46 protein-coding genes and 2 tRNA genes (2 of these 48 running past the window's edge) are annotated in these 57671 nt (G+C 71.7%); 35 read left to right on the forward strand and 13 right to left on the reverse strand.

What is annotated here, in order from left to right; genetic code table 11:
* From D458_RS0118400 to D458_RS0118425, 6 genes are all read left to right on the forward strand, one after another.
* On the forward strand, nt 1–183 hold the 3' end of the coding sequence (locus tag D458_RS0118400) for an ArsA family ATPase (protein ID WP_017588225.1). The gene continues 774 nt to the left of window position 1, outside the view; only the last 183 of its 957 coding nucleotides appear in the window; its start codon lies off the left edge, out of view; the stop codon is at nt 181–183.
* A 230-nt stretch (nt 184–413) separates the two neighbouring features.
* On the forward strand, nt 414–1523 hold the full coding sequence (locus D458_RS0118405; RefSeq protein ID WP_017588226.1) for a substrate-binding domain-containing protein: 1110 nt from the start codon (nt 414–416) through the stop codon (nt 1521–1523).
* A gap of 40 nt (nt 1524–1563) precedes the next feature.
* Complete coding sequence (locus tag D458_RS33720; RefSeq protein ID WP_239648000.1) at nt 1564–3246, forward strand: sugar ABC transporter ATP-binding protein; 1683 nt, start codon at nt 1564–1566, stop codon at nt 3244–3246.
* On the forward strand, nt 3243–4259 hold the full coding sequence (locus D458_RS0118415; protein WP_017588228.1) for an ABC transporter permease: 1017 nt from the start codon (nt 3243–3245) through the stop codon (nt 4257–4259). The genes D458_RS33720 and D458_RS0118415 overlap by 4 nt, the downstream gene beginning before the upstream one ends.
* Nucleotides 4256–5245 (forward strand): ABC transporter permease, encoded by a 990-nt coding sequence (locus D458_RS0118420; protein ID WP_017588229.1) that lies wholly within the window; start codon nt 4256–4258, stop codon nt 5243–5245. Before D458_RS0118415 ends, D458_RS0118420 begins: the two co-directional genes overlap by 4 nt.
* Nucleotides 5246–5316: 71 nt before the next feature.
* Nucleotides 5317–6588: a Gfo/Idh/MocA family protein gene (locus D458_RS0118425; RefSeq protein ID WP_239648001.1), complete on the forward strand. Its 1272-nt coding sequence runs from the start codon at nt 5317–5319 to the stop codon at nt 6586–6588.
* Nucleotides 6589–6686: 98 nt separating this feature from the next.
* Here the strand turns inward: D458_RS0118425 and gltS are convergent, their stop codons facing one another.
* The 5 genes from gltS to D458_RS0118450 all read right to left on the reverse strand — a co-directional run bounded on the left by gltS (nt 6687) and on the right by D458_RS0118450 (nt 12203).
* Complete coding sequence (gltS, locus tag D458_RS0118430) at nt 6687–7886, reverse strand: sodium/glutamate symporter (protein ID WP_017588231.1); 1200 nt, start codon at nt 7884–7886, stop codon at nt 6687–6689.
* On the reverse strand, nt 7883–8818 hold the full coding sequence (hutG, locus tag D458_RS0118435; protein WP_239648009.1) for a formimidoylglutamase: 936 nt from the start codon (nt 8816–8818) through the stop codon (nt 7883–7885). The genes gltS and hutG overlap by 4 nt, the downstream gene beginning before the upstream one ends.
* Nucleotides 8819–8823: 5 nt before the next feature.
* Complete coding sequence (locus D458_RS33725) at nt 8824–9627, reverse strand: IclR family transcriptional regulator (protein WP_017588233.1); 804 nt, start codon at nt 9625–9627, stop codon at nt 8824–8826.
* A 260-nt stretch (nt 9628–9887) separates the two neighbouring features.
* A complete protein-coding gene (locus tag D458_RS0118445; protein WP_017588234.1) occupies nt 9888–11567 on the reverse strand; it encodes an acyl-CoA dehydrogenase family protein in 1680 nt (559 codons plus the stop codon).
* Nucleotides 11568–11582: 15 nt separating this feature from the next.
* Entirely contained in the window at nt 11583–12203 is a 621-nt protein-coding gene (locus tag D458_RS0118450) for a TetR/AcrR family transcriptional regulator (RefSeq protein ID WP_017588235.1), read from the reverse strand.
* A gap of 148 nt (nt 12204–12351) precedes the next feature.
* On the opposite strand from D458_RS0118450, the gene D458_RS0118455 reads away from it, so the two are divergent.
* From D458_RS0118455 to D458_RS0118475, 5 genes are all read left to right on the forward strand, one after another.
* A complete protein-coding gene (locus D458_RS0118455) occupies nt 12352–12987 on the forward strand; it encodes a TetR/AcrR family transcriptional regulator (RefSeq protein ID WP_026119441.1) in 636 nt (211 codons plus the stop codon).
* Nucleotides 12988–13073: 86 nt separating this feature from the next.
* The gene (locus D458_RS0118460; RefSeq protein WP_017588237.1) at nt 13074–13994 is read left to right on the forward strand and encodes a TauD/TfdA dioxygenase family protein; all 921 of its coding nucleotides are present in this window, start codon (nt 13074–13076) and stop codon (nt 13992–13994) included.
* A 157-nt stretch (nt 13995–14151) separates the two neighbouring features.
* The gene (locus D458_RS0118465; protein WP_017588238.1) at nt 14152–15411 is read left to right on the forward strand and encodes an MFS transporter; all 1260 of its coding nucleotides are present in this window, start codon (nt 14152–14154) and stop codon (nt 15409–15411) included.
* Between the two features lie 134 nt (nt 15412–15545).
* Nucleotides 15546–17258: an aldehyde dehydrogenase family protein gene (locus D458_RS0118470; RefSeq protein WP_017588239.1), complete on the forward strand. Its 1713-nt coding sequence runs from the start codon at nt 15546–15548 to the stop codon at nt 17256–17258.
* 116 nt (nt 17259–17374) lie between these two features.
* On the forward strand, nt 17375–18853 hold the full coding sequence (locus tag D458_RS0118475; RefSeq protein WP_017588240.1) for a long-chain-fatty-acid--CoA ligase: 1479 nt from the start codon (nt 17375–17377) through the stop codon (nt 18851–18853).
* Nucleotides 18854–18970: 117 nt separating this feature from the next.
* Here D458_RS0118475 and D458_RS0118480 read toward each other — a convergent pair whose 3' ends face one another.
* Complete coding sequence (locus D458_RS0118480) at nt 18971–19885, reverse strand: LysR family transcriptional regulator (protein WP_017588241.1); 915 nt, start codon at nt 19883–19885, stop codon at nt 18971–18973.
* A gap of 93 nt (nt 19886–19978) precedes the next feature.
* Here D458_RS0118480 and D458_RS0118485 point away from each other — a divergent pair, with 93 nt between their 5' ends.
* Nucleotides 19979–20842 carry a PhzF family phenazine biosynthesis isomerase gene (locus D458_RS0118485; protein WP_017588242.1) on the forward strand — a complete coding sequence of 288 codons (864 nt, stop codon included), beginning with the start codon at nt 19979–19981 and terminating at the stop codon, nt 20840–20842.
* A gap of 25 nt (nt 20843–20867) precedes the next feature.
* Here D458_RS0118485 and D458_RS0118490 read toward each other — a convergent pair whose 3' ends face one another.
* On the reverse strand, nt 20868–21917 hold the full coding sequence (locus D458_RS0118490; protein WP_152521170.1) for a glycerophosphodiester phosphodiesterase family protein: 1050 nt from the start codon (nt 21915–21917) through the stop codon (nt 20868–20870).
* An 817-nt stretch (nt 21918–22734) separates the two neighbouring features.
* On the opposite strand from D458_RS0118490, the gene D458_RS0118495 reads away from it, so the two are divergent.
* The 4 genes from D458_RS0118495 to D458_RS0118510 are packed head-to-tail and all read left to right on the forward strand — an operon-like array spanning nt 22735 to nt 25974.
* Nucleotides 22735–23991: a beta-ketoacyl-[acyl-carrier-protein] synthase family protein gene (locus D458_RS0118495; protein ID WP_026119444.1), complete on the forward strand. Its 1257-nt coding sequence runs from the start codon at nt 22735–22737 to the stop codon at nt 23989–23991.
* Between the two features lie 9 nt (nt 23992–24000).
* Entirely contained in the window at nt 24001–25212 is a 1212-nt protein-coding gene (locus tag D458_RS0118500) for a beta-ketoacyl synthase N-terminal-like domain-containing protein (protein WP_017588245.1), read from the forward strand.
* Nucleotides 25213–25234: 22 nt separating this feature from the next.
* The gene (locus tag D458_RS0118505) at nt 25235–25495 is read left to right on the forward strand and encodes an acyl carrier protein (RefSeq protein WP_017588246.1); all 261 of its coding nucleotides are present in this window, start codon (nt 25235–25237) and stop codon (nt 25493–25495) included.
* Complete coding sequence (locus D458_RS0118510; RefSeq protein ID WP_017588247.1) at nt 25495–25974, forward strand: SRPBCC family protein; 480 nt, start codon at nt 25495–25497, stop codon at nt 25972–25974. Before D458_RS0118505 ends, D458_RS0118510 begins: the two co-directional genes overlap by 1 nt.
* A gap of 196 nt (nt 25975–26170) precedes the next feature.
* Here the strand turns inward: D458_RS0118510 and D458_RS0118515 are convergent, their stop codons facing one another.
* Together D458_RS0118515 and D458_RS0118520 are read right to left on the reverse strand one after the other, a co-directional pair.
* Entirely contained in the window at nt 26171–27052 is an 882-nt protein-coding gene (locus D458_RS0118515) for an aldo/keto reductase (RefSeq protein WP_017588248.1), read from the reverse strand.
* A gap of 394 nt (nt 27053–27446) precedes the next feature.
* A tRNA-Leu gene (locus D458_RS0118520) sits at nt 27447–27531 on the reverse strand.
* A 136-nt stretch (nt 27532–27667) separates the two neighbouring features.
* Here D458_RS0118520 and D458_RS0118525 point away from each other — a divergent pair.
* The 6 genes from D458_RS0118525 to tmk all read left to right on the forward strand — a co-directional run bounded on the left by D458_RS0118525 (nt 27668) and on the right by tmk (nt 38605).
* Nucleotides 27668–28990: a M20/M25/M40 family metallo-hydrolase gene (locus D458_RS0118525; protein ID WP_017588249.1), complete on the forward strand. Its 1323-nt coding sequence runs from the start codon at nt 27668–27670 to the stop codon at nt 28988–28990.
* Nucleotides 28991–29222: 232 nt separating this feature from the next.
* On the forward strand, nt 29223–30254 hold the full coding sequence (locus D458_RS0118530; protein ID WP_026119446.1) for a hypothetical protein: 1032 nt from the start codon (nt 29223–29225) through the stop codon (nt 30252–30254).
* 156 nt (nt 30255–30410) lie between these two features.
* Complete coding sequence (locus D458_RS0118535) at nt 30411–31016, forward strand: chaplin family protein (RefSeq protein WP_017588251.1); 606 nt, start codon at nt 30411–30413, stop codon at nt 31014–31016.
* A 323-nt stretch (nt 31017–31339) separates the two neighbouring features.
* On the forward strand, nt 31340–32680 hold the full coding sequence (locus D458_RS0118545; RefSeq protein WP_017588253.1) for a hypothetical protein: 1341 nt from the start codon (nt 31340–31342) through the stop codon (nt 32678–32680).
* 724 nt (nt 32681–33404) lie between these two features.
* The gene (topA, locus tag D458_RS0118550; protein WP_017588254.1) at nt 33405–36245 is read left to right on the forward strand and encodes a type I DNA topoisomerase; all 2841 of its coding nucleotides are present in this window, start codon (nt 33405–33407) and stop codon (nt 36243–36245) included.
* A gap of 248 nt (nt 36246–36493) precedes the next feature.
* Nucleotides 36494–38605 carry a dTMP kinase gene (gene tmk / locus D458_RS0118555; protein ID WP_026119447.1) on the forward strand — a complete coding sequence of 704 codons (2112 nt, stop codon included), beginning with the start codon at nt 36494–36496 and terminating at the stop codon, nt 38603–38605.
* 127 nt (nt 38606–38732) lie between these two features.
* On the opposite strand, the gene D458_RS0118560 is transcribed toward tmk, so the two are convergent.
* The gene (locus tag D458_RS0118560; protein ID WP_026119448.1) at nt 38733–39305 is read right to left on the reverse strand and encodes a peptidoglycan-binding domain-containing protein; all 573 of its coding nucleotides are present in this window, start codon (nt 39303–39305) and stop codon (nt 38733–38735) included.
* A gap of 254 nt (nt 39306–39559) precedes the next feature.
* Between D458_RS0118560 and D458_RS0118565 the strand changes: the two genes are divergently transcribed.
* The 7 genes from D458_RS0118565 to D458_RS0118595 all read left to right on the forward strand — a co-directional run bounded on the left by D458_RS0118565 (nt 39560) and on the right by D458_RS0118595 (nt 51916).
* Entirely contained in the window at nt 39560–40732 is a 1173-nt protein-coding gene (locus D458_RS0118565; protein ID WP_017588258.1) for a DNA polymerase III subunit delta', read from the forward strand.
* 103 nt (nt 40733–40835) lie between these two features.
* Nucleotides 40836–42392, forward strand: a complete 1557-nt coding sequence (locus tag D458_RS0118570; protein WP_017588259.1) for an alpha/beta hydrolase — start codon at nt 40836–40838, stop codon at nt 42390–42392.
* Nucleotides 42393–42484: 92 nt separating this feature from the next.
* Nucleotides 42485–42560: transfer RNA gene (locus D458_RS0118575), tRNA-Thr, on the forward strand.
* Nucleotides 42561–42708: 148 nt separating this feature from the next.
* Nucleotides 42709–44424: a right-handed parallel beta-helix repeat-containing protein gene (locus D458_RS0118580; RefSeq protein ID WP_017588260.1), complete on the forward strand. Its 1716-nt coding sequence runs from the start codon at nt 42709–42711 to the stop codon at nt 44422–44424.
* A 52-nt stretch (nt 44425–44476) separates the two neighbouring features.
* Entirely contained in the window at nt 44477–47821 is a 3345-nt protein-coding gene (locus D458_RS0118585; RefSeq protein WP_017588261.1) for an AAA family ATPase, read from the forward strand.
* Nucleotides 47822–47962: 141 nt separating this feature from the next.
* On the forward strand, nt 47963–51349 hold the full coding sequence (locus D458_RS0118590; protein ID WP_017588262.1) for a right-handed parallel beta-helix repeat-containing protein: 3387 nt from the start codon (nt 47963–47965) through the stop codon (nt 51347–51349).
* Nucleotides 51350–51550: 201 nt separating this feature from the next.
* The gene (locus D458_RS0118595; RefSeq protein WP_017588263.1) at nt 51551–51916 is read left to right on the forward strand and encodes a hypothetical protein; all 366 of its coding nucleotides are present in this window, start codon (nt 51551–51553) and stop codon (nt 51914–51916) included.
* A 65-nt stretch (nt 51917–51981) separates the two neighbouring features.
* Here the strand turns inward: D458_RS0118595 and D458_RS37020 are convergent, their stop codons facing one another.
* Complete coding sequence (locus D458_RS37020) at nt 51982–52137, reverse strand: hypothetical protein (protein WP_017578808.1); 156 nt, start codon at nt 52135–52137, stop codon at nt 51982–51984.
* 169 nt (nt 52138–52306) lie between these two features.
* On the opposite strand from D458_RS37020, the gene D458_RS0118605 reads away from it, so the two are divergent.
* Together D458_RS0118605 and D458_RS0118610 are read left to right on the forward strand one after the other, a co-directional pair.
* Nucleotides 52307–52522, forward strand: coding sequence for a hypothetical protein (locus D458_RS0118605; RefSeq protein ID WP_017588264.1), 216 nt, complete (start codon nt 52307–52309; stop codon nt 52520–52522).
* A 58-nt stretch (nt 52523–52580) separates the two neighbouring features.
* Nucleotides 52581–52970 carry a hypothetical protein gene (locus D458_RS0118610; protein ID WP_017588265.1) on the forward strand — a complete coding sequence of 130 codons (390 nt, stop codon included), beginning with the start codon at nt 52581–52583 and terminating at the stop codon, nt 52968–52970.
* Between the two features lie 13 nt (nt 52971–52983).
* On the opposite strand, the gene D458_RS0118615 is transcribed toward D458_RS0118610, so the two are convergent.
* The gene (locus D458_RS0118615) at nt 52984–53544 is read right to left on the reverse strand and encodes a hypothetical protein (protein WP_026119450.1); all 561 of its coding nucleotides are present in this window, start codon (nt 53542–53544) and stop codon (nt 52984–52986) included.
* 545 nt (nt 53545–54089) lie between these two features.
* Here D458_RS0118615 and D458_RS0118620 point away from each other — a divergent pair.
* On the forward strand, nt 54090–54380 hold the full coding sequence (locus tag D458_RS0118620) for a hypothetical protein (protein WP_017588267.1): 291 nt from the start codon (nt 54090–54092) through the stop codon (nt 54378–54380).
* A 177-nt stretch (nt 54381–54557) separates the two neighbouring features.
* On the forward strand, nt 54558–55145 hold the full coding sequence (locus D458_RS0118625) for an RNA polymerase sigma factor (protein WP_017588268.1): 588 nt from the start codon (nt 54558–54560) through the stop codon (nt 55143–55145).
* A gap of 133 nt (nt 55146–55278) precedes the next feature.
* Here the strand turns inward: D458_RS0118625 and D458_RS0118630 are convergent, their stop codons facing one another.
* On the reverse strand, nt 55279–55803 hold the full coding sequence (locus D458_RS0118630) for an inorganic diphosphatase (RefSeq protein WP_017588269.1): 525 nt from the start codon (nt 55801–55803) through the stop codon (nt 55279–55281).
* Between the two features lie 76 nt (nt 55804–55879).
* On the opposite strand from D458_RS0118630, the gene dacB reads away from it, so the two are divergent.
* Both dacB and D458_RS0118640 read left to right on the forward strand, forming a co-directional pair.
* Nucleotides 55880–57235 carry a D-alanyl-D-alanine carboxypeptidase/D-alanyl-D-alanine endopeptidase gene (gene dacB, locus D458_RS0118635; RefSeq protein ID WP_026119452.1) on the forward strand — a complete coding sequence of 452 codons (1356 nt, stop codon included), beginning with the start codon at nt 55880–55882 and terminating at the stop codon, nt 57233–57235.
* A 409-nt stretch (nt 57236–57644) separates the two neighbouring features.
* A protein-coding gene (locus tag D458_RS0118640; protein WP_026119453.1) for a zinc-dependent metalloprotease crosses the window boundary here: on the forward strand, nt 57645–57671 show its 5' portion. Its footprint extends 1053 nt past the window's final position; only the first 27 of its 1080 coding nucleotides appear in the window; it begins with the start codon at nt 57645–57647; the stop codon falls past the right edge of the window.

A 57671-nucleotide genomic window follows, 5' to 3' on the forward strand; every position in this document is an offset into this window, starting at 1 on the left:
GTCGGCAGCGGCTTCCGCCTGGGCGCGGTGATCGTGAACCAGGTGCCGGCCGACGCCGATCCCGAGGTCCTGAAGGCCGTCCGCGAACGCTTCGCCCCGCACGGCACCGTCGAACTCCCCCTGACAGAGACCGAGCCGATCGGCCCCGTGGCCCTGCGCGCCCTCGCCGCCCGACTGGGCTGAGCCGGGCGCGTCCGAACCTGCGCCGGGTTCGTCACTCCGAGGCCCGGTCTGATGCTGGTTCTCCTCCTTTCCGGGAAATTCGCCGTAAAGCTCTGGCAACGCTCTGCTCTTTTGTGTGCCCTCAGGACGAATCTTTGCTGACTTCCATCGATTGGCGACAAAAAGGTTATTGACGCTCGTCACAAGAGTCCGTAGGTTCGTGACTCAGGTCACAGGATGGAGGCCCCCCGATGGGTTCGATGACGCACCGGAACACGCTTGGACGAGGCCGGTTCGGGCTGCGCGCGCTCGGCGCCGCGGCCGTGGCCGGAACACTGCTCGCCACGGCCTGCAGCACACCCGAAGGAGGCGGCGGCGGTGGTGGTGGCGAGGGCGACGCCGAGGGGCCCTTCACCATCGGTGTCAGCAACGGCTTCATCGGCAGCGAGTGGCGCGAGCAGATGCTGTCGGCTCTGGAGACCGCGTTCGAGGAGTACGAGGCCGAGGGGGTGGTCGACGAGCTGGTCGTGGAGAGCGCCGACGTCGACATCAACGGCCAGATCCAGCAGATCCGCAACCTGATCCGCTCCGACGTGGACGCGATCATCGTCAACCCGAACTCGCCCACCGCGCTCGACCAGGTCTTCGCGGAGGCCGCCGACCAGGGCATCCAGATCGTGGCCATCGACCAGGCGGTGGAGTCCGAGGACGTGGTCAACGTGGTCATCGACCAGTCCGAGTGGGCCTCGATCTCGGCCCAGTGGCTGGCCGACGAGGTCGGCGAGGGCGGTCAGATCATCGCGGTGAACGGCATCGACGGCCACCCCGCCAACGAGGACCGCTGGTCGGGCGCGAGCGAGGTCTTCGACGCCGCCGGGGTCGAGGTGGTCGCCAACGACTACGCCGAGTGGGACCAGAACCAGGGCCAGACGGTCACCCGTGACCTGCTCGCCAGCAACCCCGATGTCGACGGGGTTTTCGTGCAGGACGGTATGGCGCTCGGCGCGTTCCGGGCGCTGGAGGCCGAGGGCGCCCTGGAGGACGTCGCGCTGGTCGGCGAGGCCCGGGTGGGCTACATGCGCGAGTGGGACGCCCAGCGGGAGGAGGGCGACTTCAGCAGCATCGGGGTGCCCAACCCGCCGTCGGTCTCGGTGTCGGCGCTGCACGTGGTCGTCCGGATGCTCCAGGGGCAGGAGTTCGCCGCGGACGCGCTCGACGGCAACAACGCCTGGCTGCCCATCCCCGAGACCGTCACCGACGACAACTTCGACGACCAGTTCGCCCAGGTCGAGGACGAGAACGACGCCTACGCGGTGGACCACGCGCTCACCTCGGAGGAGGCCGACGCCTACTTCGAGTAGGGCGACGGACGGGCAGGCCCCAGGACCAGGGAGAGAACTTGTGGACTCACCACCGTTTCTGCGCATGAGCGGTGTGCGCAAACGCTACGGAGGGGTCACCGCGCTGGACGGGGCCGACTTCGAGGCCGACGCGGGAACCGTGCACGCCGTGCTCGGCCCCAACGGTTCGGGCAAGTCGACCCTGCTGAAGGTGCTGACCGGGGTGGTCGGGCCCGACGCCGGCGAGGTCCGGCTGCGGGGCGAGCCGCTGCGGCCCCGGGGCCCCCGCGACACCCTGGCCGCCGGGGTGGCCTCCGTCTACCAGGAGCTGTCGCTGGTCGAGGACTTCACCGTCCTGGACAACCTGCTGCTGGGGGTGGAGCCGACCCGGTTCGGGCTGCGCGACCGGCGCGCCGCGACCGCCCGCGCCCTGCCGTGGCTGGAGCGCTTCGCCCCGGCCTTCGGGGGGCGGGTGCCCGTCAGGGAACGCGTCGGGGACCTGGACCCGGGGGAGCGGCAGGTCGTGGAGGTGTGCAAGGCGCTGGTACGCGATCCCCAGGTGCTGGTGCTGGACGAGGCGACCGCCTCGCTGCGCCGGGGCCAGGTGGAGGTGCTCTTCGAGGTCGTCACGGACCTGCGTGAGCGCGGAGTGCTGGTGCTGTTCATCACCCACCGGCTGGCCGAGATCTTCTCCGTGTGCGACCGCGCCACCGTGATGCGCAACGGGACCGACGTGGCCACGGTGACGGTCGCGGACACACCCGAGCGTGAACTGGTGGAGCTGATGTCGGGGCAGCCGCAGGCCCGGTCCTCGGCGGCTCCGGCCCGGCAGGCAGCGCTGAGGACCGCCCCGGATACCGCCGGGGCTGCCGCTCCGGCCGTCGGCGCCGACCCGTCCGCGCCCCCGCGACTGGAGGTGCGGGAGCTCACCGGGGACCGGCTCGACGGCGTCTCCCTGCACGTGCGGGCGGGCGAGGTGCTGGGGCTCGGCGGCCTCCAGGGGCAGGGACAGTCCGAACTCATGGCGGCGCTGTTCGGCTCCGGGCGCCGCACCGGCGGCACCGTGCTGCTGAACGGCGCCCCGGTGCGCCCCCGCTCGCCGAAGCAGGCGGTGCGGGCCGGTTTCTGTTACGTGCCCGGCAACCGCGGCGGCCAGGGCCTGGCCCTGGGCCGCCCCATCCTGGAGAACTTCGCGCTGCCCTCGGTGGGCCGGCGCGCGGCCCTGGGCGTGGCGCTGTCACGCCGCCGCGAGGTCGCCGCCGCCCGTTCGGTGGCCGAACGGATCAACACGCGCTACGGATCCCTGGACGACCCGGTCTCCACGCTCTCCGGGGGCAACCAGCAGAAGATCGTGGTGGGCAAGTGGTTTCCCACCGAGCCGTCGGTGGTGCTCATGGACGACCCGGCCAAGGGCATCGACGTCGGGGCCAAGGCCGAGATGTTCGAGGTGGTGGCCGAGCTCGCGGCGTCCGGGGCGGCGGTGATCGTGGGATCCAGCGACGACCGGGAGCTGGTCGAGGTGTGCGACCGCGTACTGGTGATGTTCGAGGGCCGGGTGGTCGACGAGGTCTTCGGGGACCGCCTCACCGAGGACACCCTGATCGCCAGCGCCATGCACATCACCGGTGCCGACGTGGCCGCCGCGCACAGCGGCGACGCGGCGGCGGAGCTGCCCGAGCCGGACCACGACCCCGAGGCGCGCGCCCCCGGACCCGACCACGGCCCCGAGGAGGGCGGCGCATGAACCTCCTGCGGAGTCCCGGGACGGCGGACCTGCCGAGCCCCGTGCGGTCGGTGCTGTCGGTGCGTATGCCGACCGTGGCCGTCGGCCTCCTGCTCCTGGTCACGGTGGTGGCCTCGGCCGTCCTGCAGCCCGGGTTCTTCTCCCCCTACGGGCTCAGCGCCAGTTTCGCCACGTTCCTCCCCTTGGCCACCATCGCGGCCGCGCAGACCATCATCGTGCTCGGCGGCGGGATCGACCTGTCGATCGGCACCGTCGTCACGCTGTCCTCGGCGGTGTCGGTGGTGCTCATGCAGGGCGACGACGGGCGCCTGCCGCTCGCCCTGGCCGCCGGCCTGGCGACCGGAGCCGCCTGCGGGCTGTTCAACGGCCTGGTGGTGGCGGTCCTGAGGCTGCAACCCATCGTGGCGACCTTCGCCACGAGCTCGGTGTTCGGCGGCCTGGCGCTCCTGGTGCTGCCGACCCCGGGCGGACAGGCAGCCCCGGTCCTCACCGGGACCTACCGGATGGTCCTGCTGCTGTACGTCCCGATCCCCGCGATCCTGCTGCTGGCGCTGTTCCTCGGCTGGCGGCTGCTGCGGGGGACCCGCTTCGGCCAGCACCTCTACGCGGTCGGCGGCAACGCCGACGCCGCCTACACCTCGGCGGTGCCGGTGTCGGCGGTGCGGGTGCTGTCCTACACCCTCGGCGGGCTGGTGGCCGCCCTGGCCGGGGTCGCGCTGCTGGCCGACGCCGGGGCGGGCGACCCCACTCTGGGCACGCAGCTCACTCTGGGGTCGATCGCCGCGCTGGTCATCGGCGGTACCCGGTTGCGCGGCGGGTCCGGCGGTGTCGGCGGGGCGCTCGTGGGAGCGGTGGTGCTCTCGCTCATCCAGGGTCTGGTGTTCTTCGCGGGGGTCCCCACCAACGCCCGTGAGTTCGTCTACGGCTGCATCATCATCGCCGCGATCGCGCTCGCCGGACTGCTCACCAACCGCAACGGATCGGCCGCCGGGACAACAGGAGGCAACCGATGACCACCACCATCCCGAGCATCCCCCTGCGCCGGCTGGCCAAGGACCCGGTGGTGATCTCCGGTGCCGTCACCCTGCTCCTGTGGGGCGCGGCCAGCCTGTACTCGCCGGCCTTCGCCACCTGGGGCCACATCGTCACCACGCTGACGGTGGCCTCCTTCCTCGGCGTGATCGCGATCGGCCAGACCCTGGTGATCATCGCGGGCGGCGAGGGCATCGACCTTTCGGTGGGCGCGGCGGCGACACTGTCCGCCATCGTGGCCTCCCGCTTCATGAACGGCAGCGACGACGGCCTGTTCTTCGCGGTGCTGGCGGCCCTGGCCTCGGCCTGCGTGATCGGTGTGGTCAACGCGATCGGCGTCCTGGTGTTCCGGGTGCCACCGCTGGTCATGACCCTGGGCATGATCGCCGTCGTGGCCGGGTTCATCCGGCTCTACACCGGCGGCCGCCCCGAGGGTTCGGCGGCGCCCCTGCTCAACCAGCTGGTCACCGGCGACACGGTGCTCGGCATCCCCGGGGTCCTGTGGCTGTGGCTGGGACTGTCCGTCCTGGTGATCTGGCTGCTGCGGCGCACCTCGTACGGGTGGCGGCTCTACGCGGTGGGGGCCAACCGCACCACCGCCTACCTGTCCGGGGTCAACCCCTCGGCGGTGAAGTTCAGCGCCTACGTGCTGTCGTCCCTGTTCGCCGGGGTGGGCGGGCTGCTGCTCCTGGGCTACACCCAGAACGTCTACACGAACCTGGGCGCCGACTACATGCTGAACAGCGTCGCGGCCGCGGTGATCGGCGGAACCGCCCTGGTCGGCGGGGTCGGCGGCTACCTGGGCACGATCATCGGCGCCATCCTGCTCACCGTCCTGAGCGCGCTGCTGCGCACCATGCAGATCGGTGGCGGCGAATGGGGCGACGCGCCCCGGCAGATCCTCTTCGGCCTGGTGCTCATCATCGTGCTGACCGCCTACGGCCGACAGAAACGCCTGCGCGGCTGACCGCGGCGGCGAGACCGCGCGGCTGACCACCGGGCCCCGCGCGGCCGACTACCGGATTGGGAGATCCCGAAGTGACATCACAGGTGAACGGTCGGCTCGGCGTCGGCATCGTCGGCAGCGGGTTCATCGCCGACTTCCACACCCGGGCCTTCCGCGGGGTGCGCGACGCCGACGTGGTGGCGGTGTGCGGCCGGACGGCGACCACCGTGCGGGAGGTCTGCGACCTGGCGCGGGAACTGCGCGTGGGCGACCCCGCCGGCTACGAGGACGTGCGCGCCATGGTGCGCGACCCCGCCGTGCAGGCGGTGTGGGTGACCACGCCCAACCACGTCCGGCTGGAGACGGTCCGGGCGATCTGCGAGGAGGTGTCCTCGGGCCGGGCCGAGCTGCGGGGGATCGCGATCGAGAAGCCGCTGGGCCGCACGGTCGCCGAGGCCGAGGAGGTGCTGAGCCTGGTGGAGGGCGCCGGCCTGCTCCACGGTTACCTGGAGAACCAGGTCTTCGCGCCCGGGGTGACGCGCGCCCACGAACTGGTGTGGGCGCGCGGTGCCTCCGCCTCCGGCGCGCCCTACCTGGCGCGCTGCGCCGAGGAGCACAGCGGCCCGCACCGGGCGTGGTTCTGGCGGGGCGACCAGCAGGGCGGCGGGGTCCTGAACGACATGATGTGCCACAGCGTGGAGGCGTCCCGCTACCTGCTCACCCCGCCGGGCACCAAGGCCCGGGACTGGCTGCGGCCGGTGAGCGTGGAGGCCACCGTCGCCACCCTGAAGTGGGCGCGCCCCCACTACGCCGACGAGCTGGTCGACCGCTACGGCCCGGAGGTGGACTACCGGAACCGGCCCGCCGAGGACTACGCCCGGGCCACGGTGGTCTACCGCAACGGCGACGGCCACGAGGTGGTCGCCGAGGCCACCACGTCCTGGAGCTACGTGGGCGCGGGTCTGCGGCTCAGCTACGAACTCCTGGGCCCGGAGTACTCCATGTCCTCCAACACCCTGGACACCGAGTCGCGGGTGTTCCTCAGCCGTGAGATCGCGGGCCGGGCCGGTGAGGACCTGGTGGAGAAGCAGAACGCCGAGGGCGGGCTGATGCCGGTGGTGCCCGACGAGGCCGCCACCTACGGCTACACCGAGGAGAACCGGCACATGGTGGAGCGCTTCCTGGACGGCAGGCAGCCCCGGGAGGACCTCCATGACGGCAGGGACGTGACCCGGCTGCTGATGGCGGCCTACCTGTCGGCCCAGGAGGGGCGCCGGATCGATCTCACCGATCCCGCCACCGCCGAACGGATCGCCGGATTCGTGCCCGACGTCGCACAGGGCACGTGGCGCTCGGGGACCTGACCCCGGAACCGGACCCGCTCCGGATCCTGACTCCGGCCCCGGACACGCCTCCGGATCCTGACTCCGGCCCCGGACACGCCTCCGGGGCCGGCTCCGCGTCACGCCACCGCGTTGATGCACCACACGATCCACGGCAGTGCCACGATGTCGATCAGCACCGCACCGGCCAGCGGAACGATCAGGAAGGCCTTCTCCGAGCGGATCCCGAAACGGCGGTTGAAGGCGTCCATGTTCGCCATCGCGTTGGGGGTGCCTCCCAGACCGTGTCCGACCATGCCCGCCGACATCGTCGCGGCGTCGTAGTCCTTGCCCAGCAGGCGGAAGGCGAACAGCGAGACGAACAGCAGCAGGAAGAGCACCTGGACCGCGAGGAGCACGACCAGCGGCAGCGCCAGCGCGTACAGGTCCCAGATCCTCAGGCCCATCATGGCCATGGTGAGGAACAGGCCGAGCGACAGCGACGACACCAGCGACAGGGCGCCCTCGTGCAGGCGCAGGCCGAACCGGTCGCCGATGTTGCGCGCCAGAGCGGCCACCACCATGGCCCCCACGTACGCGGGCAGCACGAACCCGGTCGTCTCGCTGAACCACTCGCCCAGCGCGATACCGGCGACCATCACCACACCGATCAGCACGGCGGTGTTCACCAGGGGGCCGTAGCCGACCGGCTCCTCCTTCTCCTCCGTGTCGGCCGGTCCGGTCTCGGCGGTCGCGGTGCCCGACGGCGCCTGCACCTTGTGGCGCCTCATCAGCCAGGTGGCCAGGGGGCCGCCCAACAGACCACCGGCGACCAGGCCGAACGTGGCCGCCGCGACCGCTACGGCGGTCGCTCCCTCGGTGCCCAGCGCCTCGGCCGTGGGACCGAACGCGGCGGCCGCGCCGTGGCCGCCCTCCAGGGAGACCGCTCCGGCCATCACGCCCAGCATCGGGTCGATGCCCAGGACCGTGGCCATCCCGATGCCCACGACGTTCTGCATGATCGCCAGGGTCCAGCACGCCACCAGGTAGATCAGCAGCAGCTTGCCGCCCTTGCGGAGCAGGCTGACGCTGGCACCCAGGCCGATGGTGGTGAAGAACGCGATCATCGCGGGGTCCTGCAGCGTGGTGTCCAGCTCCAGCTGGGCCAGGCCGGACTCCCGCAGCGCCAGGACCACCAGCGCGAACGTGAACCCGCCGACGACGGGCCCGGGGATGCTGAACCGCTGCAGGAAGCCGATGCGGCGCCGGGCGAACTCGCCCAGCAACAGCAGGGCGACGGCCAGGGTGGTGGTCTGGATCAGGTCCAGGGTGATGCTCATGCGCTCGGCCTTCCTGCGCGTACGCGGTCCACCATGCGTGCGGCGACGCGCGCGGTGCGGCCGTCCACGTCCAGGGACGGGTTGAGTTCGGCCACGTCGAACAGGGCCAGCCGTCCCGAGGCGGCGACCTCCTCGACCACGGCCTGCACCACCTCGGGCGGGACGCCGAGCGGTGCGGGGGCGCTCACCCCGGGCGCGACCCAGGCGGGCAGGGCGTCCAGGTCGAGCGTGAGGTAGACGTCGTCCACCGAGTCGGTGAAGGCGCGCACGAAGTCCAGCACCTTCTCCAGGTGGGCGGCGGTACAGCGGTCGTCGGTGAGGTACTGCGCGCCGAGCCGGTCGGCGCGGTCGAACAGCACCGGGGTGTTCGCGGCCTCGTTGATCCCGACCACGGCGTACCGGAAGTCTCGGCCCCGGGTCCGCTCGTCCTCGCTGATCTGCAGGAACGGGGTCCCGGAGGTGGGTTCGGGCTCCACCCGGAGGTCGAAGTGGGCGTCGATGTTGAGCACGCCCAGGGTGCGGGTCCGGTCCGCTCCCAGGCCCTCGTCCAGGCCCAGGTAGCTGGCGTAGGCGACCTCGTGTCCGCCGCCGAAAACGACAGGGAAGTGCCCGGCCCGCATGGCCTCGGCCACCACCGCGCCCAGCGCGCGCTGGCCCGACTCCAGGTCGCCGTCGTCCACACGGACGTCCCCGGCGTCGTACAGCGCCTCGGCCCGGTGCAGGGCCAGCGGTGCGAGCGCACGGCGCAGGGCGTCGGGGCCCTCGGAGGCTCCGGTGCGGCCCTTGTTCCTGCGCACCCCCTCGTCCGAGGCGAAGCCGATGATCGCGGTTCCCGCGCGGTCGGCGCCGTCGAGCCGGCGCACCGTGTTGTGCCAGCGCCGGTGCTCGGGGCCCGGCCCGTCGTCGCGTCCGGTCCAGGCGGGGGGATCCACCCTGTTCAAATCGTTCCTCCACTCAGGTCACGTGCCGCCTCCTTGACGAGGCGGACGTAGTAGGGACGCCGTCGCTCGGTCAGTGCCGCCGGGGCCATCACGGTCACGACCCCGCTCAGACCGCCCGAGGAGTCGAGCACCGGGGCGCTCGCGCCCCACACGCCCTCGTCGAGGGCGCTCTCACTGACCGCCACCCCTCGCTCGCGTACCAGGGCGTGGGCGGACTCCAGGGAGCGCACCCGCCCGGGGGAGAGCCGGTAGGCGGAGTACACCTGCTCGCGCCGGTCCTCGGGGAGGTGGGCCAGCAGCGCCTCGGCGGTGGCCCCGCGCAGCAGCGGCCGCACGGCTCCGCGGGTGTAGCAGCAGCGCAGCACCCGCGCCCCTTCGACCGCGTCCACGCACAGCGCCTCGGTGCCCACCGGAACCATGAACGCCGCCAGCTCGCCGGACTCGCGTGAGAGCCGGGCCAGCCGGGGGCCGATGGCGGTGCGCTCCAGCGCGCTGCTGCGGTACTGCTCGGCGAACCGGACGGCCACCGGGCCGGCACCGTAGGCGCCGGTGCCGATGTGCTGCACGAACCCGGCCGCGGCCAGCCGGTCCAGCATCCGGTAGACGGTGCTGAGCGGGATGCCTGTGGCCTCGGCGACCTGTGCGGCGGTGGCTCGTTCGGCTTCGGCGAAGACCATCAGCACGCCGAGCAGGCGGTCGCTGGTCCGCCCCGAGTTGCCGGAGCCCGCGGTACCGGCACCGGAGGTGTCGGGAAGCGTGTCGCCGGAGACCGGGTCCGCGGGGTTCGAGTGGGCGGACATGGTGCCCCCTTTCCCGGGCCGAGTGAGCTCCGAGCGGCGGCGCCGACTCGGGACCGGCTCACTCTATGAATCAGACAAAAGGGATGAAAAGGGCGAATTCTCACCCAGTGGGAAGGCTATGCGCCGACCCGGAGCCGACGGTCCCGTCCCGGAAACGCGAGGAGGACCCTGCGAACAGGGTCCTCTCCGGTGTCCCAGGGGGACGGTGGTCGTTCTGTGCACGGGTCGGCGGACCCGTTCCGGGAACGCCGGGGCCCGGGCTAGGAGCCGGGGGCGCGGTCGAGGAGGGCGGCGAAGTCCACGCCGGCGGGCAGGGTGCCGAAGGCCGTGCCGCCGTCGGAGCCCAGACGGGTCGCGCAGAAGGCGTCGGCCACCGCGGCCGGCGCGTGGCGGACCAGGAGCGCCCCCTGGAGGACCAGCGCCATCTGCTCGATCGTCCGCCGGGCACGGAGCTCGGCCTCCTCCGGCCGGGCCAGTTCCGCGCCGAGCGCGCGCCAGGCGGCGTCCAGCCGGGTGTCGGCACCGAGCGCCGATTCGACCTCGGAGCGGAAGGCCTCCAGGGACTCGGGCTCGCGGGACAGCGCGCGCAGCACGTCGAGGGCGTTGACGTTGCCCGACCCCTCCCAGATGCCGTTCAGCGGGGCCTCACGGTAGAGGCGGGGCATTCCCGAGTCCTCGACGTAGCCGTTGCCGCCCAGGCACTCCAGGGCCTCGGCGACCGCCGTCGGCTGCCGCTTGCAGACCCAGTACTTGCCGACCGCGGTGGCCAGGCGCAGGAAGGCGCGCTCTCCTGCGTCGCCGCGCTCGGCCCGGTCGGTGGCCCCGGCGACGCGGAACGCCAGGGTGGTGGCGGCCTCCGACTCCAGGCTCAGGTCGGCGAGGACGTTGCGCATGAGCGGCTGGTGGATCAGCTTCGTGCCGAACACCGAGCGGTGGCGCGCGTGGTGCGCGGCCTGGGCCAGTGCGGCCCGGGTGCCGGCGGCGGAGCCGAGCAGGCAGTCCATGCGGGTCATCGTGACCATGTCGATGATGGTCCGCACCCCGCGGCCCGGGGCGCCGACCAGCCAGGCGACGGTGTCGTCGAACTCCGGCTCGCTGCTGGCGTTGCTGCGGTTGCCGAGCTTGTCCTTCAAGCGCTGGATGCGGAAGGTGTTGCGGCTCCCGTCGGGAAGGACGCGGGGGACGAGGAAGCAGGACAGGCCGTCAGGGGTCTGCGCGAGCACGAGGAACAGGTCGTTCATGGGGGCGCTGGTGAACCACTTGTGGCCGCGCAGCCGCCAGGTGCCGTCGCCCTGCTCGACGGCGGTGGTGGTCCCGGCGCGGACGTCGGTGCCGCCCTGCTTCTCCGTCATGCCCATGCCGGCGAGCAGGCCCCGCTTGGACGCGGGGGCCCGCAGCCCGGGGTCGTACACGCGGCTGGCGAGCAGGGGCTCGTACCGCGCGGCCAGCTCGGGGGAGTTGCGCAGGGCGGGGACCACGGCGTAGGTCATGGAGACCGGGCACAGGTGCCCCGCCTCCAGAGTGGTCGAGAGCATGAAGCCCGCGGCGCGCGCGACGTGGGCCCCGGGGCGGCCGTCGGTCCAGGCCGGTCCCGTGAGGCCCGCGCTCACCGAGAGGTCCATCAGGGAGTGGTAGGCGGGGTGGAAGTCGACCTCGTCGACGCGGTTCCCGTTGCGGTCGTGGGTGCGCAGCACCGGTTCGCAGCGGTTGGCCTCGTCCGCCCAGCGCTGGGCCTCCTCGCTGCCGACCAGGCGTCCGTGCCGGTGCAGGTCGTCGAGGTGCCACTCCGCGCCCTCCCGGACGACCCCCTCCAGCAGGACGGCGTCGTCGGTGACGTCGTGGCCGACCAGCGGCGGGGTCTGGTTGGTCACCTCGTGGGTCCGGGCGGCGGGCCTGCTGCGCAGGGGCGCGGTGCCGTCCAGGGTGCTGTCCGCGGTCATCGGGTTCCTCCGGGGTCAGTGGGGTGCGGCGTCGGACCTGAAGCCGGCGCAGCGCAGGGACATGGCGGTGAGTTCGCCGACCAGGGCGTCGGCCGAGTCCTCGGCGGGGGCCGCGAGCGGGTCGACGAGCACCTCTCCGATCGCGCCGGTCAGGGCCGCCGCGGTGACGGACGGGTCCTGGCGGGGGAGTGAACCGGCCTCGATCCCCTCGCGGATCACCTCGGCGAACAGGTCGCGGTACCGGCGGCGGAAGCTGAGCCGTTCGGCGCCCACCGCGGGGGCGGCCGGTGCCGCGAGCAGCGCGTAGGCCAGGCCGCGCCGTTCCATGGCCCGCCGGGAGAAGACGCCGACGCCGTGGGCCAGGCGCTCCACGGGGTCGCCGTCGCCGTGGAGCACCTCACCCAGGACCTCGACCTCGCGTCCGGCCGCCCGGCGAAAGACCTCGACGGCCAGTGCCGCCTTGGACGGGAAGTGCTGGTAGACCGAACCGGCCGAGATCCCGGCGGCGGAGGCCACCGCCGTCACGGAGGCGTCGGCCCAGCCCACCTCGGCCACCACGGAGGTGGCCTGGTCCACCAGGCGCTCGCGGACGGTACGCAGGCGTTCCTGCTCTGCGGGGGTCTTTCGGTAGGGCATGCAAGAAGTGAACCACCGTTCAGATCTTCGCGCCAGAGGGTCGGTGGAGGGAATCGGGCCGCCCCTTCCCGAGGAGGGGTGTCGGGGCGCCCGGCCGGGGCGCCGGATCGCCTCCTGGGCGGGTGTTGCGAACTCATAGGGTCGGTGCATGGTCAACAAACAGGCAGACGGCGTCAGACGGGGGTCGGGGCCGGGGCGGCCCCGACAGGAGCGGGTCACCCGCGCGGCGCTGGACGCGGTGGTCGCCCTGGTCGCGGAGCAGGGGATGAGCGCGGTGACCATGGATGCCGTGGCGGCCCGGGCGGGGGTCAGCAAGCCGGCGATGTACCGGCGCTGGTCGACCAAGCAGGACCTGGTCATCGCGGCCGCGGAGTCCCGTATCGCCCCCTTGGAGGTCCCTGACCTGGGGGACTTCCGCGCCGAGCTGCGCGCGGTGCTCACCTCCCGGCTGGAGACCTACCGGCAGCCCGGCGTCGACCGCCTCCTGGCGGGTGTCATCGGCGCGGCGGCCGAGGCGGGCGCGGAGCGCGGCGCGTACGGGGAGTACGCCGCGCGGGTCACGTCCGAGACCCGGCACGTCCTGGAGCGCGGGGTCGACCGCGGCGACGTGCGTTCGGACATCGACATAGAGGCGGCCACCACGCTGGTGGCCGCACCGCTGGTCTTCCGCATGGTCGGGGAGCAGCGGATGCCCGACAGCGCCCTGGTGGACTCGGTGGTCGATCTCCTGGTGCGCGCGGTGGCAGTGGATTCCCGACCTGAGAACAAGGGTTCAGGCATGTGAAATTCCTTACTCCAACCCCTTGATTTGGCGCGGCCCAATATCGATACTGCTGGTAACGATATTCCGATCGCCACCGGAGGAGCCTCGTGACCAGCACCGTCAAACCCCAGCCCGTGATCGACAAGCCGCTGCTGCACTACGGCCGCCGGGACCTGAACCGCACGGCCCCCGGAACCCCGGAGACCGAGTACCGGATCCTGAGCGTCTCGCCGCTCGCCCCGCACATCGGCGCCGAGATCGGCGGGGTCGACCTGACGCAGCCCATCACCGAAGAACTCGCCGACGAGCTGCGCCAGGCCCTGCTGGAGTGGAAGGTGATCTTCTTCCGGGACCAGCACGGCTTCGAGTCGAGCCACCACGTCGACCTCGCCGCGGTCTGGGGCCACCCGGAGGCCAACCCCTTCTTCCCCAAGGCCGAGACGGCCGGCGTCTCCCGGCTGGCCAAGGACTCCATGGCCATCGGCACGGAGAACATCTGGCACAGCGACCACTCCTTCATGGCGGCTCCCGCCCTCGGCTCCGTGCTGCGCTCCGTCGAGGTGCCGCCGGCCGGCGGCGACACGATGTGGGCGGACATGGCGGTCGCCTACGACAACCTCTCCGACGAGGTCAAGGAGCGGATCGAGGGCCTGACCGCCGTGCACGACTGGGTGCCCAGCTGGGGCGCCATGATGACCGAGGAGCAGATCGCGCAGATGCGGCCGCGGCTGCCGCAGGTCGAGCACCCCGTGGTGGTCCGCCACCCGCGGACCGGGCGCAGGACGCTCTACGTCAACGAGCCCTTCACGACCCGGATCGTCGGCGTCTCGGAGGAGGAGAGCCGCGAGCTGGTCGACCACCTCACCCTCCAGGCGCGCGTCCCGGAGTACCAGGTGCGCTTCCGCTGGCAGCCCGACTCCATCGTGATCTGGGACAACATCGCCACGCAGCACTACGCCATCAGCGACTACTTCCCGCAGCGCCGCGTCATGGAGCGCATCGCCGTCGCCGGGGTCCCCCTCTCCTAGGCCTCTCCTGGGCCGGACACCTCCCGGGCCTGGTCCCCTCCCTTCCGCGTTCTTCCACCCTGCTCGGAGGACCCCCGTGACCGCTTCTGACATCGTCCCCGGAAGGCCTTCCGGCGCTGCGAAGGCGGCGCGGGGGGCGGGAACCCGCGCCTGGGTCGTGACAGGCCTGCTCGTGGTCTTCATGATGGTCAACTTCGCGGACAAGTCCGTACTGGGCCTGGCCGCGGACGAGGTCATGGCCGACCTCGGCCTCACCGCCACCGAGTTCGGCCTCGCCAACAGCGCCTTCTTCCTCCTGTTCTCGGTCGCGGCCATCGTCGTCGGCATGGTCGCGGACCGGGTCTCGCCGAAGCTGCTGCTCCTGGTCATGGCGCTGCTGTGGTCCGTCGCCCAGGTGCCCGTCGCCCTCGGAGGCGGGCTCGCGGTCCTGATCGCCTCCCGGATCGTGCTGGGCGCGGCCGAGGGCCCCGCCTTCCCGGTGGCACAGCAGGCCGCCCTGGCCTGGTTCCCCAACGAGAGGAGGAACCTGCCCGGGGCGCTGGTCACCATCGGGGTCACCCTCGGGGTGATCGTCTCCGCGCCCACGCTCTCCTGGATCATCCAGAACCACGACTGGCGCATCGCCCTGTGGGTGCTGGCAGGCGTGGGTCTGGTGTGGTCCGCCGTCTGGTACCTGGTGGGGGCCGACGGCAGGTACAGCACCGACAGGGACGAGGGCCCGGAGGGGAGCGGGAGCGCCGCGGCGGCGGTCGCGCGAAGGGCCGCCGCGGCGGCGGACGCGGCCCGGATCCCCTACCGGCGGATCTACGCCAGCCGCACCTGGATCGGAGCCACCCTCTCCTACTTCGTCACCTACTGGGTGGTGGCCCTGATGCTGGTCTGGCTGCCGTCGTTCCTCCGCAACGGCCTGGGCTACTCCGCCGAAGCCGCGAGCCTGATCGTCATCGCGCCGTGGGCCGTCGGTGCCGTGGTCTTACTGGCCCAGGCCTTCCTCTCCGGAAAGCTGATGAGCAGGGGCTTCAGCAGCAGGGTGGCCCGCGGACACGTCGGCGGCTGGACGATCACCATCGGTGCGGCCGCCTGCCTGGCCGTCCCGTTCGTCGACGGCACCACCGCCCAGACGATCCTCGTGGCGATCGGCTTCGGGTTCGGCGGCGCCTACGCCACCGTCGCCGTCACCACCATCGCCGAACTGGCGCCCGCGTCCCGGCGCGGCGGTTCCCTCGGCATGATGAACGCCCTGGTCACCACGGCCGGCCTGGTCGCGCCCGCGGTCGTCGGCCTGCTGGTGGACGCCCAGGGGAACGACGGCTACTTCAACGCCGTCCTGCTCTCCGGAGGGCTGCTGCTGGTCGGTGCCGTCGCCTCGTTCGCCCTGATCGACCCCGCGCGCGACGCGGCCCGGCTGAACCGCTGACCCCGCGCCCTCCACGTGTCCCGCACCTCCGCCGCCCGAACCCCCACTCCCCGCACCCCGAAACCCCTGACCCCGCGCCCCCCGGCCCCCGGCCCCTGAAACCCTCGTTCCCCGAGCCGTCCTGGAGAAGCACCGTGACCGCAGCACCCGCCCTGGACACCGCAGAACTCGACCGGGCCGTCACCGCGTTGAAGGACGCTGCCGGCTCCTGGACCAGCACTCCGATCGAGGAGCGCATCGCCCTGCTCGACCGGATGATGCCGCGGATCGCCGACCGGGCCGAGGCGATGGTCGGTGCCGCGGCCGAGGCCAAGGGCTACGGCGCCGACTCCCCCTGGGCGGCCGAGGACTGGATCGGCGCGCCCTGGGCCCTCGCGCAGACCAGCGGTGCCTACCTCCATGTGCTGCGCCGGATCGCCGCCGGGAAGGAGCCGGTCGGACGAGACGCGGTCAAGCGGAACGGGGAGCGCACCCTCGTCGACGTCTTCCCCGCCACCGTGTGGGACTCCCTGCTGCTCAACGGCTACTCGGCGCAGGTGTGGACCCTTCCCGGCACCACCCCGCAGCAGGTCCGCGACCGGGCCGCGGGCGAGTACCGGGGCCGGGCCGCAGACCCGGGCGTGGCCCTGGTGCTCGGCGCCGGGAACGTCGCGGCCATCACGGCCCTCGACATCCTCCACAAGCTCTATGTCGAGGGCCAGGTCGTCCTGGCCAAGATGAACCCGGTCAACGCCTACCTGCGCCCCCACTTCGAGCACGTCTTCGCGGAGTTCGCCGAACGCGGCTGGGTGCGCTTCGTCGACGGGGGCGCGGCGGAGGGCGCCTACCTGACCCGGCACGACGGTGTCGACAGCATCCACGTCACCGGCAGCGACCGCACCCACGACGCGATCGTCTGGGGCACGGACGAGCAGGCCGGGCAGCGGCGCCGCGACGACACCCCGCTGAACACCAAGCCGTTCAGCAGCGAACTGGGCGGGGTCAGCCCCTGCATCGTGGCGCCCGGGCCGTGGAGCGCCGCGGACTTCCGCTTCCAGGCCGAGCACATCGTCACCAGCAAGATGAACAACTCGGGCCACAACTGCGTGGCCAGCCAGGTCCTGGTGCTGCCCCGTACCTGGGACGGTACCGAGCGGCTCCTGGACGAGGTCCGGAGGGTGTGGCGCGAACTGCCCGCGCGCACGGACTACTACCCCGGTGCCCGGCAGCGGCTGGAAGGGGTGCTCGAGGCCCACCCGGGGGCCGAGACCCACGCCGAGGACGGCTGCCGGGTCCTGGTCCCCGACGTCGAGGGCCTCGACGACGTCCTGGTCACCGACGAGGTCTTCGGCAGCGCCCTGGGCGTGGTGCGCCTGCCCGGTGACACGGCCGACGAGTTCCTGGGCCGCGCCGTGGACTTCGCCAACGACAGCCTGCCCGGCACCCTCGGCGCCACCCTCATCGTCGACCCGAGGACCCGGAGGACCCACCGCGCGGCCGTGGACGCGGCCGTCGAGGGCCTGCGCTACGGCACGGTCGGCGTGAACTGCTGGTCGGCGATCGGCTTCCTGCTCGGCCACACCCCGTGGGGCGCCCACCCCGGTCACACCCGGCAGGACATCGGCAGCGGCACCGGGTTCGTGCACAACGCCCTGATGCTCGAGGACATCGAGAAGACGGTGCTGCGGGCGCCCTTCGCACCCGCCCCGCGCGGCCTGTTCACCGGCTCGCCGTCACTGTCACCGCGTCCGCCGTACTTCGTCACCAACCGGACGGCGCGCACCACCCTCGAACGCCTCACCCGCTTCACCGCGGCCCCCTCGGCCTTCCGGCTCCCGGGCATCTTCGCCTCCGCCCTGCGCGGCTGACCGGCCCCGGACCCCGGACCCCGGCCCCCGTGCCCCGCCCCCGTACCCCGCGACCCCCCAGCCCTTTCCCCTCCCCGGGCCCCGTCGTCCCCGGCCCCTCCAGAAATCGGAAGCGCATGAGAAACCTCGCCGCACTGCTCAGCCACACGTCCGGGATCCACGGTGACCGCGTCGCCGTCGAACTCGGCGCGCACTCACTGACCTACACCGGACTCGACACCCTCGCGGGGCGCGTGGCGGCCTACCTCGCCGGCCAGGGGGTGGGCGCCGGTGACCGGGTCGGCGTCATGCTGCCCAACCTCCTGGAGTTCCCCGCCCTGTACTACGGCGCCGTGCGCGCGGGCGCCGTCGTCGTTCCGATGAACCCCCTGCTCAAGCGGCGCGAGATCGCCCACTACCTGCGGGACTCCGGTACGAAGCTGCTCTTCGCCCACGGCCCGGTCGTGCCCGAGGCGACCGCCGGGGCCGAGGGGACCGGCGCCGCCGTCGTCCCCATCGAGCCGGGAGCGCTCACCGGCCTGCTGGCCGACCACCCCGACCCGGCTCCCCGGGTGGAGCGCGGTGACGAGGACACAGCCGTCATCCTCTACACCTCGGGCACGACCGGGGTCCCCAAGGGCGCCGAACTCACCCACACCAACCTGGTGCGCAACGCCGAGATCTGCTCGGACAAGCTGTTCCACCTCACCGCCGAGGACACCGTCCTCGGCTGCCTGCCCCTGTTCCACGCCTTCGGCCAGGTCTGCGGGATGCACACCGCGATCGCGGCGGGCGCCCGGCTCACCCTGGTGGCCCGTTTCGACCCGGTGGCCGCGTTGCGGACCATCGCCGACAGCGGCGCCACGGTCTTCCAGGGCGTGCCCACCATGTACGCGGCCATGCTCGCCGCGCACGAGCAGGACCCGGACGCCTACGACGCCTCCACCCTCCGGCTGTGTGCCTCGGGCGGCGCCTCACTGCCCGTCGAGGTCCTGCACGGTTTCGAGAAGGCCTTCGACTGCCCGGTCCTCGAGGGGTTCGGCATGTCCGAGACCTCGCCGGTGGCCACCTTCAACCACCCGGACCGGCCCCGCAAGGCGGGCTCCATCGGCACTCCGATCGAGGGCGTGGAGGTGCGCGTCGTCGATGAGACCGACGGGGTGGGCGAGCTGTGCGTGCGCGGCCACAACATCATGAAGGGGTACTGGGGCCGCCCCGAGGCGACGGCCGAGACCGTCCAGGACGGCTGGTTGCGCACCGGCGACCTCGGCCGCGCGGACGAGGACGGCTACTTCTACATCGTCGACCGCAAGAAGGACCTGGTCATCCGCGGCGGCTTCAACGTCTACCCGCGTGAGGTCGAGGAGGTCCTCTACGAGCACCCCGCCGTCGCCGAGGCCGCGGTGATCGGTGTGCCGCACCCGTCGCTCGGTGAGGAGGTCGCCGCCGCGGTCGCCCTGCGCCCCGGCGCCGAGGCCACCGCCGACGAGATCCGCGAGTTCGTGCGCGAGCGGGTCGCGGCCTACAAGTACCCCCGCCTGCTCCAGCTGGTCGACGCCCTCCCCAAGGGCGCCACCGGCAAGATCCTCAAGCGGGAGATCACCTTCGACGCCTGATCGCGGAGCCCGGCCGGGGCCAGGCACACGGGACCCGGCCGTCGGCCCAGGCCCCAGGGACCCGGCCGCTGGTCCCGGCCCGCGGAGCCGGCGGTGTCCAGCGGAGGTCGTCCGGTGTCAGCGGTCGCCCGCGGAGTGCTTCGGGGCGGCGGCGAAGTACTCCGTGAAGGCGTCGACGACGGCACGCGCCGCGGGTGAGATCCACCGGGAGCGGTGGTGGACCAGGCGGACGGGCACGTTCGGGACGGGCGGCCCGGCCACGGTGGCGAGTGCGCCCGCGGACAGCGCGTCCCGTGCGGCGGTGAGGGGGAGCGCGGCCAGCCCGAGGCCCGCCATGACGCAGGCGCGCGCAGCCTCGCTGCTGCCGAGCCGGGTCAGCCGCGGGCGGACACCGGACGGCCCCCGCAGCTCACGGGCGACACGGTCGCTGAACGAGCACCCCTCCTCGTGGAGGAAGAAGGGCTCACGGGCGAGCTCCTCCCAGCCGACGGGGGTCTCGGCGGTGACCAGCGGGTGGTCCGGGGCGCCGAGCAGAACGAGCGGTTCCTCGGAGAGCTTCTCGGTCACCATGTCGGGGAAACGGTCCTCGTCCTCCAGCAGGAGGGCGAGGTCGAGGCGGCCGCGCCGCAGCCCGTCCAGGGCCGCGTCGGTGCCCAGGGGGACGAGGTCCACCTCGATGCCGGGGCGGGTGCGGCTCAGTTCGGCGATGACCCGGGGGACGGGGCCGGAGCAGAGGGTGTCCCCGACCCCCACCGCCACGCGGCCGACGGGGTGGGTGCCGTCCCCGACCGCCGCGTGGAGCCGGGCCTCGGCCTCGAGCACCCCGGCGGCCTCCGCCGCGATCCGCCGGCCCGTCTCCGTGAGCCGGGCGCCGCGGGGCAGGCGGTCGAACAGCCGGCAGCCCAGTTCCTTCTCGAGGGCCTTGATCTGCGCCGTCACCGTGGACTGGGACAGGTGGAGGTCGGCGGCGGCGACGGTGAAGTTCCCCGTCCTCGCGACGGTGAGGAACGTACCGAGCAGTCGGGTGTCCATGGGCCCAGCGTATCCGGAGCGATCGCTTCATCCGATGGCTGGCATCGAAAACCATCGTTTTACTCGATGGAGCGCCTCTGTGAGAGTGAGGGCATGAACCAGAACACCACCGTCACCCCAGGCCGGTACACCGCCTTCACCACGGACCCGGGCGGGGGCAACCCGGCCGGGGTCGTGCTCGACGCCGCGGGTCTGGGTACCGAGGACATGGCGGCCCTCGCCGCGGACCTCGGCTACTCGGAAACGGCGTTCGTCACCGCCGGGGACGCCGACCGGCACCGCTTCACCGTGCGTTACTTCAGCCCGCTCTCCGAGGTGGACTTCTGCGGGCACGCGACGATCGCCACCGCCGTGGCCCTGGCCGAGGAGACGGGACCGGGCGAGATCACCCTGGACACCCGGGTGGGGGAGATCCCCGTGCTCACGGGCACCGACCCCGACGGAAACCTTCGTGCCACGCTCACCAGCGTCGCGACCCGGTCCCGCCCGGCCCGGGACGCCGAGCTCGACGAGGCGCTCGCCGCCCTCGGATGGGGGAGGGACGACCTGGACCGGGAGCTGCCCCCGCACGTGGCCTTCGGAGGGGTGCACCACCTCGTCCTCGCCGCGGCCACCCGCGAACGGCTCGCCGACCTCTCCTACGACTTCGACGGGCTGGCGGCCGTGATGCGGCGCCACGGCTGGGCCACGCTCCAGCTGGTCGTCCGCGAGAACCCGGCCCTCTTCCACGCGAGGGACCCGTTCCCCGTGGGCGGAGTCGTCGAGGACCCGGCGACCGGGGCGGCCGCGGCGGCGCTCGGCGGTTACCTGCGCACCCTCGGCCTGGTTCCGGAGGGCGGCACGGTCACCGTCCGGCAGGGCGAGGACATGGGAAGCCCGAGCACGCTGACCGTGGACATCGACCTCGACGACCCCCGCGTCCGTGTGAGCGGCCACGCGGTGCGCCTCCCGGGCTGAACCCGCCCGGGGCGGACCGCCCGGCTCAGGGGCGCCCGGGCTCGCGGAGCGGCCTGGGGAGCCGGAGTCCGTTGTCGGCCATGACGTCGCGCAGCCGGTCCGGGTAGTCGGTGATCAGCCCGTCGACGCCGGCGTCGACGAGGGACTGCATGGTCGCGGAATCGTTGACCGTCCACGGGACGACGTCGATCCCCAGGTCATGGGCCTGCTCCACCATGTCCGCGGTCACATAGGGCTCGTAGCCGGGGTCGTCGACGGTCCCGTCCTGCGGGAAGCCGTGCACGGGGGAGAAGGCGTCGGCGTCGAACGACCGGACGGCGGGCAGGGGATCGCCGCCGAAGTCGTCGATGTCGATGCCGCCCAGCCACGGCGAGGCCCCGGGCCGGCCCACCTCCAGGAAGTCGTGGTTGGTGAGGGCGACGATCGGCAGGAACGGTTCGCGTTCCCGCACCAGCATCAGCGCGCCCCAGTCGAAACTCTGGACGGTGACCTGCCGCAGCATGCGCGCGTCGCGGACCTCGCGCACGACGGCGTCGACGAACTCCTCGCGCGGGGCGGTCTCCTCGGGGGCGCCCGCCTCGACCTTGGTCTCGATGTTGAGGTCGACGCCGTAGGCCCGGTACCGGTGGACCAGGTCGAACACCTCGCTGAGCAGGGCCATCCGCTCACCGGGCACGACCTGCTGGCCCGGGTGGGCCGGATGCTGCAGGGAGCCGCAGTCCAGGGTGCGCACCTGGTCCAGGGTGAGGTCCTTGATGTAGGAGCCCACGTAGGGGTACTGCGGATCGTCGGGGAAGGCGGGCCCGGTGTCCTGGCAGTTGTGATCGCTGATCCGCCGGTCGTGGGTGACGACGGCCTCGCCGTCCGCGGTGATCTGGACGTCGAGTTCCAGAGTGCTGACGCCGAGCCGGAGCGCGTTCTCGAACGCCGGGAGCGTGCTCTCGACGACGAGCCCCACGCCTCCGCGGTGCGCTTGGAGGTCGAAGTCGTGGCGGGTCTGTGCGTGCGCGGGGGCGCCGAGCCCGACGAGGGGGACGACGAGGGCCCCGGTGAGGGCGAGCATAGGCCTGAACATGCGCACCAGCGTGCGCGGTGTCCGTGGCCGGACGGCGGGCAGCGGGTGACGGGTTCCCGAAGAGGACCGTACAAGGGGGTTCCGTAGCCAGGCGGCCGGGGTCGTGCCCGTGGTGCCGGTGAAGGCGCGGATAGGCCTCGAGGGCCCTCCCGCGTTCTCGGCAGGGCTCGCACCATCCCCCTCGCAGGCTCCGGACCCACCGGTTCCGAGCGAAGCCCGCAACGGCCGCGAGGAACGCTGGGACAAACAGTGGGGGAACGCGGCCTTCGGATACGGAAAAGCATGACTGGGTGCGATTCCGATGCGCTTGTTGGACGTTAATGGCATATGCGCGACGGGCGGCGTCGGATTCAGCGCACGGCAAATTCCGATGGCACCTCGTGAGGTTTTTCTCGGCCTCGGGCGGGGATTGTCGATGGCGTCGACCCGAGCGCTGTCCCTTCGTTTCGCGGAGTCGGTGGCGCACTGACCGGTATGCCCGAATCCCGGTGGCAGCAGGAATCATCGCCGGATACCGAAATCTGGCTGGCCAGGTCGCCCGATGGAAGTGTCGGACGAGAGGGTGCCGACCACAGTGTGGTAAACCGAATCCTGAGCATAAAGCCGACGTTAGCTCGGCCGTCATTTTCCGTGATTCACCACATCTTCGGCGATCTCCTCGGACACCCCGCTGGTCAGCCGGCCAAAAGTGCATATGCCACCCACATAGAAAGCATCTGATGACCCTGACCTGTCATAGCTCGGCGGCAGTTCGAGAAAACACCTTCACCCTCGACCCCCACCGGGTCCGCGGCACCTCCGGCACCGGGGCGGCCTCATGAGGCGCGAGGCCGTGGTGACCGGTATCGGCGTGGTCGCCCCCGGAGCGGTCGGCGCCGCCGCCTTCTGGGAGATGCTCACGGCGGGGCGCACCGCGACCCGTGCCATCACCCTGTTCGACGCTTCCGGGTTCCGTTCCCGGATCGCCGCCGAGGTCGACTTCCTCCCCGCCGCGCACGGTCTGGACGAGGAACAGGTCGCGCGCATGGACCGGTACGTCCAGTTCGCGGCCGTCGCCACCAGGGAGGCCCTGGCCGACAGCGCCCTGCCCCTGGCCGACGTGTCGCCCTGGCGCGTCGGAGTGAGCATGGGAACGGCGGTGGGCGGTACCACCCGCCTGGAGAAGGAGTACGTGGCGGTGAGCCGGGGCGGCGCCGACTGGGTGGTGGACCACTCCGCGGTCTCGCCCCATCTGCACCGCGCCCTGACACCGAGCGTCCTCTCCGGCGAGGTCGCCGAGCTCGTCGGTGCGCGCGGCCAGGTGCGGACCGTCTCCACGGGGTGCACGTCCGGTTTGGACGCGGTGGGCTACGCCGCGCAGGCCATCGAGGACGGCCTCGCCGACGTCGTCGTCGCCGGAGCCTCCGAATCCCCGATCTCACCCATCGCCATGGCCTGCTTCGACGCCATCAAGGCCACCTCGGACAGCAACGACGACCCGGAGCACGCGTCCCGGCCGTTCGACCGCGACCGCAACGGGTTCGTCATGGGCGAGGGCGCGGCCGTCCTCGTCCTGGAGGAGGCGTCGGCCGCACGGCGCCGGGGCGCCAGGATCCGCTGCCGGGTGGCGGGCTTCGCCAACCACGGCAACGCCTTCCACATGACCGGCCTGCGACGCGAGGGAACGGAGATGGCCCGGGCCGTCACCAGCGCTCTGGACCAGGCACGGCGGCCGGCCACCGACGTGGACTACGTCAACGCCCACGGTTCCGGCACCGTGCAGAACGACCGGCACGAGACGGACGCCGTCAAGCGCTCCCTGGGAGAACACGCGTGGCGAGTGCCCATGACGTCGATCAAGTCGATGGTGGGGCACTCCCTGGGGGCGATCGGCTCGATCGAACTGGCCGCCTGCGTGCTGGCCATGGACACCGGCGTCGTCCCGCCGACGGCCAACCTGAGCACACCCGACCCCGAGTGCGATCTGGACTACGTCCCGGTGACCGCGCGTGAGCAGAGGACGGACGTCGTGCTCTCGGTGGGCAGCGGCTTCGGGGGATTCCAGTCGGCGGTCGTCCTGGACCGGGGAGAGTGAGGAACGGTCATGACCATGGTGATCACAGGACTCGGCACGGTCTCACCCGCTGGGGTGGGCACTGACAGCTACTGGAAAGCGCTCGTGGAGGGGCGGACGCTCATCGCGCCGATCCCCGACTTCGACACCGACGGCTTCCACGTGCGCCTCGGCGGGAAGGTTCCCGCATTCGACCCGCACGAGCACATCGAGGGCCGCTTCATCGTCCAGACCGACGCGTTCAGCTGGTTCGCGATGGTCGCCGCCGACGAGGCGCTGCGGGACTCCGGGATCTCCGCCGAGGGGGACCCCTACGCGACGGGCGTGCTGATGTGCAGCTGCGCGGGCGGCGTCGAGTTCGGGCAGCGCGAGATCGCGGCGCTGTGGAGCGAGGGGCCGGAGCGCGTCAGCCCGTACCAGTCCATCGCCTGGTTCTACGCGGCCAGCACCGGTCAGGTGTCCATCCGCAACGGCCTCAAGGGCATGTGCGGTGTGCTGGTCACCGACGAGCCGGGCATGCTCGACGCCCTGGGCCAGAGCGAGCGGGCGCTGCGGCGCGGGACCTCCTCGATGCTGGTCGGCGGAAGTGAGGCCCCGCTCGGTTCGCCGTTCTCCCTGGCGTGCCAGGTGGGGGCCGGCCTCCTCAGCGGGAGCGACGAACCGTCCTCGGCCTACGTTCCCTTCACCGAGGGGGCGAGCGGCTACGTCCCGGCCGAAGGCGCGGCCGTCGCGCTGGTGGAGGACGCGGCCGGCGCCCGTGCGCGCGGGGCCCGGCCACGGGCCGTCGTCGCCGGTCACGCGAGCACCTTCGGCGGGGTCGGGGAGTTCGACCCGGGCGGTGCGGGCCTCCTGCACGCCGCCCGGCAGGCGATGGACCGTGCCGGGGTCGGACCGGACGGCGTGGACGTCGTCTTCGCCGACGCCGTGGGAACGCCGAAGGCCGACGCCGACGAGAGCGCGGTCCTGCGGCAGCTCTTCCCGGAGGGGGTGGCCGTCACGGCACCCAAGACGGGTTTCGGCCGGGCCTATGCCGGCGCGGGCGCGCTGGACGTGGCGGCGGCGGTCCTGAGCCTGGAACACCAGGTCATCCCGCCCACTCCCCACGTGTTCGACGCGCCCTGCGGCCTCGACCTGGTCGTCCGCGTGCCGCGTGCCGCGCCGCTGCGCACCGCTCTGGTGCTCTCACGCGGCTCGGGCGGCGGGAACTCCGCGGTCGTCCTCAAGCACCCAGACCACGCCTGACACACGAGAACAGAGGAGATACATGACCCAGGACCGCGTGACGATCGAAGAAATGGTGGAGCTCATCTCCACCTGTGCCGGAATCAGGACCGATGTCCCGACCGCCTCCACCAGCAGCTTCGAGGACCTGGGAGTCGACTCCCTGGGCGTCCTCGGCATCGTGGCCGCGATCGAGAGCCGCATCGGCCGCAGGCTCGGCGCGGACGCCGAACTCCTGCCCTCGCCCACCTCGCTGGTCGCCTTCGTGAACGAGGACGCACCGGCCTCCGCGGACAGGGTGTGATGACCGTGCCAGGACGTACCGAGAGCAGCATCGTCATCGACGCTCCCTACGACCTCGTCTGGGAGATGACCAACGACGTGGCCTCGTGGCCCGAGCTCTTCACCGAGCACGAGTCGGTGGAGATCCTCCACGAGGAGGGGGACACCGTCCGCTTCCGGCTCACCAAGCGGCCCGACGAGCACGGGCGCGTGTGGAGCTGGGTGTCCGAGCGCACCTCGGACCGCGCCGCGGGCGAGGTGCGCGCCCACCGGGTGGAGACCGGCGCGTTCCAGTACATGAACATCCACTGGACCTACGAGGAGGTGCCGGAGGGGGTCCGCATGACCTGGCGGCACGACTTCGCGTTGAAGCCCGAGGCCCCCGTCGACGACGAACAGATGTCCGCCAACCTCAGGCGGAACATCCCGGTCGAGATGGGACTCATCAAGGACAAGGTCGAGGCGGTCGCGCGGGACCGCGCGGAGGAGGCCGTGACCTGAGTCCGGCGGTCACTCCGGCCCGGGGGTCTCCGGTAGCGGCGCGCTCCGCACCACCGGTGGGCCCCGGGTAGGGGAAGGGCCCTTGGCCCGCGAAGGAGGTTCGCGGTCCAAGGGCCCTTTCCTGCGCGGAGCGGGAGACGGGCGTCCCGGCCCTCCCGCCGGGACCGGGACTCAGATCTCCCGCCGGGACCGGGACTCAGACGGCCAGGAACTTGGCGATGCGCTCGACCTCGTCCTCGGAGAGGCTCACCGAGGCGGCGGCCATGTTCTCCTCCAGGTGCGCCACCCGCGACGTGCCCGGGATCGGCAGCATCACCGGCGAGCGGTGCAGCAGCCAGGCCAGCGCCAGCTGAGCCGGGGTCACTCCGTGTTCGGCGGCCAGCGGGGCCAGCGGCGAGTCCGGTCGCGCCAGCTCACCGCGCGCGATCGGGGCCCAGGGCAGGAACGCGATCCCCTCGCTCTCGCACCGCTCCAGCACGTCGTCGGCCCTGCGGAGGGAGGGGTTGTACTCGTTCTGCACCGACGCCACCGGGGTGATCGCGCGGGCGCTCCTGAGCTGTTCCCGCGTCACACCGGTCAACCCGATGTGGTGGATCTTGCCCTGCTCGCGCAGTTCCACGAGGGCGCCCAACTGCTCGGACAGCGGCACCTCCGGGTCGATCCAGTGCAACTGGAGCAGGTCGATGCGCTCCAGGCCCAGGTTGCGCAGGCTCGACTCCACCTGCTGCTTGAGGTGACGGGGCGTGCCCCGGGCCTCCCACTGGCCCGGGCCGGGGTGCAGCATCCCCACCTTGGTGGTCACGAGCAGGTTCTCGGGGTAGGGGTGCAGGGCCTCCCGGATCAGCAGCTCGTTGATCTCGGGACCGTAGGAGTCGGCGGTGTCGATGAGGGTGACACCCAGCTCGACCGCGCGCCGCAGCACGGCCATCGCCTCGTCGCGGTCACGGGGTTCTCCCCACGCGCCCTCGCCGACCAGTTGCATCGCACCGAAACCCAGGCGGTGCACCGGCAGGTCCCCGCCGATGGCGAAGGTTCCCGACAGTCGGGCGATGTCCGGTGTGGTGTGTACGTCGGTCAAGAGAGGTTCCTTCCGAGCAGCGAGGGGCCGCGGGTCCGACACGGAGACGGGAGCAGAACACGACGTGCGAGGCGGAGCCCACGGCGGTGTTGCGGGAAGAATCCCAGTACAGAGGGGTGGTGGCAAGGAACCGGGAAGCGCGTCGGGGATGTGGTTCGGGTTCTGGGCCGACCCTGCGGGGAGAAGGTCCGACAACGGTGTTTTTGCCCGGTGGCCGGCGCCGCCACGTCGTCCCGGACAAGGGGGGGCGGGGCTGTGACGCGGACGGGAAGGCCGAACCCGACCGGGGGCTGGGCGCGCGGAGGCGCTACGACCCCGTGAAACACGAAGTGCGGGCCGAGATTCGTCTCGACCCGCACCAGAAATCCAAGGACCCCCGCGAGGGGATGCTGTGTGTCCGAGGGGGGACTTGAACCCCCACAGCCTTAACGGCCACTAGCACCTCAAGCTAGCGCGTCTACCTATTCCGCCACCCGGACCGGGTTGTTCGGCTTCTGTCGCTCCGAACAGGTTTAACCATAGCAAAGGTCTGAGGGCGTCCGAACCAGTTTTCCGCCGGGGGGTGATCGTGACAGGGTCTAGGGCAAAAGGTGCGGCCGGAGACGGGAGAGCCAGATGGTGGATCCAGGCAGGGAACTGAGCACGGGCGAGGTCGAGGTCGTCGACCTGTGCCGGGAGCTCATCGAGTTCGACACCTCCAACTACGGCGACCATTCCGGGCCGGGGGAGCGCAAGGCCGCGGAGTACGTGGCGGCCAGGCTCGACGAGGTCGGGGTCGAGTCGAAGATCTACGAGAAGCACCCCGGGCGCAGCAACGTGGTGGCGCGGATCACGGGTGAGGACTCCTCGCGGCCGCCGCTGCTCATCCACGGCCACCTCGACGTGGTCCCGGCCGCCCCGGAGGACTGGACCCACCACCCCTTCGCCGGTGAGGTCGCCGACGGCTGCGTGTGGGGCCGCGGCGCGGTCGACATGAAGAACATGAACGCGATGGTCCTGGCGATGCTGCGCCAGCGGCTGCGCGAGGGGCGCAGGCCGCCGAGGGACATCGTGCTGGCCTTCCTCGCCGACGAGGAGGCGGGCGGCACCTGGGGCGCCCAGTACCTGGTGGACGAGCACCCCGAGCTGTTCACCGACTGCGACTCCGCGATCAGCGAGGTCGGCGGCTTCTCCTTCACCGTCAACGAGAACCGGCGCCTCTACCTGGTGGAGACCGCGGAGAAGGGCATCGCGTGGATGAAGCTCACCGCGCGCGGCACCGCCGGGCACGGCTCGATGACCAACAGGGACAACGCCGTCACCGAGCTGGCGGCGGCGGTCGCGCGGCTGGGCCGGCACGAGTTCCCGGTGCAGCTCACCCCGACGGTGCGGACCTTCATGGAGGAGATCTGCGAGGAGTTCGGGATCCCCTTCGACGAGAAGGACGTGGACGCCACGGTGGCCCGGCTGGGCCCGATCGCCAAGATGATCGGCGCCACGCTGCGCAACACCCTCAACCCGACGGTGCTCGGCGGCGGATACAAGGCCAACGTCATCCCCGGTGAGGCCACCGCCCAGGTCGACGGGCGCTTCCTGCCCGGAACCGAGGACGAGTACTTCGCGAAGGTCGACGAGCTGCTCGGCCCGAAGGTCAGCCGCGACTTCATCCACCACCTGCCCGCGGTGGAGACCAGTTTCGACGGCGGCCTGGTCAACGCGATGTCGGAGTCCCTGCTGGCCGAGGACCCGGGTGCCAAGGCCGTCCCCTACTGCCTGTCAGGCGGTACGGACGCCAAGAGCTTCTCCCGTCTGGGTGTCCGCAACTACGGCTTCGCCCCGCTGAAGCTCCCCCCGGAGCTGGACTTCGCCGGCATGTTCCACGGTGTCGACGAGCGAGTCCCCGTGGACGGCCTCCAGTTCGGTGTGCGTGTGCTGGACCGTTTCGTCGGCATGAGCTGACCGGCGGGCCTGACCGAAACCCTGGTGAATCTTTCGGGCCGAGTGCCATGAAGCCGGACGAACCGCGTCGGGAACTTCCCGGCGCGGTTTGTTTTTTCGCGCACTGTCACTCAGGGTGATGCTACGGTTTCTTTCAGTTCGACGTTGCCCTGTGTTCTGGGGCTTCGTGGAGCGACCGTTCGCGGCGCCGCCGCACGGGACCGTCCAGCAGTAGCGAAACGAAGGGGCATCCATGGTGCTCGCGAGCCGAGGGTGGCTGGTTTCCTCCAGCCGCGCTGCTCGCAATGCCCGTGGTGCCTACGCTCGCTTGCTGCTCCTGTCCGGCATCGTCGCCGTCGCGTGGCTGGCCGGGGGAGTGGGTGTCGCGCACAGCGAGACCTCCCCCGAGCCCGGCGGGCTCGGCGGCAGTGTCCTGGGTGTCGGTGAGGTCACCGACCGCACCGGTCAAGCCGCCGAGGAGCTCCGGGAGACCCGGATCTCCGAGACCGCGACCCGGGCCGCCTCCTCCACCGAGGCCCTCGCCGACACCGTCGTTCCGCAGGCGTCCGCGCTTCCCGCGAACGCCCTTCGGGAGACCGGTGTCAGCGCGGCCCTGGACGAGAGCGCGGTCGGCACGGTCGCGAACGAGGTCGTCCACGACACCGGTCGGGCCGTTGACGACACCGCGCGCGGGGCCACGGGCCTCGTCACCGGGGTCGCCCGCGCCGGCCAGGAGGCCGTCGATTCCACGGACGAGTCCCTGCGTGAGTCCGCGCTGGTCGACAGCGTGGCCGCGAGCCTGTCCGAAACGGTCGGCCACGGCGGGATCGACACCGTGACCGAACCCGGCGGGCCCTTGGGCCTGCCGGTCCTCGGCTCCGACGAGGAGCCCGCCGTCGCCGCGCCCACCGCCAAGCGTTCCGACGCCGACGCGGAACAGCGCGAACAGGACGACCGGGTGGCGCGCGTCAAGGACGAGGTCGCCGCCCACGTGGCCGAGACCTCGTGGCGCGTCGCCGAGGAGGCCGCGCAGAAGGCCGACGCCTCGGCCTCCGACGACGACTCCGCCGAGCGCATCCGCCTCATCGGCGGAGGCTCGTACCACCAGGCCGGGCCGGACACCACCGGTGCCTCCGCCCCGTCCTTCCAGGCCCCCGGCACCGTCGGGTTCCTGATGGCCCGCTCCGAGCACATGGTGCTCCGGGCCCAGCGGGTCGCCCTTCCCGGCGACCCCAACCTGGTCGTCCGCGACGCCGCGGACGACCCCTCCTTCTCCCCCGACTAGCCGCGTTCCAGACCGCGGCCGGTCCGTGCGCCCTGCGCACAGCCGCCTCGCCGATTCCCGGTGGGCGCGCTCCCTTCCCGAAGCCCTGACTCCGGGAACACCGTCCGCGGTCCCACGAGCAGCCAGCAGACTTCCTCGTTGACCAAAGGACAGCCGATGACCCAGACAACCCACATCCGGTTCGCCGCCCTCGTGGCCGCAGGATTCTTCGCCGCCTCCCACGGCATCGCCTACGCCGACACCACGACCAGCGGAAACGGGTCGATCGGCGGAGGCAACCAGGTCGAGCTCGACGTCGACGCCCCGATCAACGTCTGCGGCAACGCCGTCGCGGTGCTGGGAGTGGCCGGGGCCGACTGCACGGACAGCGACGCCAAGGTGACCAAGGACAGCTCCACGAACGCCCCCCACCCCGGCTACGAGGGTTACGACCCCGAGGAGCCCGAGGAGGAGCCCAGGGAAGAGGAGCCCGAAGAGGAGGAGCCGGAGGAAGAGGAGCCGGCCGAGGAGTCCCCCGAGGAGGAGGCTCCTGAGGAGGAAGAGGAAGAAGAGGAGCGCGAGGAGCAGCTGGAGGAGGAGACGCCCTCCCCGGAGCCCTCCGAGTCCGCCTCCCCCTCCGCGCCGGCCGCCGACGAGCAGCGCCTCGCGGTCACCGGTGCCGACCAGAGCGCCCTCGCCGGACTGCTCGCCGCAGCGGTCCTCGCGGTCGCCGCCGGCGCCGGGCTCCTGCTCTTCGGCAAGCGCCGCAGGACCCGGGCCTGATCGGCTTCCCGGGCCCCCGCGGCCCGGGGGCTGACGCGAGTCCCGCAGCACCGGCCGAGGCCATGTGCTCGGGGTTCACGTCAGCCGCCGCTCCACCAGAGCGGAGCTGAACGACGGGGCGAGGACGTTCGCACGCAGCCAGCGCAGACGGACGCCGACCTCGCCCATCAGAACCGGCAGACCACGCACCGCCCAGGTGCGGAGCCGACCGGATGATCCCCGGCCTCGGCCGAAGGCCCGCGCCCCACCCAGGGGTGTGGAACGGCCTGTGGCCCACGCACGACACCTTCTCATCAACTCGTTTTTTCGAAAGGACTTCCCACATGCGTAAGTGGGCTAGCACCTCCGCGAAGTCCGTGCTCCTGGCGGCCGGCTTCGTCGCCCTGGGCAGTGGCGTGGCCTTCGCCGACAGCGACGTGGCCACCAGCGGCAACGGTTCTGTTCTGGGCGGCAACCAGGCCGTCCTGAACGCGGACGTCCCCGTCAACGTCACCGGCAACGCCGTCGGTGCCGTGGCCGGCATCGCGGGTGCCTCCAGCACCGGCTCCGACGCCAAGGTGATCGACCACCACCACAACGAGGTCCACACCTCGGGCAACGGCTCGATCCTGGGCGGCAACCAGCTGGTTGTCGACGGTGACATCCCGGTGAACGTCACGGGCAACGCGATCGGCGCCGTCGGCGGCGTCGCGGGCGCCTCCTCCACCGGCAGCGACTCCAAGGTCCTGCACGACGGCCACGGTCACAAGCACGGCCACGGTCACAAGCACGGCCACGGCCACAAGCACGGCCACAAGCACGACGACCCCGATGTCGCCACCTCCGGCAACGGTTCGCTGATCGGCGGCAACCAGCTCGTCGGCGACCTCGACGTCCCGGTGAACATCTCCGGCAACGCCATCGGCGCCGTCGGCGGTGTCGCGGGTGCGGCCGCCACCGACGCCGACGCGATCGTCCGCAACCACCAGAGCGCCCCCGTCGAGCACCAGTCCGGTCAGCTGACCGCGACCGACGTGGTCACCGAGGTCGTCGAGAACGCGCAGGTCCTGCCGGACACCTCCGGTGTGGACGCGGGCGTCCTGCGCCAGTCCGCCCCGGTCCGCGAGCACCAGTCGATCGCCACCTCCGGGAACGGCTCCCTGCTCGGCGGCAACCAGGCCGTCGTGGACCTGGACGTTCCCGTGAACGTGGCCGGCAACGCCGTCGGCGCCGTCGGCGGTGTCGCGGGTGCGGCCGCCACGGACAGCGACGCCGTGGTCAAGGAGACCCACGAGGACATCGTGACCTCCGGCAACGGCTCCCTGGCCGGCGGCAACCAGCTGGTCGCCGACGCCGACGTCCCCGTGAACGTGGCCGGCAACGCCGTCGCCGCCGTGGCGGGCGTCGCGGGCGCCAGCGCCACCGACGCCGACTCGAAGGTCGTGCACCAGAGCGCCGAGACCGAGCCGCAGGCCTCCGCCCTGGACAGCGTTCCGGTGGTCAGCGAGCTGCCCGAGGTGCCCGTCTCCGAGATGCTGCCCGTCGGCTACGACCTGAGCGAGACCGCCACGGAGTCGGTCGAGCAGCACGCTCCGGAGCGCGCCGCCGAGCTGCCCGAGGCCGCCGAGATCCCCTCCGTCGACCCCGTCGGTGACGTGCTGGGCGCCGTGGGCGTCGGCCTGTAGACCGTCGGTCCGTACCAGGGCCGGTAACGGCCAGAACGGGTCCGAGAGGACCTGAGCGGGGGGTGTGTCCGTTCGCGACCACCTGTCGGGCCAGGGAGTGAGGCTTCCCGTTCCGTTATGGAACGCGGTGGACTGCGGGAAGCCGAACCTCCAGGGAACGTCGGTGGCCGCGGGGCCGGACCGGATCCCCGCGACCGGCACCGAGGTGCCGTGCGCGTCCGATGTGCAGTGTGTTCGAAACGCAGGGTGTTGTCGAAACACAGAGTGGTGAGTCGCCTCCGCACTCCCGTTCCGTTATGGAACGCGGTGGACTGCGGGAGCGCGGGGGTGGCGACCACGGTCATCAGGACGTGAGCCGAGTCCTCCCGGGAATATCCGGGAGGACTCGCCGCATTCTGGAGGCAGAGACACCCTGACCCTCTCAAGTGTGATGCAAGTCACTGCGATGGGGTGTTCCAGGTGCTCGCCAGAGCCGAAACAGGCCCGAACGAGAGCGTCGCCACGGCCGGTAGCGCACGTTACGGGCCGGTACCGGTCGGGGTAGCGCTTATTCTGCGGGTGCCGGTGGGTGGTGGCCCGGAGTCCGCGAAGGGTGAGCCCCGAGCGGGGGACCAGGCCCGCTCACCGACGGGGGAGTGCCTGTAGTTCGGTTACTGTCGGTTCCCACGGGATCCGAAGGACCGCGGCCGACAGAACACGTAAGGCTAGACGTAGGGGAAACAGCGTGCCACCCACGAAGGGCAGCGCCGGCAAGAACGGCTCGAAGGACAAGGCAAGTCAGGGGGCGGGCACCGCTCTCGTCATCGTCGAGTCACCAGCCAAGGCGAAGACCATCGCCGGCTATCTGGGGCGCGGCTACGTCGTGGAGTCCAGCATCGGTCACATCCGTGACCTGCCCACCAAGGCCGCGGAGATCCCAGCCAAGTACAAGGGGCAGCCCTGGGCACGGCTCGGTGTGGACGTGGACGGCGACTTCGAACCGCTCTATGTCGTCAACACCGACAAGAAGGCGCACGTCAAGAAGCTCAAGGAGCTCATGGCCGACGCCGACCTCCTCCTGCTGGCCACAGATGAGGACCGCGAGGGCGAGGCGATCGCCTGGCACCTGCGCGAAGAACTCAACCCCCAGATCCCCGTCCGCCGGATGGTCTTCAACGAGATCACCAAGGACGCCATCCAGCACGCCGCGAACAACACGCGCGACCTGAACACCCGCCTGGTGAGCGCCCAGGAGACACGGCGCATTCTGGACCGCCTCTACGGCTACGAGGTCTCCCCCGTGCTGTGGAAGAAGGTCATGCCGAAGCTCTCGGCGGGCCGCGTGCAGTCCGTGGCCACCCGGCTGGTGGTCGAGCGCGAACGCGAGCGCATGGCGTTCACCTCCGCCGAGTACTGGGACCTCAAGGCGCTCTTCGACGCCACCGAGGCCGGTGTCCCCGACGGGCCGACCACCTTCCCCGCCACCCTGGTCTCCGTCGACGGCAAGCGGATCGCCGCCGGACGCGACTTCAACCCGCAGGGCACCATCCGCTCCGACCGCGACGTGCGCCACCTGGACGAGGCGACCGCCCGGGGCCTGGCCGAGCGCCTGGCCGGGGCCGGGTTCGCCGTGAAGTCGGTGGAGCGCAAGCCCTACCGCCGCTCGCCGTACGCGCCCTTCCGCACCACCACCCTCCAGCAGGAGGCCTCCCGCAAGCTCAACCTGTCCGCGAAGCAGACCATGCAGGTCGCCCAGCGGCTGTACGAGAACGGGCACATCACCTACATGCGTACCGACAGCACCACGCTGTCGAGCAGCGCGGTCAACGCCGCCCGCAACCAGGTGCGGCGCCTGTACGGCGGCGACTACCTGCCGGACAAGCCGCGCGTGTACGCCAAGAAGGTCAAGAACGCGCAGGAGGCCCACGAGGCGATCCGCCCCGCGGGTGAGACCTTCCGCACCCCCAACGAGAGCGGCCTGAGCGGCCCCGAGTTCCGCCTCTACGAGCTCATCTGGAAGCGCACCGTCGCCTCCCAGATGAAGGACGCGGTCGGTGAGTCCGTCACCGTGCGGATCGAGGGGACCTCGGCCGACGGCGAGGTCGCCGAGTTCAGCGCCAGCGGCAAGGTCATCACCTTCCACGGCTTCCTCAAGGCCTACGTGGAAGGTTCCGACGACCCGGCCGCGGACCTGGACGACCGCGAGCGCCGCCTGCCCGCCATGGCCGAGGACGACCCGGTCAAGGCGCAGAGCCTGGAGGCGGAGGGGCACAGCACCCGGCCGCCCGCACGCTACACCGAGGCCACCCTGGTCAAGGAGCTGGAGGAGCGGGAGATCGGCCGCCCCTCCACCTACGCCTCGATCATCGGCACCATCCTCGACCGCGGCTACGTGTTCAAGAAGGGCACGGCGCTCGTGCCGTCCTTCCTGGCCTTCGCCGTGGTGCAGCTGCTGGAGCGGCACTTCGGCAACCTGGTGGACTACGAGTTCACCGCCCGGCTGGAGGACAGCCTCGACGACATCGCCCGCGGCGAGGCCGAGAGCCTGCCCTGGCTGCGCCGGTTCTACTTCGGCGGTCAGGACTCCGACGGCAACCAGGAGACGGGGCTCAAGGAGCTGGTGGGCGACCACCTCTCCGAGATCGACCCCAAGGAGGTCAGCTCCATCCCGCTGCCCGGTACCGACATCGTGCTGCGGGTGGGGCGCTACGGCCCCTACCTGGACCGCGAGGGCGTGCGGGTGAACGTGCCGGACGACCTGGCGCCGGACGAGCTCACCGAGGCCAAGGCCGAGGAGCTCTTCGCCCAGCCCAGCGGCGACCGCGAGCTCGGCCCCGACCCGGAGACCGGTCGCACGATCGTCGCCAAGTCCGGGCGCTACGGCCCCTACGTCACCGAGGTCATCCCGGAGCCGGAGGAGCCCGAGGGCGAGGCCAAGCCCAAGGCGAAGAAGGCGGCCAAGGTCAAGCCGCGCACCAGCTCGCTGCTGAAGACCATGGACCTGGACACGGTCACCCTGGAGGACGCCCTGCGCCTGCTGTCCCTGCCGCGTGTGGTGGGCCAGCTCGACGGCGAGGACGTCACCGCCCAGAACGGCCGCTACGGCCCGTACCTGAAGAAGGGCACGGACAGCCGCTCCCTGGAGACCGAGGAGCAGATGTTCACGGTCACCCTGGAGGAGGCCCAGGCGATCTTCGCCCAGCCCAAGCAGCGCGGCCGCCGCGCCGCCGCCCCGCCGCTGCGCGAGCTCGGCGAGGACCCGGAGTCGGGCGTCAAGATGGTGATCAAGGACGGCCGGTTCGGCCCCTACGTCACCGACGGGGAGACCAACGCCTCCCTGCGCAAGGGTGACGAGATCGAGTCGATCACCGACGAACGCGCCGCCGAGCTGCTGGCCGAGCGCCGGGCCAAGGCCCCCGCCAAGAAGAAGGCGCCGGCGAAGAAGCCCGCGGCCAAGAAGACCCCGGCGAAGAAGCCCGCCGCGAAGAAGACGACCACCACCGTCAAGAAGGCGGCGGCGAAGAAGCCGGCCGCCAAGAAGACCGGTGAGCCGAAGACGGCGGCGAAGAAGGCCGCCGAGGAGTAGGCGGACCGCGCTCGTACGTACTCATCCGGGCGTTCCCACGCGGGGCGCCCGGGTGAGCGGTTTACCGGTCTTTCGCAACGGATACGCAACTTCACCGCTCTGTGCGGTGATGATCTTCCGTACTACGCTGGGTGTGACGGACGGGCACATCGAAACGTGTGTGGTCCCCGGACGTTTCCCCCGAATTCCCTGGACAGGCTGTCGACGCCTGTCAGTTCCTATCCCCCTCATCGATAATCTTGAGCGCTATGAGCAGATCTGCACCCCTGGGAGCGCCGGCCGAGGCGCAGAACGTCCTCGCGATCCCACCCTTCAGAAGGCTGTGGATCTCGCTTTCCCTCTCCAGCCTCGGGGACTGGCTGAGCCTGATGGCGTTGGTGTCCCTCGCGGCCATCTTCACCGCCGACAGCTCCACACTCGTCCAATACCTCGCCGTCACCGGCGTCGTCGCCGTCAAACTCGCCCCCTCCGTACTGCTCAGCCCCCTCGTCGGGGCCGTCGCGGACCGGTTGGACCGGCGGTGGGCGATGGTCGGCGGCGACGTCCTGCGAGGCCTCCTCTACGCCTCCATCCCGGTCGTCGGGCTGCTGTTCCCCGGCTTCGCGCTGGAGTGGCTGCTGATCGCGGGCCTCCTCGCGGAGATCGTCGAACTGTTCTGGACGCCCGCCCGGGACGCCACGATCCCCAGCCTCGTCCCCAAGCGGATGCTCGGACAGGCCGACAAGCTGACCCTGCTGGCGACCTACGGCGCCGCACCGGTCGCGGCCCTGCTGTTCGCGGCACTGGCCTCGGTCAGCAACCTGCTGGGCGCGCTCGTGCCGTCCATGGCCAACCCTGAGGCGGACGTCGCCCTCTATCTGAACGCCCTGACCTTCTTCGTCGCGGCGATCGTCGTGGCCGGACTGCCGCTGCCCAAGCACACGGTGTCCAAGACTTCGCTGAGCCCCAACCGTGACGCGAACACCCTCCGCGCGGTCCTCGCCGGCCGCGCGGCGGTCGGCAGCGGATCGCTCGTGCGCGGTGTGGTCGTCGGTCTGGCCGCCACGGCGGCCGCGGGCGGTCTGGTCCTCGGTGCGGGCCGACCGCACGTGGAGAACCTCGGCGCGGGCAACGCCGGTTTCGGTGTCCTGGTCGCCGCGCTCTTCCTGGGCCTGGGTCTGGGCCTGGTCTCCGGGCCGCGGGTCCTCAAGCAGTTCAGCCGACGCCGCCTGCTCGGGCTGGCCGTCGTCCTGAGCGCCCTGGCCCTGCTCTTCACCGGCGCCATCGCCGACATGGTGCTCTCCGCTGTCCTGGTGCTGGTCCTGGGCCTGGGCGCCGGTCTGGCCTGGGTGACGGGCACCTCCCTGATCAGCATCGAGGTCGAGGAGGACCAGCGCGACGCCGCGTTCGCGCTCCTGCACGGCACCGGCCGCCTGGCCCTGCTCCTGGGCGCCGTCCTGGCCCCGCTGGCCGCCGGGTTCGCCGGTGACCACGAGATCCCGCTCGGCGGTCCGCTCAGCTACGACCTGCACGGCAGCGGCCTGGTCCTCATGGTGGGCGGCCTGTTCGCGGTCATCGCCGCGGTCGTCGCCTACCAGCAGGTCAACCGGGACGACCCGGAGGCCGGGCCCGGCCTGCTCCCCGAACTCTTCGCGGCCCTGCGCGGGGTCTCCCCCCAGGCCGAAGAGGAGGAGGACACCCCGCTCACCGGGGCGTTCATCGTGCTGGAGGGCGGCGAGGGCGCCGGCAAGTCCACCCAGGTGCGCGAGCTGACGGTGTGGCTGCGCGACCAGGGCTTCGAGGTGGTGGGCACCCGGCAGCCGGGCGCCACCAAGCTCGGTATGCGCCTGCGCGGCATCCTGCTCGACCGCGAGAACTCCCACATCACCCACCGCGCCGAGGTGCTGCTCTACGCGGCGGACAAGGCCGACCACGTCGAGCAGGAGATCCTCCCGGCGCTGCGGCGCGGTGCCGTGGTGATCAGCGACCGCTACGTCGACTCCCTGCTCGCCTACCAGGGCGCCGGGCGCGACCTGGCGGTGGAGGACGTCAAGGAGATCAGCTCCTGGGCCACCCAGAACCTGGTCCCGGACCTGACGGTGCTGCTGGACGTGCGCCCCGAGGACGGCCTGTCCCGTCTGGGCGGTCCGGCCGACCGCATCGAGTCCGAGTCGGTGGAGTTCCACACCCGGGTCCGCAAGGGCTTCCGGGCCCTGGCGGAGGAGAACCCGGACCGCTACCTGGTGCTGGACGCCCGTGAGCCGCAGGAGAAGATCACCCGGGAGATCCAGCGGCGGATGCGTCCGCTGCTGCCCGACCCGATCGACTCCAGCTCCGAGGCGGTCACCGGCATGATCCCGGTGATCCGGCCCGAGCAGTAGCCTCCGGGAACCTCCGAGCGGATCCCCGGGAACCCGGTAGCCGTTCGATCGTGTGCGTAGGGCCCCTCCCGCAGCGGGAGGGGCCCTACGCGCTGTCCGGGGTCCGGGTCCGGGGTCGGGTCCGGGGTCAGCGGACGGAGACGTCGTCGGGGGTCAGCAGGGCCTGGAAGGTGATCGGACCGACCTCGCCGTCCGCGTCGATCTCCGCTCCGGTCTGGAAGTCGACCACCGCGGTCCGCGTGGCCGGGCCGAACTCCCCGTCCAGGAGCAGGTCGTAGCCGTGCCCCTCGAGCAGCGCGTACTGCACGGCCTTCACCCGGTTGCCGCTGTCGCCCTGGCGCACGACGCCCAGGTCGTCGGTGAGCGCCTCCCACACGTCCCCGTCCACGGCCCTGGCCGGCTCCAGGCCCCTGTCCTGCCGGTAGTCCGCCACGGCGTCGCCCAGCCGCTCGTCGAAGTGCTCGGTGGCCTCGGTGACGTCGAGGTAGCCGTACTCCACGAGCAGGAACTTGACGACCGAGACCTCCCAGGTCTCCTGGCCCTCCGTGAGCTCGGGCCACGCGGCGGCCTCGATCGCGGCGACCACCTCGGGAGGCGTCTCCGGTCCGTCGGCCAGCGCGGCGGGAGCCCCCGCGAGGCCGAACCCCGCGGCCATGGCGCCCGACGCGAACAGCATGGTGATTCCTCGTACCTTCGACATGTGCTTCCCCTCTGTGTCCGGTGGGCGGCGCCCCCGCGTCCGCCCCTACCGGAGTAGATCCGCGACCGGGCCCCGGGGTTCGCGTCGGCGCCCCTTCTGACCTGGTCCGGCCCCGATGACAACCAGGTGGGAGAAGTCGCGTCGGTGCCCGGGGGCCGACGCGCGGGCGCAGGGGGGCCTGTGGAAAACGGTCCGGGTGTCGGCGGGGGCTCCTATCCTGGGTTCAGACATTCCATGTGGCCCGGGGGGCAAGCTTGACGGTCTTCGACGACCTCGTCGGCCAGGAGGCGGCGAGCGCACAACTGCGACGCGCCGTCGCCGGCGCGGCCGACCTCCTCGCCGGCGGGCGCGGCGCCGGGATGACCCACGCCTGGCTGTTCACCGGCCCGCCCGGCTCCGGCCGGGAGGAGGCGGCCCGCGCCTTCGCGGCCGCCCTCCAGTGCAGGGAGGGGGGATGCGGGCACTGCGACTCCTGCCACCAGGTGCTGACCGGAACCCACCCCGACATGCTGTACGTGCAGCCCAGCGGGTTGAGCTTCGGTGTGGCCGCCACCCGTGAGCTCGTGCTCCGGGCCGGGTCCAAGCCCTCCGGCGGCAACTTCCGGATCGTGCTCTTCGAGGACGCCGACCGGGCTACCGAGGCGGCCTCCAACGCGCTCCTCAAGGCGGTGGAGGAACCCTCGCCGCGCACGGTGTGGCTGCTGTGCACGCCCACCCCGGACGACCTGCTCATCACCATCCGCTCCCGCTGCCGGATGGTCACCCTGGCCACCCCCGGCACCCGGCAGATCGTCGACGCCCTCGTCCAGCGCGACGGGGTGGACGCGGTCGCCGCCGAGGCGGCCGCCAGAGCCGCCGCCGGGCGGGTCGACCGGGCCCGGCAGCTGGCCACCGACCCGGAGGCGCGTCGCCGCCGGGAGGAGGTCCTGTCCATCCCGGCCCGGCTCGACGGGCTCGGCGCCTGCGTCACCGCGGCCGCGCGCCTGTACGAGATCGCCGAGGAGGAGTCCAAGGCGCTGACCACGTCCCTCAACGAGAAGGAGAAGGACGACCTCAGGGCGGCCTTCGGCGAGGGTTCCACCGGCAAGGGCGTGGCCAAGGCGCTCCGCGGCGCCGCGGGGGCGCTCAAGGACCTGGACGAGCGGCAGAAGCGCAGGGCCACCCGGATCAAGCGGGACTCCTACGACCGGGCCCTGCTCGACCTGGCCGCCTTCTACCGGGACGTGCTCGCCCTCCAGCTGGGCGCGACGGTGGAGCTGTCCACCGCCGAGCGCTCCGGCGACCTGGACCGGCTCGCCCGCTCCGGCACCCCCGAGTCCACGCTCCGCAGGATCGACGCGATCATGGTCTGCCGCGAGCGGATCGGGGCCAACGTGCACCCGCAGATCGCCATGGAGGCGATGACCTCCGCGCTGCTCGCCGGGTAGGCGGCGGGGTCGGGGTGAGGCCGGCGGCGGGCCCCGGGAGAATGGTGCGGCTACGGGATTCGAGTGAAGGCGGTTACGGGTGGGCACGAGGCTTCGGGATCCGTTGGCGGTACTGCTCGTCGGGACGGTACTGCTCACCGGCTGCACGGGCGGCGGAGACGCGGCCGACGGCGGCGGTGGCGGCGGTGGCGGCGCCCGCCCGGAGATCACCGAGCAGGAACTGGTCTGGGAGGAGTGTGAGAGCGGCCTGCCCGGCAGCGAGTGCACGGTCTTCGAGGTCCCGCTGGACTACGAGGACCCCGACGGGGAGCGGATCGAGATCGCGGTCAAGCGCTTCCCCGCCACCGGGAACGACACCATCGGCTCCCTGATGGTCAACCCCGGCGGTCCCGGCGGCTCCGGCTACGACTTCGTCGACCACGCCCCCTACACCGTCAGCGAGGCGGTCCGGGAGAGCTTCGACGTGGTCGGGTTCGACCCGCGCGGTGTGGGCCGGAGCACCCCGCTGACCTGCCTGGACGCAGAGGAGATCGACGAGTTCCTCGGCACGGACTACGGCGGCGGGGAGGGTGCCGACGACCTCGCCGACCTCAGCCCCGAAGGGCTGGCCGAGATCGAGGCCAAGAACAGGGAGTTCGTCGAGGCCTGCGAGGAGAACGACCCCGACCTGATGCGCAACATCGGCACCGCCGACGTCGCCCGGGACATGGACGTGCTGCGCGGGCTGCTCGGCGACGAGGAGCTCACCTACCTCGGCGCCTCCTACGGCACGCACATCGGCGCGCAGTACGCCGACCAGTTCCCGGAGCGGGTCCGGGCACTGGTCCTCGACGGCGCGGTCGACCCGAGCCAGGACCAGCTGAGCATCAGCGTGGAACAGGCCACCGGGTTCGAGACGGCGCTGCACTCCTTCGTCCAGGACTGCCTGACCAGACCCGACTGCCCGCTCGGCTCGCGGGGCAGCACCGTGGAGGAGGGCATCGCGGTGTTGGACGCCTTCCTGGAGGGGGCCGCCGCCGAACCGCTGGCCAACACCACCGGTGACGGCCGCGAGGTCAACCGGGCCCGCGCGGAGCTGGGGGTGCTCGCCGCCCTGTACACCGAGAACTGGTGGCCGCGGGTGCGCGAGGCGCTCACCGACGCCATGGAGACCGGTGACGGCACCGGCCTGCTGCTGCTCGGTGACGACCTGTACGGGCGCGGCGACCTGGCCGAGTACGAGAACTCGACCGCGGCGCTCACCGCCGTGAACTGCTCCGACTCGGTCGCTCCGCGCGAGGTGGAGGCCTACGCGGACGCGGCGGCCGAGGCGGCCGAGGAGTCGCCGATGTTCGGCCCGATGCTGGCCTGGGGTGCGCTCACCTGCGCGTTCTGGCCCGAGGACGCGGTGGCCCCGCTCGGTGAGCTCAACGCCCCCGGCGCCGACCCGATCATGGTGGTGGGCACCACGCGTGACTCCGCCACCCCCTACGCCTGGGCCGAGGCGCTCGCCGGGCAGCTCGACTCGGGTTTCCTGGTCACCCGGGACGGCGACGGCCACACCGGCTACCGGATGGGTGACAACTGCGTGGACACGATCGTCGACGACTACCTGCTGGAACTGGCCGTACCGGAGGACGGCATGGCCTGCGCCGCGCATCTCGCGGACGACGCCGGGTGACGGGTGGCACGGCGCACAGGAAACCGGTACGCCCCACTCGGCGGAGGCGTTAGACTGGTTTCTGCTTCGGCACGTACAACACGTGCCGGTGTGCCGCCTTAGCTCAGTCGGCAGAGCGATTCACTCGTAATGAATAGGTCATCGGTTCGATTCCGATAGGCGGCTCCAGCGAAAACGCCACCCCATCACGGGGTGGCGTTTCGCGTTGGGGGCCAAAAAAAGGGGGCCAGCGAGATCGGGGCGGGGGCGCGCTCCCCGGCCGGGGCGGGCGCTAGCGTACGTAGCGCACACGACCCCTCAAGCCGGGAGCCTTCGGATGTACACCGCCCGGGTCTCGAAGACCGACCCCCACGCATTCCCCTCGTTGAGGGCGGTCCTGCGGGACGCCCGGTACGCGAACACGGACCTGTACCTCCACGTGGAGCCCGGCCACTACACGGAGCCCTACGCCCTGGAGATCTCCACCAGGGTCATGGTCGTCCCGGTCGGGGGACCCGGCACCGTGGAGATCTCCGCCTCGGCCGCGGACAGCGTGTTCGTGGTGAAGGGGGACCGGGCCGCGCTGGAGCTCTACGGCGTCCACGTCCGGGGCAGGCAGGACGCCCCGGGCTGTCCGACGATCCTCGCGGAGGAGGGGACCCGGTTCAAGGCGGTCGACAGCGTGTTCACCTCCGGTGCCGAGATCGAGGTCAAGGGGGACGGCACCGAGGTCGTGAACTGCCGGTTCGACGGCTGCGGGCTCTTCTGGAAACGGGGCACCGGCGGCTTCGTGCGCGACGCCGTCTTCCGGGGGGCGTCCCTGCTCTTCTGGCGGGCGGTCAACCCGACCGTCAGTTCGGTCCGGTTCAGTGACTACGACCGCAGCGCCGTCATCGCCGCCGAGTCCAGCGTGACGGTGACCGACTGCGTCATGACCGCTACCGGGCCCCCCGACGGCGCCTCGGTCTTCGTGAAGGAGGGAGCCGACGTCAGGTTCACCGACCTCTCGATCAGCGACAGCCCGGGTGCCGCGGTCTACGCCACCGGTGAGGGAACCCGCATCGCCCTCGACCGCCTCAACCTGACCGGCTGGAAGCACACCAAGGTCGGGGTGGGCGTCGGGCCGGGCGCCGAGATCTGCCTCACCTCCTCCCGGATCGACGCCGAAGGCGCCGCTTCTGCGGTCATGTCGGTGAAGAAGGGTTCGGCCACCGTCAGGGACGTGATCGTCGAGAACACCGGCAAGGAGGGTTTCCTCGTCATGGACGGGCGTCTCACGGGCCGGGGGCTCGTCTTCAGGCGCTTGGCCAAACCGGGGATCACGGCCGCCAGGAGCCGGATCGAGCTGTCGGACGTGGAGTTCGCGGGCGGGCTCCCGGACTCCGAAACCCCGGCCAGCGGGTTCTACCTCTCGGACTGCCGCCTGGAAGCGGACGGGGTCAGGGCCTCGGACCTCAACGGGACGGTACTCATGACCACCACCGGCGGCCGGGCGACACTGACGTCGGTCTCCACCGAACGCGTGAAATACGTGGTCATGGCCGGCGAGGACAGCACGGTGGCGGTGCGCGGTGCCCAGGTCGGCGAGAACTGGGGCACCGCCTTCCTGGCCGGCGAGAACAGCACGGTCACGGTGCACGACGCGCGGATCACCGAGAACCGGGGCAGCGCCTTCTCCGCCAGGAAAGGGGGGTCCCTGACAGCGGTGGACGCCCTGGTCTCCGGTAGCGAGCGCGAGGCCTGCTGGGCCGACGGCGGCTCCCTCACCCTGACCTCGGTGACGGTCAGCGGTGCCACCGGGCCCGGTGCCGTGGCCGGGCAGGGCGGCGAACTGACCCTGGAGGACACGGTGATCCGGGACGGGAACGAGGCCGGGGTCCGTGTGCTCGACGCGGAGAGCCGGGCTGCGCTACTCCGCTCCCGGATCACCGGCAACGCCCTGGCCGGTGTACGGGCGCACCCGGAAGCGGCCGTGGAGAGGCAGGACACCGTTCTCCTGGACAACGGGGGCGAGGACCGGGAGAGCGTCCGGGAGGAACGGGCGGAGAAGTGAGCGCTACGGTACATAGCGCGCACAGCCCCCGAACCCCTCCAGGAGCCGCCCGATGATCACGGTCCGCGTGTCGAAGACCGACCCTCGTGCCTTCCCCTCCCTCGGCGCCGCGGTCCGGGACCCCCGGTGGCCCGGCACGGACCTGTACCTCCAGGTGGATGCCGGGCACTACGTGGAGCCCCGGGTCGTCGTCGTGAACCGGAAGCTGGTCGTGGTGCCGTCCCAGGGGCCCGGCACGGTGGTCGTCTCAGGGGCTCAGGACTCCAACGTCTTCAACGTGAAGGGCGAACTGGAGCTCTACGGGGTCCAGGTCCTGAGCGACAGTGAGCGGTATCCGCCGGTGTTCACGCACGAAGGCACCCGGTTCAAGGCGGTCGACTGCCTGTTCCGGTCCACCACCCGTGTGACTCTGGGCGGTCGCGCACACGAGCTGGTGAACTGCACCTTCGAAGGCGCGGGTGTCTTCTGCACCGAGGGCAGCAGCCAGATCCGCGACTCCGTCTTCCGGGAGGCCACCCTCACGGTGGGGGAGGGGGTCTCTCTGGAAGCGGGTCCGGTCGAGTTCACCGGCGGGCACCCCACGTGGAACAACCTGAACATCAAGGGGGGCTCGGTCACGGTCACCGACTGCAACATCACGAACGGCGGGGCGAGGGACCGGCCCGCCGTGATGGTGGCGGGAGGGGCCAGGGCACGGTTCGCCAACCTCTCGGTCACCGGGCAGAAGTGGATACCGGTTTTTGTCAAGGGCAAGGACACCCGGGCGGACTTCACCGACCTGACCGTGGACGGAGGGGTGGACGGGCGGGGCTCGGTCACCTTCGCCCAGGAGACCTCGGGGAGCGTTGACGGAGGGAAGGTCACGAAGGCGCGGACGGTGGCCTTCTACATGGACAAGGCGACGGTGACGTTGAACGACGTCACCTGTGAGGACATGGAGGGCAGCGGCCTCAGGATCGAGGGGGGCAAGGTGACCGCCCGCGGGCTCACCCTCAGAAGGTTCGGCCAGAACGGGGTACGCGTGATCGACGCCCACGCCGAACTGTCCGACGTCGAGATCCGTGATCACCGCACGGGGACCGAGAAGGGCCTGTTCGGTATCGGTGTGGAACGCTCCCGGATCACGCTGGAAGGGTCACGGGTGTCGGGCCTGGTGGGTGCCGCGGTCGGGATCATGGAGTCCGAAGCCACTCTGCGCGACATCACCGCGAACCACACCGAGGGCGGGATCGTGGCCCTGAACGACAGCACGGTCAGGATTCTCGGGATGGAGGCCTCCGAGATCGACGGAAACATCCTGAGTGCGGAGTCCGGTGCGTTCGTCGAAGTCACTGACGCCGACCTCTCCGACTGTTCCTTCGACTCCGTCCATGTCAAGGGCGCGCGCCTCGTGATGCGCTCGTCGACGGTGAGCCGGAGCAGCGGGCAGGGGATCGGAGTCACCGAGGGCGGCATCGTCACCCTGGAGGACACCTCCATCCGGGACGGTGAGGACCACGGGATCATGATCGTGGACTCGGACAGCCGGGCCCGCCTGGTCCGGTGTGAGGTCACCGGGCACCAGGGCAAGGGGGTGCACGCGCACGAGGACGCGACCGTCATCCGGGAAGGCACCTCCGTCACCGAGAACAAGGGCGATGAGCCGGTACGGGCCCACGCGACGGGTGCGGGGGAGGGTCCGACCCGGGCGGACGCGCCGGTGGGTGAGAGCAACCCCCTGGACGGCCTCCTCGCCGAGCTCGACGGGATGGTCGGGCTGGAGGGTGTGAAGAAGGAGGTCCGCTCCCTCATCAACTTCCAGCAGGTCAACGCCAAGCGTGCGGCGGCCGGGCTCCCCGCGCTCAACGTCAGCCGCCACCTGGTCTTCTCCGGCCCTCCCGGGACCGGCAAGACCACCGTGGCCCGGCTGTACGGGGAGATCCTGCGCTCACTGGGGGCACTGGAGAGCGGGCAGTTCGTCGAGGCGGCCCGGCAGGATCTGGTCGCCGAACACCTGGGCGGGACCAGCGCGAAGGTCACCGAGGTGGTGGAGCGGGCCCGCGGCGGGGTGCTGTTCGTGGACGAGGCGTACGCCCTGTCCCGGCAGTTCGGCACCGGGTCCGACTTCGGCCAGGAGGCCATCGACACCCTCATCAAGCTGATGGAGGACCTGCGTGACGAGGTCGTGATCGTCTTCGCCGGCTACTCCAGTGAGATGCGGACCTTCCTCGACGCGAACCCGGGGCTGCGCTCCCGGGTGGCGCGCACGATCGAGTTCGAGAACTACTCGCCCGAGCAGCTCACGACCATCTTCGGGAACATGGCGCCGAAACAGGGCTACGAGCTCGGTGAGGGTGTGCGCGAACTCCTGGTGCGGCACTTCCAGCGGCAGAAGCGCGACGAGACCTTCGGCAACGGGCGTGAGGCGCGGAGGCTGTTCGAGGAGGTGGTCCAGGCCCAGGCCGGCCGGATCGTGGAGGCCGACGACCCCGGCGTCGACGAACTCTCCCTGATCCTGCCCGCCGACCTGGAGGGCGTGGTGGACACCGGCCTGTCCGCGCGGGTGGGCGCGCCCAAGGACGCCGACCAGACCCGGGAGCTGATGGCCCGGCTGGAGGGGATGGTCGGCCTCTCCGGGGTCAAGCGCGAGGTGGCCGACATCGTCAGCCTCATCTCGACCACCCGGCGCCGGCAGGAGGCCGGGCTGACCGCGACGATGCACTCCCAGCACCTGGTGTTCTCCGGCCCTCCCGGGACCGGAAAGACCACGGTGGCCCGGCTGTACGGGGAGATCCTGGCCGCTCTGGGCGTACTGGCCCAGGGCCAGGTGATCGAGGCGGCCCGCACCGACCTCGTGGGCTCCTTCGTGGGGCAGACGGCGCAGAAGACCAAGGACGTGTTCGAACGCGCCCGTGGCGGTGTGCTGTTCATCGACGAGGCGTACACCCTGTCGCGCTCGGGAGCGTCCGGGAGCGACTTCGGACAGGAGGCCATCGACACCCTCCTCAAGCTCATGGAGGACCACCGCGACGAGGTCGTGGTGATCGCGGCCGGATACACCGGGGAGATGGACGGGTTCCTGGCCAGCAACCCCGGCCTGGCCTCGCGGTTCTCCCGGACGGTGGAGTTCGCCCCCTACGGACGGGACGAGCTGGTGGAGATCTTCGTGGGCATGGCCGAGGGCGCCACCTTCCTGGTCCCGGACCGGACCCGGGCCGCACTGGCCGGGGTGTTCGCCCGGGACCCGGAGCTCTACGCCGACGGCAACGGACGCGAGGTCCGCAAGCTCTTCGAGGCCGCCATGACCCGGCAGGCGCGACGGATCGAGGCGGCGGTGCTGGACGGCGGGCAGCCGGACGTGACCGAGCTCCAGACCCTGTCGCCGGAGGACGTCGGCGGAGTGCCGGGAGGAGAGTGACCTGGGGGTTGCGGGGTTCTGACCGACCCTGGCCACAGGTGTGTGCGCTGACCCGGGTTCCCGGCGTCCCAGGTGGATACGGTACATAGCGCAGACCCTCCGGCGCGGCGCCGGGGCCGATACCCCCTTGGGAGTCGATGGATGATCACGGTCCGCGTCTCGAAGACAGACCCCGCCGCCACTTCCTCGATCGGGAAGGCGATCCGGGACCACCGGTACTCCGCGGCCGGCCTCCACCTGCGGGTGGAGCCGGGTGAGTACGTGGAGCCGCAGGTCATCGGGGTGCAGCGGCGGGTGGTCGTGACACCCACCGGGGGCGCCGGGACCGTGACGGTCGTCGCCGCCAACGAGACCAACGTGTTCAACGTGCACGAGGGCGGGAGCCTCGAGATCAACGGGATCTCCGTGCGGAGCCCCTCCGAGGAGTACCCGCCGCTGTACGTGCAGAAGGGCGCCCGGCTCAAGGCGGTCGACTGCGTCTTCACCGCGCCCAGGAGGGTCAACGTGGTGGGCGCCCGCGCGGAGATCACCGGCTGCCGGTTCGAGGACAGCGGGCTGCTGTGGGACGGGAGCGAGGGAAGCGTCCGCGACTGCTACTTCGCCGGGGCGGTGATCGCCGTGCAGGGGGAGTGCTCGCCGAAGGTCAGCGGGACGGTCTTCACCGGGGCCCACGACGACTGGCACACCCTCTACGTCGCCAACGCCGCCCCGGAGTTCACCGACTGCGCGCTGGTCGACGGCGGCGGCGTCTACGTCCGCGACCGGGCCCGCCCGGACTTCACAGACCTGAGGGTCACCGGCTCCTACGACTGGCCGGTCCGGGTCTACGAGCGCTCCAGGGCGACCTTCACCCGCATGGTGGTGGAGGGAGCCCGCAAGGCGGACACCGACGCCTTCTTCGTCCACGGGGACTCCGAGGCCGAGCTGAACGACTGCGAGATCACCGACGCCACCCGCACCGGGGTGGCGATCGAGGGCGGCAGGCTCACGGTCAAGGGGCTCACGGTGAGCGGCACCGCCACCGACGCCGTGCTCGTCGACGGCGGCGAGGCGACCATCACCGATCTGCGGTGCACGCGGATCGGCAAGGCCGCCCTGCTGGTGGCCGACGGGGCCAGGGCCACCGTCTCGGGGATGTCCGTGGCCGAGAGCGGGGAGGAGGAGCGCGGCGCGATCGCCTCGGTCCGCTCCAGGTTCGAGGTGAGCGACCTGCGGGTGAGCCGCTGGCACGGCCCGATGGCGATCGTGGTGGGCGGCCGGGGGGTCTTCGAGGACATCGTCGGCCACGACGTGGGTTCGGGGATCCACAGCCGTGAGGACGCCACGCTCACGGTGCGCGGCATGGTGCTGCGCGACGCCCGTGAGGACGGCCTGAACATCCTCGACGGCACCGAGATCCAGCTCCACCACGCCGATCTGTCCGACTGCGGCGAGGACGCCGTCTACGTCCAGGGAGGGCACGTCACGATCCGTTCCTCCACCCTGTCCGGGAGCGGGGAGCGCGGTGTCCGGGTGGCGGAGCGCGGGGTCGCCGCGCTGGAGGACACCGCCATCCGGGACGGCCGGGGCGACGGGCTCATGGTGGAGGACGGCGGCCGGGTGCGGCTGGTGCGGTGCACCGTGTCCGGCAACGACGAGGAGGGCCTGTGGGCCGCGGGCAGCGCGTCGGTGTACCTGGAGGACAGCACCTTCAGCGGCAACCGGGGCGGGGACGGCGACCGGGTCACCGCCCGGGCCGCGGGCCGGGGCGCGGCGGTGCCCGCGGGGGGCGGGACCGAGGCCAAGGGTGCCGGCGACGGGACCGTCCGGGACCGGGCCCGCCCGCTGGAGGCGCTGCTCGACGAGCTGGAGGGGCTGGTGGGGCTGGAGCGGGTGAAGAAGGAGATCCGGTCGCTCGTCAACTTCCATCTGGTGAGCGCCAAACGGGTGGAGGCGGGGTTCCCGGCGCTCAACGTCAGCCGCCACCTGGTGTTCTCGGGGCCGTCCGGGACCGGCAAGACGACCGTGGCCCGGCTGTACGGGGAGATCCTGCGCTCGCTCGGCCTGCTCCGCAAGGGACAGGTCCTGGAGGCCTCACGGGCGGACCTGATCTCCGACCAGCTCGGCGGGACGGCGCAGAGGACCGCGGCCCTCGTGGAGCGGGCCCGCGGCGGCGTGCTGCTCGTGGACGAGGCGTACGCGCTGGCGCACGGGGACGGGGCGGACCGGGGGAGCGGTAGCGGACAGGAGGCCGTGGACACCCTCGCCAGGCTCATGGAGGAGCTGCGGGAGGAGGTCGTGGTCGTCTTCGCGGGGCACTCCGGGCAGATGAGGGGCTTCCTCGACGCGAACCCGGTGCTGCGGTCGCGGGTCGCGCGCACCGTCGAGTTCGAGGACTACTCCCCCGAGCAGCTCGGCGGGATCTTCGCGGGGATGGCCGGGACGCAGGGCTACACCCTGGGCGAGGGGACGCTCGACCTCCTGGTCCGGCACTTCCGCGGGCGGCTGCCCGAGGGGGCCTCCGGCAACGGCCGGGAGGTGCGGAGCATGTTCGAGGAGGCGCTCCGGGCCCAGGGCGACCGGATCGTGGCCGGCGGCTACCAGACCGTGGAGGACCTCACCCGGGTCCTGCCCGCCGATCTGGAGGGTGTGGTGGCCGTGGGGCTCACCGCAGGGCCGGGCGGGCCCAGGGACGGCGCCCGGGTGGCCGCCCTGCTGGCCGGATTGGACGGCATGGTGGGTCTGGCCGAGGCCAAGCGACAGGTGAAGGGACTCGCGGAGCTCCTGGCGGGGGCGCACCGCGGCCGGGCGGAGGGGGAGCGGCCGCCGTCCGCGCGGCACCTGGTGTTCCTGGGGCCGTCCGGGACCGGCAGGGCCACGGTGGCGCGGTTCTACGGGGAGCTGTTGGCCGCTCTGGGGGTGCTGTCCCGGGGGCACGTGGTGGAGGCCGCGCCGGGGAGCCTGGTGGGTCCGCCGGGCCAGCGGGGGCCGGGGCAGGTGGCCCGGCGGACGCGGGAGCTGTTCGAGCGGGCCCGCGGCGGCCTGCTGTTCGTCACCGACGCGGATGTGCTGACCAGGGACTTCACCGGAGGCCGGGGGGTCGGCCAGAACGTGGTCGACACTCTGCTCGAACTCATGGAGGAGCACCGCGACGAGGTCGTGGTGATCGTGTCGGGCCGCTCCCGGGAGATGGCCGGGTTCCTGTCGGGCAACCCCGAGCTGGCCTCGCGGTTCTCCCGGACGGTGGAGTTCGCCCCCTACAGCCGGGAGGAGCTGGTGGAGATCTTCGTGGGTATGGCCGAACGGGCCGACCTCCTGGTCCCGGCGTCGACCCGGCGGACGCTCCTGAGGCTGGTGGGGTCGGACGGGGCGCGCTTCGCCGAGGGCAACGGGCACCGGGTGCGCGCGCTGTTCGAGGCGAGCGTGACCCGGCAGGCGCGGCGGATCGAGGCAGCGGCCCTGGCGGGGGACAGTCCCGATGTGGCCGAACTCCAGACCCTGCTGCCGGAGGACGTCCCGGACCGGGGTGCGGGCGGTGTTGCGCCCTAGGCGTCCGTGGAGGGCGACGAAGAGGGTGGGGCTGCGCCGGCGGCGTCCGTTGAGGGTGGTGGAGGGTGACGAAGAGGGTGGGGCTGCGCCGGCGGCGTCCGTTGAGGGTGGTGGAGGGCGACGGGTGGGCTTGGGGGAATGATTACTCCGCGTGTGGGGGCATTGACCCTGTCGTGTCCGAAGTGTGGGTAGGTGGGCGTTATGAGCCTTCTGTTCATGCTGTTCGCCCTGATGGGAGCCGTGGTCGTCCTCGGCGTTGGTTCCTATGCCCTGCGCCGCGTTCTCGCCCACATGGAGGCACGTGTGGCGGTGGCGGAGCCCGAACCGCCTCCGAGGGCCGACCCCGGCGTGAACGCTGACGGACACGTGGGGGGATACGTTCCCGCCCAGCGCCATCCCGACGAACTCCCCGCCGAACTGCTCGCGCGGGTGCGCAACCTGGTCGCGCTGGGGCGTACCGACGAGGCGGTCCGGGTGGTCCGGGCCCGCCTGGGCGGTGACGAGGTGCGTGCGCGCGGAGTCGTGCGGCGCGTCGGCGAAGAGGGGCGGCCCGCGCTGGAGCCCTGACCCCGGGCCCCGCCCGGAGTCCCGCTCCCCGCTGCGGGCCGCGATCCGGCCCCGTGCCTCGGGTGTCAGGTGCGTTGGCGGTTCTGCAGCCAGCCCCACACCGCGGTCGCGACGAACAGGAGGCCGCCGATCACGGCCAGCCAGAACAGCCCTCTGATCACGATGCCGAGGATGGCGAGGATCAGCCAGATCGCGAGCAGGACGAGGATGAGGTAGACCATGTGCGCTCCTGAGTGGTCAGCGTGCTTCGGCCCGACCGGTGACCTACCCCGCCGGCCCCCTTCCGAAGCCGCCCGGACGCGATCCCGCTGACCTGTCGGGACGGCAGTTGCGTGTGAGGCGAGTGCACACGGGTGTGTGCGGGTAGCGACTTCTGGGGAAAGGAGAAATATGAGTCTGGAAGAGGCATCACGTCAGCTGGAAGCCGCCATCCACGATGCGCGGGTCTCGTTCGACTGCATCCTGCTGGAGGAGCTGGACCGGGCGCACACGAACGCGATCACCGCTCGGGCCGCCGTGGACGCGGCGGAACAGGCCATCCGGGTGGAACTGGAGAGGCGAACGGCCGAGGAGACCGAGAAGGAAGAGGCCGACAGACCCGACTGACCGGAGGGCTCCGTCATTTCGGGGCCGTGGGTATCGAACATATTTTCGAACAATGGGTATGCTGGGTGGTATGCCCGATCAGTCCCTGACGTCGGACTGGCCCGCGAGTGTGCACCCGCCCGGGTCGGACTCCTTCGAGCAGACGGCCCTGGAGTGGCTGTTCGACCACGTGCCGGCCGACTACCGGCTGCACGGGGTCCTGCGGCGCCATCCCGTGGCCCTTTCCCGGTTGGCGCGCCAGTATGTCTCCGCGACTCTGGACGCGGCCCGGGAGGGGTACCGCACGGCCCGTGTGGACCTGCGCGACCAGTTGCCGCCGCACGCCCTCGACCAAGTCATGAACGCCTACCTCGCCGAGGGCCAGCGCACCGCCGGGGTCCTGCGCGCCATCGAGGCCGTGGACGGAGCGTTGCGCGCGGCGGCCCCGGAGCGGGGCGGCGATGAGTGAGGCGCAGATTCGCTCAGGCGGTCACCCGGACCAGGACGGCGACCTCGTCGCCGGTGTTCACCAGGTAGTGGTGGCCCTGCCCTGCGGCGCTGCTGTCGCCCACCACACGGGTCCGCCCGACGGCCAGCTCGGCGGCCGAACGCATCTGGCCGTCGGCGCCGGAGGTGATCAGGTGCGCCCGCCCGCTGACCAGGTGCAGTACCTCAAGGTTGTGCGGGCGGTCGGAGCGCCGTACCGGCCCGGGCACGAAGCTGTTCGGCTCGAGGGCCACCGCGGTCACCCGGAAACGGCCGCTCACGTGCCGCCGGGCGCTGCGGGGGGCGGGCTGCCAGCGGCCGCGCCGGGTCGGCCACAGGGTCGGTCGGCGCAGCGAGACCGCGGCGCCGCGCGCCGCGGACACCAGTTGGCCGAGGGTGGGCAGACGGCGTTCGCTCAGGTGGGCGTAGCCGGAGGAGCGTCCGGCGTCGACCACGTCGCCGATTCCGTCGAGGGAGACGGACGCGGTGCGCGGCCTGGGGGCGTGTTCGGTCGTCGCGGGGCGAAGGGCGGTCGCGGCAGAGGCCTGCTGGGGCATCGTGAGAAGATCCTTCACGTGGACGCGGCCGGGTTCGGTGACCGGAGCCGCGAGGGTGTCGTCAGTGGGCCCCGGGCGGACCGGGGCGGCAGGGGCGCCCGCTCCGAACGTGCGTTCGGAGAGGAGAATCACCCTGGTGGAGCTCGTTCGCGGACCCGTCACACCGGATGGTGGAGGCCGCTCACGGACTGGTCGTGCGGGGTCAGAAGACCTCTCGGCTGCGACTCAGCGACGACAACACGGACACGCCGCACAGGCCAGGTGGCAGGAGACCCAGGGGGTCGTACGAGCCGTGGCGTCGGTGCGGGTGCGCGGATACATGAACGCAAGGAGATCAGTAAAGCCGGTGGTGCGTCAAGCGAACGCCGGGAATCGTGCGTGTCGGGCCGATCACCGGTCCGCCCGGAACGTGTTGCGGGCGGCGTCTCGTGGTGGTGACATGTGGAACCCGACAGAACGGCGCGTCCGCCGGACCGGGACCCATCCCCCGGTACAGCCGTAGTGACAGGAGTGGCCGTGCAGCCGTCCGTCCCCAGAGGGCAGCCTTGAGCCCCGAGGACCAGGGCCTGTGGGCGCGTGTGCTGGTGCGTGCCCTCGTCGTGGTCGCCGCCGGCGTGATGGCGCTCGGCTTCCTGGGGCCCGAGGCCGCGCTGCTGGTCGCCTTCCTCACCGTGCTCACCTACGTGCTGCTGTGGGCCCGTTCCCGGTACGCGGGGCTGTTGTTCACCGACCCGGGCCGGGACCGCCGCGAGGACCCGCCCGCCGACCCGCCCGCGGATCCGGACGGTCCACCGGACCCGCCCCGAAGCCCGCACCCCCGGCGCCCGCCGGACTAGTCCCCCGGCCGGGGCAGGACTCGCGCACCGGTCCGGAGAACTGTTCCGAAAAGGGGCGGATCGGTCCCGCCGGTCCGGCGCCGCGCAGCTCAGCGATACCGCGGACACGCGGGAGAACGGTGCGTCTTTCGACAAACCGGGGAGCACCGCCCCGCGCGCGGCGTAGATTCTAGGTCTATGACGGACCGGGATCTTCTGCACGCCCTGCGCTCTGGCCGGAGCCCATCGGCGGACGCCTACGGGAGGCTCCTCGACGCCTACGGCGAGGAGCTGTACCGGCGTTGCATCCTGGTCCTGCGTGACAGGGACGCCGCCCACGTGGTCCTCAGGGACACCCTGATCGTCGCGCACGCGCACATCCTGCGCCTGTCGGACGCCGACCGGCTGGGGGAGTGGCTGCACGCCCTGGCGGAGGCCGAGTGCCAACGGCACCGGGAACGCTGCCGCACGCCTCCGGACGGGGACTCCCGCCCCCTCGCGCTGCCGGAGAAGACCGACCTGGTCCGGGCCAGGGTCCTCAACGGGATGAGCCGTCCGGAGCTGGACGGCTACCGCACGCACGTGGCGGCGCGGGCCGACCACTTCGGACGCGACGGCTTCCCGCTGCGCCCCGGCTCACGGCGGGTCCCGCGGACGCCCCTGCTCTCCTTCGTCCTCGCCCTGCTGTGCGCGCTCCTGGTCCTCGCGCTCGCCGGTTACGTGCTGGCCAGGGGCCCCGTCCACGAGCTGGGCACGGACGCGCCCCTGGGCGCCACCGCCCCCTGAGCCCGCCGGCCCCGAATCCGGGGCCTCCGGGGTCCGGAGGCCCCGGGCACGGCGAAGGCCCGGCGGGAGAACCCTGCCGGGCCTTACAAGACGCCGAAGCGCCGAGAAACCGAGACGCGAGTGGCGCTGACGGCTACTTGTCCTCGCTGGTGATGTGCGAGGAGTCGCCGTGCATGCCGGCCTCCTCGGCGCGCTTCACCGAGGCAATGATCTCCTGCTCGGCCTCGTGGCGGCCGACCCAGCTGGCGCCCTCGACGGACTTGCCGGGCTCGAGGTCCTTGTACACGGTGAAGAAGTGCTCGATCTCGAGGCGCTCGAACTCGTTGACGTGGTGAATGTCACGCAGGTGCTCCTGGCGCGGGTCCGTCGCCGGAACACACAGAAGCTTGTCGTCGCCGCCCGCCTCGTCACGCATGCGGAACATGCCGATGGCGCGCGCCCGGATCAGGCAACCCGGGAACGTCGGGGCCTTGAGCAGGACAAGAGCGTCCAGGGGGTCGCCGTCCTCGCCGAGCGTCCCCTCGACGAAGCCGTAGTCGGCGGGGTAGGTGGTGGAGGTGAACAGCATGCGGTCGAGACGGATACGACCGGTCTCGTGGTCCACCTCGTACTTGTTGCGCTCCCCCTTGGGGATCTCGATCGTAACGTCGAATTCCATGCTGATCTCGGCTCCCAATGCGACTAATGTCGCCGTATAACTACAACGTCAGACCGCGACACCGAAGGAAGGGCAGGTGCCCCGGGTGCGACGGGTACGAGGCGAGGCGCTCCTCGCGCTGGCCCTGCTCAACATATTCGTGCTGATCACTGGGTTCGTCGCCCTGGACGTGATCGAGGCACGACCGCTTCCGGCGGTGCCCAACCCCGTCACGCACGCCGACGGCGTGGCGGCGGTTGCACCCGCGGCCCCGACTCCGGCGGACCCGGCTCGGATCGCGGACATTCTTGATGATCCCATGTCATCCTCCGGGCTCGAGGAGGGCCTCTCCGGTTACGTGGTTGACGGCGTGACAGGAGAGACGCTCTTCGAACGGGACGCGGACACCCCGGTGACCCCGGCGTCGACGACGAAGATCGCCACGGCCGTCACCGTTCTGGACACCGTCGGCCCCGACCACGTGCTGCGGACCGAGGCCTACCTCGACCCCGCGGAGAACCGCGTGGTGCTGCGTGGTGGGGGTGACGTGACGCTGACGGCGACCGCCGACTCCGCAGCTTACCCGCAGGTAGCGACCCTGTCGGAGCTCGCGGAGGACACCGCCGCGGCCCTGGCCGAGCTGGGCCTGGACACGGTCTCGGTCGGGTACGACGACTCGCTCTTCACCGGCTCGGACACCGGGCCCGGCTGGAAGCCCAACTACGTCCCCGAGGGCAGCACGGCCACCATCCACGCGCTGATGGTCGACAGCGGCCGGGTGGACCCCGACGTGTCCACCCGCTCACCGAACCCGCCCCTCGCCGCCGCCGAGGCCTTCGCGGACCAGTTGGAGAGGGCCGGGCTGACCGTCGAGGGCTCCCCTGCCGAGGCCGGTGCCTCCGGCGACCCCGTCGCCTCCGTGGACTCCATGCCGATGAACGCCCTGGTCGAGTTCATGATGCTCGCCAGCGACAACAACATGGCCGAGTCCCTGAGCCGGGTCGCCGCACTGGAACTGGGCGAGGAGCCCTCCTTCGCCGGCGGCGCGGCCGCCACCCACCGGGTGATGGACGGCCTGGGGATCGAGGGGGTCAGCCTGTCCGACAACAGCGGCCTGAGCACCGAGAACCGCATCACGCCGCGCGCCCTGGTCCAGCTGATCAAGGCGGCCTCCGACGAGCCCCGCCTCAACGCGGCCGTCACCGGCCTGCCCACCGCCCACTCCACCGGCACCCTGGCCGGGCGCTACTCGGAGTACTCCACCTCCCACGACGCGGCGGGCCTGGTCCGCGGCAAGACCGGCACCCTGGACGGGGTCAGCACCCTGGCCGGGACCATCCACGACCAGGAGGGCAACGTGTTCGTGTTCGCCCTGATGGCCAACAGCCCCGGGGCCTCGGGTCCCCAGCTGGACACCCTGGCGGCCGCGCTCAGCCGGTGCGGGTGCTCCTGAGGTGTGTTTGCTTCGGGCCTCCGCCCGCCCGTCGCCCACCACCACCCTCAACGGACGCCTGCGGCGCAGTTCGACCCCTGACTTCGGCCCGTGTTCGGCGCCTTTGCGGAGGGATTGGGTTCAAGGAAACGCAGCATCGTCGTCTACGCCTGGCTCGTTCCTCGCCGGCGGCTTGGCTCCTCTTGCCCTGTGTCGCAGAAGATCGGCCTCCCGGCGCTCGAACAGGAAAGAACACCCCCTGGGGTAGGGGTAGCGGGTGAGTTCTTCGCCCACCGCCACCCTCAGCTGGTCGGGGTTCCGGGGTTCCGGGGCTTTCGGTCGCTCTCAGGGGCATCCCGGGGTCTGCCCTGAAATAGAGCCCTGATCCCCGTGCTCACGGGCGCCGCGTGGGTAGGCTGGCGTTGTGACTGTGATCGACTGGGACGTAGCCGTCAAC

The sequence above is a fragment of the Nocardiopsis ganjiahuensis DSM 45031 genome (genome assembly GCF_000341085.1).
Taxonomy (GTDB): Bacteria; Actinomycetota; Actinomycetes; order Streptosporangiales; family Streptosporangiaceae; genus Nocardiopsis; species Nocardiopsis ganjiahuensis.

Coding starts and splice junctions, on each gene's coding strand:
- D458_RS0118590 (WP_017588262.1), top strand. CDS start 47,963: ATGATCACGGTCCGCGTCTCGAAGACAGACCCCGCCGCCACTTCCTCG.
- D458_RS0118625 (WP_017588268.1), top strand. CDS start 54,558: ATGACGGACCGGGATCTTCTGCACGCCCTGCGCTCTGGCCGGAGCCCA.
- D458_RS37020 (WP_017578808.1), bottom strand. CDS start 52,137: ATGGTCTACCTCATCCTCGTCCTGCTCGCGATCTGGCTGATCCTCGCC.
- D458_RS0118415 (WP_017588228.1), top strand. CDS start 3,243: ATGAACCTCCTGCGGAGTCCCGGGACGGCGGACCTGCCGAGCCCCGTG.
- D458_RS0118560 (WP_026119448.1), bottom strand. CDS start 39,305: ATGTCGAAGGTACGAGGAATCACCATGCTGTTCGCGTCGGGCGCCATG.
- D458_RS0118475 (WP_017588240.1), top strand. CDS start 17,375: ATGAGAAACCTCGCCGCACTGCTCAGCCACACGTCCGGGATCCACGGT.
- D458_RS33725 (WP_017588233.1), bottom strand. CDS start 9,627: ATGTCCGCCCACTCGAACCCCGCGGACCCGGTCTCCGGCGACACGCTT.
- D458_RS0118615 (WP_026119450.1), bottom strand. CDS start 53,544: ATGCCCCAGCAGGCCTCTGCCGCGACCGCCCTTCGCCCCGCGACGACC.
- gltS (WP_017588231.1), bottom strand. CDS start 7,886: ATGAGCATCACCCTGGACCTGATCCAGACCACCACCCTGGCCGTCGCC.
- D458_RS0118630 (WP_017588269.1), bottom strand. CDS start 55,803: ATGGAATTCGACGTTACGATCGAGATCCCCAAGGGGGAGCGCAACAAG.
- D458_RS0118445 (WP_017588234.1), bottom strand. CDS start 11,567: ATGACCGCGGACAGCACCCTGGACGGCACCGCGCCCCTGCGCAGCAGG.
- D458_RS0118480 (WP_017588241.1), bottom strand. CDS start 19,885: ATGGACACCCGACTGCTCGGTACGTTCCTCACCGTCGCGAGGACGGGG.
- tmk (WP_026119447.1), top strand. CDS start 36,494: ATGAGCAGATCTGCACCCCTGGGAGCGCCGGCCGAGGCGCAGAACGTC.
- D458_RS0118485 (WP_017588242.1), top strand. CDS start 19,979: ATGAACCAGAACACCACCGTCACCCCAGGCCGGTACACCGCCTTCACC.
- D458_RS0118500 (WP_017588245.1), top strand. CDS start 24,001: ATGACCATGGTGATCACAGGACTCGGCACGGTCTCACCCGCTGGGGTG.
- D458_RS0118580 (WP_017588260.1), top strand. CDS start 42,709: ATGTACACCGCCCGGGTCTCGAAGACCGACCCCCACGCATTCCCCTCG.
- D458_RS0118510 (WP_017588247.1), top strand. CDS start 25,495: ATGACCGTGCCAGGACGTACCGAGAGCAGCATCGTCATCGACGCTCCC.
- D458_RS0118495 (WP_026119444.1), top strand. CDS start 22,735: ATGAGGCGCGAGGCCGTGGTGACCGGTATCGGCGTGGTCGCCCCCGGA.
- D458_RS0118545 (WP_017588253.1), top strand. CDS start 31,340: ATGCGTAAGTGGGCTAGCACCTCCGCGAAGTCCGTGCTCCTGGCGGCC.
- D458_RS0118420 (WP_017588229.1), top strand. CDS start 4,256: ATGACCACCACCATCCCGAGCATCCCCCTGCGCCGGCTGGCCAAGGAC.
- D458_RS0118505 (WP_017588246.1), top strand. CDS start 25,235: ATGACCCAGGACCGCGTGACGATCGAAGAAATGGTGGAGCTCATCTCC.
- D458_RS0118450 (WP_017588235.1), bottom strand. CDS start 12,203: ATGCCCTACCGAAAGACCCCCGCAGAGCAGGAACGCCTGCGTACCGTC.
- D458_RS0118490 (WP_152521170.1), bottom strand. CDS start 21,917: ATGTTCAGGCCTATGCTCGCCCTCACCGGGGCCCTCGTCGTCCCCCTC.
- D458_RS0118455 (WP_026119441.1), top strand. CDS start 12,352: ATGGTCAACAAACAGGCAGACGGCGTCAGACGGGGGTCGGGGCCGGGG.
- D458_RS0118525 (WP_017588249.1), top strand. CDS start 27,668: ATGGTGGATCCAGGCAGGGAACTGAGCACGGGCGAGGTCGAGGTCGTC.
- D458_RS0118535 (WP_017588251.1), top strand. CDS start 30,411: ATGACCCAGACAACCCACATCCGGTTCGCCGCCCTCGTGGCCGCAGGA.
- D458_RS0118585 (WP_017588261.1), top strand. CDS start 44,477: ATGATCACGGTCCGCGTGTCGAAGACCGACCCTCGTGCCTTCCCCTCC.
- D458_RS0118405 (WP_017588226.1), top strand. CDS start 414: ATGGGTTCGATGACGCACCGGAACACGCTTGGACGAGGCCGGTTCGGG.
- D458_RS0118595 (WP_017588263.1), top strand. CDS start 51,551: ATGAGCCTTCTGTTCATGCTGTTCGCCCTGATGGGAGCCGTGGTCGTC.
- D458_RS0118605 (WP_017588264.1), top strand. CDS start 52,307: ATGAGTCTGGAAGAGGCATCACGTCAGCTGGAAGCCGCCATCCACGAT.
- D458_RS0118610 (WP_017588265.1), top strand. CDS start 52,581: ATGCTGGGTGGTATGCCCGATCAGTCCCTGACGTCGGACTGGCCCGCG.
- D458_RS0118530 (WP_026119446.1), top strand. CDS start 29,223: ATGGTGCTCGCGAGCCGAGGGTGGCTGGTTTCCTCCAGCCGCGCTGCT.